This is a genomic window from Candidatus Defluviibacterium haderslevense, from assembly GCA_016712225.1.
Lineage (GTDB): Bacteria > Bacteroidota > Bacteroidia > Chitinophagales > Saprospiraceae > Vicinibacter > Vicinibacter haderslevensis.
Genome location: JADJRL010000003.1, coordinates 4,722,447 through 4,780,117, shown reverse-complemented (window position 1 = coordinate 4,780,117; position 57,671 = coordinate 4,722,447). Strand labels below are relative to the sequence as shown.

The following is a 57,671-nucleotide window of genomic DNA, read 5'->3' as shown; positions in this document are numbered from 1 at the left end:
TGTATTATTAGTACAAGTTTTCAGTTTGATGAGTGGAAAATTATAAAAGTTCTTAAATCTCTGTTTTTTATGGAGTTTAAACTAATAGCACTAAGAAGATACTCCTTTTGGTATATCAGTGAGTCATCAATTCAAGGTTAATATTTAATTAATTTTATTGAAAAACATACAACTTGATCGATATTTGAAGGTAGTAATGCTTCTGATAAGCAGTATGATTTTTGTCATATCATGCTTTCCTCCGGTGGTTGAAGACAAAAGTGACATGTTTTATACCATATCAGATCCCACAGTTCAATCCATCATTAATGCTCAAGATCGGCGTCTTACAGATTCAATCATTCCATATTTAAGTCACCAAAAAGCATTGTATCGAAAATTAGCAGCAGAGGCCCTGGGTAGTTTCCAGGATAGTTTAGCAATTCCACATTTAATCGGATTATTACATGATGATCAGGAATTGGTTCGGCAAGCTGCTGTTTTTAGTCTTGGACAAATTGGGCATAAAAATGCTGAAAGAGATCTCATTAATGCCTTCATTGGAGTTGATTCCACTGGTCCTTTTATGAAGACCAATTCGATGATACTAGAAGCTCTCGGAAAATCCGGTACGGATAGTTCGATGAATTTAATTTGTAAGATCAAAGGCTATACCCCAAAAGATACTTTATTGTTATATGGGCAGATGTGTGCGTTATACAGGTTTGGAATGAGAGGTATGTTTTGTCCGGAAGGTCTGGCACTATTAATTGAAATAGCTACACATAATCAATATCCGGAATCATCTAGATTAATGGCAGCACATAGCCTTCAAAGATTTAAAAATCTCGATCTGGCTAAATATTTTGATGTACTAAAGTCTGCTTGTATAGATGAAAAAAATGTGAACATTAGAATGTGTTTAATTCTAGCCACATCCAGAATAGGTAGTCCTGCAACATTGACCTTGTTGGAAGATTTGTATTCACGTGGATTGGATGTGAGAATTCAATCCAATATTATTCGTGGGTTGCAACATTTTGGAGGAGGCTCCGCAAGTCACTTAGCTTTAAGGGCAGTTCAAAATCCATCTGCACAGGTGTCTTTGTTAGGTGCGCAATATTTAGTGGATCATGGGACGGAATTAAATGAGGATGAAATGACATCGTTGGCTTTACAGCGAGGGCTCTCCTGGCAAGCGAAGGCTTTGTTGTATGAGGCATTACTGGTGCATATTCCAAAATATAAAGTATTGACCAGACGAGATATAATTAATGCTATCAAAAATCAAATCCAAAAATCACAATCTCCATATGAAAAGGGAGCCTACATTAAATCCCTGCATAATGAAGTTTTGGAATTGCCATATATTATTTCACTAGGTGGAAAAAATGCATCATTCGTAGTTAAAACAATAGTTACTGAATGTATTGAATCCATCTTAAAAAATAAAACCTTTGGACTTTATTATAAGGGATCCAAAAATCCTATTTATTCAATGGTTAGTGAATATTTTAATGAGCAATGCAACTTAGGAAATGTAGGTAGCTTAGCTGTAATTGCATCCATATTTAGAAGTGAAACAGGATTATTAAAATATTATTTTAAACCGGATTCCATGTTTGGCATTGCTAAAAATGTGTTGAAATTGCCCAGAGATATTGAGACTTATAATGAGATTGAAACCACTCTTGCCAAAATGAATCATACCAAATATGAAGCAAAAAAAGTGGCTTATAATCATCCCATAGATTGGCAAAAATTGATCAAGTTAAAAGATACCATTAATGTCATAGTAACAACGGATAAAGGTGCTTTGTATTTAGAATTATACCCCAAATTAGCGTCAGGGAGTGTGGCTAATTTTATTACACTAATTCAAGAATCTTTTTTTAATGATAAGTTCATTCATAGAGTTGTTCCTAATTTTGTTATTCAGGCTGGATGCCCAAGGGGTGATGGTTATGGTGGATTAGATTATACCATTAGAACAGAAATAAATTCAAGTATTAATTTCCAAGGTGAGGGATTAGTAGGCATGGCAAGTGCAGGTCCGGATACGGAATGCAGTCAGTTTTTTATTACCTATTCACCGACGCCACATCTTGATGGAAAATATACCATTTTCGGCAAGATGACTAAAGGAATGGAAGTGTTAATGGCGATTAATCAAGGGGACAAAATTATTGATGTCAAAGTTTCCAATTAGAGGTTTTTATTCAATATTAATGCTGTGTTATTTTATCAATTTATTTAAGCGAGGACAATCAGAAGATTTTCCTTTGACAGTTTTTTCATAATGAATATGTTGGGCCATATCTAACATTTTCGCATTACATCCAGGTGTTCTGCATTGAAGTTTACCATCTCAGTTTTTTTTAATTATTTTGATATTAGTATGAAATTAAAATATTTTAATATTAAGCATACAAAATGTGATTAATGACTTTAATAATTGAAATGTAAGAGTGGATTATTTTTTTTGTATCTAAGCTGAATTTATATAAACAATACGCATTTTGCGTGAAGGATAGCAATGAAAATAGTATCTGACGCAGGAGGATACTATTGTAATGGATAGCCTGACCTGAAAGGGCACGCCCAAAATCTTTATCTTTGTTTTTTACCAAACATATTCTTTATATCATCTGATAGATTGTATAAAAAGTAGTACTTTCGCAATCATTTAAATAGAATATTGATTACCATAAAAGTTTATACATGAAAAATACGGCTTTGACAGATAGACATATTGCATTAGGCGCTAAAATGGCCCCATTTGCTGGTTATAATATGCCGATTTCATATACAGGAATTAGAGAAGAACACGATGCGGTAAGAAACGTTGGAGGTATGTTCGATGTATCCCATATGGGTGAATTTATTGTTAAGGGTAAAGAAGCACTGGACTTAATTCAATGGGTTACATCTAATGATGTTTCAAAATTAAATATAGGTGATGTGCAATATTCCTGCTTACCTAATAAGTCGGGTGGAATCGTAGATGATCTTTTGGTATATCGATTACTCGAAGATCACTGTGCCGAAGGAGAGCGATCTTATATGTTGGTCGTTAATGCATCTAATATTGAAAAAGATTGGGATTGGATCATGGCAAACCATCATTTTGATGCACGCATGATCAATATTTCTGATCAAACCGGATTAATAGCTGTACAAGGTCCAGCGGTATTTCATTTGTTACAATCCTTGACGGATATTAATTTATCAGAAATTCCGTATTATCATTTTAGAGAAGGTGTGTTTGCAGGCGTTGAAAACGTAATAATATCGGCTACTGGTTACACAGGTGCAGGTGGATTCGAACTGTATTGTGGCAATGAAAATATTGGGCATTTATGGGATGAAGTATTGCGTGTAGGTGGTTCATCAGGATTAATTCCTGTTGGATTGGGGGCACGGGACACGTTACGTCTAGAAATGGGTTTTTGCTTGTATGGAAATGATATAGATGATCAGACTTCACCATTAGAGGCTGGATTGGGATGGATTACGAAATTAAATAAAGGAGATTTTATTGGTAAAGATTGGTTAATGGTTCAAAAAACCAATGGTGTTCAAAAAAAATTATGTGGAATTGTTGTCGATGACCGAAGAGTTCCAAGGCATGGATATACTGTGTGTGATGAATCAGAACAAGAAATTGGAGTGATTACTTCAGGAACTCAATCTCCAACGCTGAATATTCCAATTGGAATGGCTTATCTACCGGTATCTCATTCTAAAATAGGTCAAAAAATAAAAATCAATATGGGATCAAAATTCATTGATGCCCACGTAGTTAACATACCATTTTTAAAAAAATAATAATTTAATAGTTAATCAGTAAACTATTTTCGGTTTCACTTATTTTAAGCTAGTAATATAGTATCCTTGGAATATAGTCAGTGCCGTAAAAAATTTATTGATACTTGGTCACAGTTGGGTGTATCATGGGGTATTAGTCGTACAATGGCTCAAATCCATGCTCTGTTGTTACTGTCTCCCGTGCAAATCAATGCTGAGCAAATCATATCAGAACTTGATATTTCAGGAGGGAATGCCAATACCAATTTAAGATTATTATTAGACTGGGGGTTGATATATAAAGTTCAAGTAACTGGTTCAAGATGTGAATATTTTGTGGCAGAAAAAGATACGCAAATTATATTTAAAAGGATTTTGGAACAGCGTAAGAAAAAGGAATTGGATCCCATTCAAACTGAATTGCAATGTCTATTAGACTGCAAATGTGATAGTGTGGAATCCAAGGAGATGCATAAATTGGTGCTTGACATTACTCAGTTCGCAAGTAAATCGGATAAGTTGTTAAATCAATTAATTAGAACAGATTCACACTGGTTGTTTAATACCTTGTTTAAAGTATTGAATTAATTTAATTTGTAGTAAATGTTATTGGCTGGTAAACTTTTTTTGAATTTGTATAAACTCACTTTGTGTTAATAAAGCCGATCCACTATAGTTTTCCTATCCTATCAAAAATAAAAGATAAAACGTTATTTTTTGAGCAAATTAAAAACACTTTTACTGAAATTAAAAACTCTGGAATATTTAATGATAAAGCAAAAAAAACCATTTTTATATACAGAATAAAAACAAAATCTAAAGTGTATCATGGAATTATCGCTGGAATAGATATCCAGGAATATATTAAAGGGAAAATAAAAAAACACGAAAATACACTCATCAAACAGGAAGAAAATATTATACAGCTCATGAAAGCCCGTCAGGCTATTATTAAACCTGTATTGTTGGCTTATCCGAGCAAGAAGAAAATAAAGGATTTAATTGTAGGCTCTTTCCTTGGTAAAAAACCAAAATTCGTTATTGAGTTCCCAAAAGAACATCAAATCCATGAATTATTTGCAGTAACTAAAATTCAAGCCATTAAGGACATTCAAAAAGCATTCAAGGCACAGGTTCCAAAAGCTTATATTGCAGATGGTCATCACCGCATGGCAGCTGTAAATGATTTATTGCTCGCCAATCCTGATTTGAAAAGTCAGGGACTCAATTATTTTTTATGTGCACTCTTTGACTTTAATGAATTAAGTATTTTTTCATACAATCGACTGGTCCATATTTTGGATTTATTTGATATAGATGTGATTCTTGCACAATTAAGTAAAGTAGCACAGGTCAAAAAAATACCCAACGCTAGACAATCATCAAAAAAATTTGAAATCATACTCTTTACATCCAATTCCTACTATTCCATTGTTTGGAATAAATCTATAATAGCAAAGGTGAAAAAGGAAAAAGGAATAGTCTTTGATATTGATCTTTTTAATGATTATATATTACATGAAATAATGGGTATTGAGGATATTCGTTCGAACCCTAGAATCACTTATGTGGAAGGCGTTAAAGGAACTAAATCCATTATCAAAAGTATTAAGGAAAACAAAGAGTTTATAGGTTTTGGATTTTATCCAGTTAAACGTGGTGAATTCATTAAGATCGCGGATGATGGGAAAGTATTACCTCCAAAAAGTACCTGGTTTGAACCCCGAATTAAAAATGGTTTGGTTATACAACATATAGAGGGTCTATTATCAGCATAATAATGGAGTATGAGAAAATTAAGTTCTGACTATTTATTTGACGGACAACATTTGATTAAAAATGCAGGTATTGTAATAAGTGATGCTGGTGCAATTCTAGAGGTTGTTCAGGAACATGAATACAATCCATCTGAATTCGAATATTTTCCTGGTTTGATTACCCCTGGTTTTATCAATGCTCATTGTCATTTAGAGTTATCCCATTTGAAGAATTTTGTTCCAACAGGAACCGGATTATTGCCATTTATTTCTTCTGTGGTAAGGTTGCGGGACATTCCGGAAGACATCATAATGAAGGCCATTCATGATGCTGATCAATTGATGTGGAAGAATGGAATAGTGGCTGTTGGAGATATTTCAAATAAAATGGATACCATATCAGTAAAACAAAATAGTCGGATTAAATATCACACGTTTATTGAGATGTTTGATTTTATGCAAGAACAATTGACAGATACTTTTTTTGAGAATTACAAAAAAGTATATGATGCCTATGGATCCTTATCAAAATCATTTGTACCTCATGCGGCATACTCTGTTTCTCATAAATTATTTGATCTAATTGCAGAACACAACCAGCCCAATGATGTTATCAGTATACATAATCAGGAAGTTCCGGATGAGGATCAATTGTTTATTAGTAAAGAAGGTGGATTCCAGAAATTCTTTGAGTCTTTTGGATTTTCAATAGAACATTTTAAGCCCATTCATCAATCTGCTGTTCATTATTCAATTCCAAAACTGGATTCAGGAAATCATGTTTTGTTGGTTCACAACACATGCACAAAACCTGCGGACATGATCTATATTCATTCCATGCTTCCAAATGTATATTATGTTACTTGTCCCAATGCAAACTTATATATAGAAAATACATTGCCAGATTATAAATATTTTATAGATCATCAAGTTGCAATGTGTATCGGAACTGATAGCCTTACATCTAATTGGAATTTATCGATCTTGGATGAACTATTGTGTTTGCAAAAATTCCATTCACAGATACCATTGGTTGAATTATTAAAATGGGCTACTTATAATGGCGCAAAAGCACTGCGCATGGATCATCAATTAGGTAGTATCGCAGTAGGAAAATGTCCGGGATTAAATTGGATTTCAAATATTGAAATGGATCATCTTGGAAGTGTTAAATTGTCGATGGATGCTTCTGTTTTAAAAATTGTTTAAGTTTGAAATCATCTTATGGAAACAGAAATTATCGGTGATATTGTAAAGAAATTAAATTTAAGATTTGCCCAAGTCAAAAATGTAATCGAATTATTAGCTCAAGGTTCTACCATTCCTTTTATTGCTAGATACCGAAAGGAATTAACGGGCTCATTGGATGAAGTTCAAATTAGAGATATTCAAAAATCATATCAGGATCTTTTGGATTTGAAGGAACGCAAATTATTTATCCTCAAAACCATAGAAGAACAAGGTCAGCTGACTCAAGAATTGGAGCATAAAATTCTCCAAGCTATTGACCTTATGGCACTGGAAGATCTATATGCACCTTATAAAAAGAAAAAGAAGACCAAGTCCGATATTGCTAAAGAACATGGTTTGCAACCTTTAGCTGATTTATTATTGTTGCAATTAAAAGAAGATTTTTATCCTAAATTGAATAATTATTATTCAGATTTGTTTTTTGATGATGAAATGGTTTTAAGGGGTGCAAGAGATATCATTGCGGAAATGGTGCATCAGAATGATACCCTAAGAAATGTGATGAGGAATTTGTTTATGCAATCAGCATTGATCACAAGTAAAGTCATCAAAAGTAAAGAAATTGAGGCTGTTAAATTTAAAGATTATTTTCAATATTCAGAGTTACTGAAGAAATGTCCTTCCCACAGATATCTTGCGTTATGCAGAGGTGAGGATGAAAAAATGCTGAGGGTGTCATTAGAAGTTGATGATGATCGAATGTTGAATACCATTTTTCATCAATACTTAAAAAATAGTTCCCAAGCATCGCAACAAGTGAAATTGGCAATTGAAGAATCCTATGATCGTTTGTTGAAACCGCTGTTAATTGCCCAGGTAAGACAGATTATTAAAGAGCAATCTGACGATATCGCAATTAAAGTGTTTGCAAAAAATCTAAAGCAATTATTACTGGAAGCTCCACTCGGACAAAAACATGTATTGGCTATTGATCCTGGTTACCGATCCGGTTGTAAAATAGTGTGTTTGGATAGTACAGGTTCCTTATTGGCTTATGAGACTATATATCCCCATCCTCCGGTAGATGAAAGGGCAAAAGGTCTTCAGATCATAAGATCATTGGTGAAAAATTTTAATGTAACGGATATCGCAATCGGTGATGGAACAGCAGGTAAGGAAACTTTTGAATGGTTGCAAGAATCCCTTCAATTACCCGAGGTCAATCTGCATTCGATTAGTGAACAGGGAGCCTCTATTTATTCCGCATCTGACTTGGCAAGAGCTGAATTTCCTGATCTGGACGTAACCATTCGGGGCGCCATCTCTATTGGTCGAAGATTAATGGACCCCTTAGCAGAATTGATTAAGATCGATCCTAAATCAATTGGTGTCGGTCAGTATCAACATGATGTCAACCAAAAATTGTTGCGAGAACATTTGGATGATGTCGTTTTATTTTGTGTGAATGCTGTTGGTGTAAATTTGAATACAGCATCATCCTATTTATTGTCCTATGTAAGTGGTTTGAGCGCAGCATTGTCTGAACAAATAGTACAATATAGAATGCAACATGGTGCCTTTGAATCGCGTGAAGCATTAAAACGAGTGCCTAGATTAGGGCCTAAAGCATTTGAACAGTGTGCTGGATTTTTAAGAATAAGAAATGGAAAACAAATCTTAGATAATACTGGAATTCACCCTGAACGCTATGAATTGATTGAGAAAATTTCAAAAGATTTGGGTCTTTCAAAAGAAGAATTAATAAGATCTAAAAATCTAAATAAACAAATTAAACTGGATCAATACATCTCAGATGATGTTGGTGTTGAAACACTCACTGATATCTTCAAGGAATTGGAAAAACCTGGTTTGGATCCCAGAGGCGGATTTAGTGTTTTTGCATTTGATACTTCAATAAAAAAAATCGAAGATCTAAATGAAGGAATGGTACTGCCGGCTATTGTTACCAATCTTACTAAGTTTGGTGCATTTGTTGATTTGGGCATTAAGACTACAGGTCTCATACATGTTTCTGAAATGAGTTCTAAGTTTATTAATGATCCTATTGAAGTATTGACCTTGCGTGAAAAAATTTATGCTAAAGTGATACAAATAGATTTGACACGAGGTAGAATATTAATGAGCATTAAAGACATTTCTTGGAGGTACGTGGAGTCGATGAATTCAAATTAGTTGGCGCATCTTATGCTATAATATATATAGAAATGAAACATTCATCTAATGATAATTTAACCTATGACATCATCATTATTGGTGCTGGTATAATTGGTTTAGCTACAGCCAGAACCTTGTTAATTCAACATCCAAATTTAAAATTATTAATTCTAGAAAAAGAATCAGACATTGCACTACACCAAACCGGAAGAAACAGTGGCGTTATACATTCAGGTATATATTATAAACCTAAAAGTCTAAAGGCACTCACTTGTTTAGAAGGTTATCAATTGTTGTTGGATTATGTAAAAGAAAAGAATATTCCACACGAATTGTGTGGTAAGCTCATAGTTGCAACAGAGACCAAAGAATTGGATTCCTTAAAAACATTGTACCATAAAGGCATAGAACATGGTTTGACAGAAATTAAACTGATATCAGGTGAGGAAGCGAAACATATGGAACCCAATCTGACATGTTTGCAAGCGATTTGGGTGCCTTATACGGGTATCGTCAATTATAAAGAAGTCTGCAAACGTTTTTTATTGGATATAGTATCCATGGGTGGTCAAATTAAGTACCATGCTGAAGTGACTTCTATGCATCAAAGTTTAGACGAGATCAAGGTTCAACTAAAAACAAAACAAGAACTTAAAACCCGATTTTTAATGGGTTGTGGTGGTTTACAATCAGACCGGATCGCGAAAATGGCCGATTTCGATTTAGATTTCAAAATCGTTCCATTTAAAGGTAATTACTTCAAACTAAATGATGAGAAAAAAGATATCGTTAAGCATTTGATCTATCCGGTCCCTGATGCCAGATTTCCATTTTTAGGAATTCATTATACAAAAATGATTAATGGGGATCAAACCTTGGGTCCTAACGCCTTATTGGCTCTGGACCGGGAAGGTTATAGTAACGGAGATTTTAACTGGCGTGATGCTTGGGATAGTCTAAGCTTTATTGGTTTATGGAAACTTTTGTGGAAGTATTGGCGAACCGGACTCTCAGAAATGTATAAAAACAACAATATGCATTATTTCGCCAGAAAAGCATCAATGATGACCCCAAATATCAAGATCCAAGATTTAAAACCTTATCCAAGTGGTATCAGGGCGCAAGTATTGGATAAAAAAGGGACCCAAATCGATGATTTTCTAATTCTTCAAAAGAAGAATATGATTCATGTCTGCAATGCCCCTTCACCAGCGGCAACAGCAAGTATGGCAATAGCGAAGCATATTGTAAGTATATATAATCAACTTTAGATACCATTAATTAGTTCAGATTTCCTAAATTTACCCGTTTATTCAATGAATGGATAATGATCTCATTGAATATAAAATTAAAATATTTTGTTGTCCGTACAATTATTTATGTAGATTTTTTTTAGAATGTACGATTTGTTTATTGTGACTTTTAAAATATTTAAGAAATAAAAGTGAAATCAAGTTTTTTGACAACATTTTTTAATGAGTAAATGATAGAAACAAAATATCAAAATGATATAAAGAATAGTACTATAAATATGATTTGAAATAAATTATGGAAAAATATATTTTAATAAATAATAATAAAGCACATGAAATGAGTGCTGATCAATTGGATAAAATGAATATAGTCCAATTGGACGAACGCCATTATCACCACATCCATCATAACCGTGGGATTTTAGGAGAAATAGTGAGTATTGATTTAAATGAAAAGAAAGTTATCGTATCCATTCATCAAAAATTACATGAAATAATCATTCAAGATCAATTGGATCAAACCATTGCTTCAATGGGCTTGAATAAAATAAAAAATAATACCGACGTTTCACTCAAAGCACCAATGCCCGGTCTGGTATTGAAAGTATGGGTTGGTCCAGGAGATATTGTAAAAAAAGGAGATAACTTAGTTACACTAGAAGCCATGAAAATGGAGAATATTTTAAAAGCCAATGCTGATGGTTGCATTCAGTCGGTTCATTCTTCACAGGGAGAAAAGGTTAATAAGGGACAATTGCTTATTTTATTTGATAGTGCTAATTCATAATATCCATGTCAAGTAAAAAAGAATGGTTATCCCAAATTAGTAAAGAAAATCCAGGTAAAGACTTAGACCAGTTTAATCATACCATTGATGGTCAAATTAAGGATCTGGCTTTTGCGCACCAGGAAGATATTGAAAGTTTGAACTTTGGATTATCTACTGAACAGGAATCGAATGAATGGAATATTGGAATTCAGTTTCAAATCGAACAACAGGATACTTCATCAGAACCTATTTACTATGCGCTCGAACATGGTGCTGAACATCTTGATTTTTTTTTTAAAAATTCAAGTCAGATCATTAACTATTTAGATGTAATAGACCAAATACATCTGAATATGATACTTACGAGTTGGAATTTTGAACAATTAGATATTCAGACCTGGGACGAATTGATTCAAAAATTTGAATCTCGAAATGCTACATTGGATCATGTGTATTTTCCCATAAACCGAAATCAAAATCATTTTCATCAGGTAATGTTGCAGCGAAAAGATAATAGCATGTTTCAGTCTTTTAATCGCGCATACACATTTCCTTTATTTAATATTTTGGAATGGAAACTTGTCTTGAAAAATTTATCCGATGACTTAAATCTTTATCCATTAGAGAAAAACGAAACGGTGTGGATTGACTTGATACTTGGAAATGATTTTCTTACAACAATAGCATCTATTCGCGCATTAAAAAAATGCCTTCAGTCTAAATTTAAAAGCATACATTTTAGAATTCAAACGAGATTGGATGAGCGTTTATGGAATCAAGATCATCATACTCATTTAATGATAAGCAGTTTGAGTTCTTTGGCATCTAGTATTGCCGGGGTATCAACTATTTGGTGTTCAGGAGCTCGATTTCATACCATGAATGCGGATCCATCCAAGATTAGAAATCTATTGCACGTTCAGCATATATTAAAAAATGAATCTTTTTTAAATAGAGTCATTGATCCGGGAGCAGGGTCTTACTATTTTGAAGATTTAACTGAAAAAATATTTTTGAAATTATATGAATTGTATTAATTCTTCAATTCTCTGCTCTGCATGGGCAAGGCAATTGAGCCGACTGACATTAAATGTAGCACATTCACGTCTTTGCCCAGGATGGGCAACCTATTTGTTCTTCAAATCTCTGCTCTGCATGGGCAAGGCAATTGAGCCGACGGGCATTAAATGTAGCACATTCACGTCTTTGCCAAGGATGGGCAACCTATTTGTAACCAAGAAATCATGAAAAAAATAAATAAAATTCTCATAGCAAATCGTGGTGAAATTGCATTAAGAATTATGCGAACAGCCAAGAGGCTGGGAATTAGCACAGTCGCAGTTTATAGTGATGCAGATCGCAAGGCACCCCATGTTTTATTTGCAGATGAAGCAGTGTACATCGGTGCCTCTCCTTCACGTGAATCTTACTTGAATATAGATAAGATTTTGGCAGCTGCTAAAGAAACGAAAGTAGATGCCATTCATCCCGGATATGGATTTCTAAGTGAGAATCCTTTATTCGCAACGGCTGTAGAAACAGCAGGACTTATTTTTATTGGTCCTCCAGCCTCAGCAATGATTCAGATGGGAAGTAAAATTGCAGCAAAAAAAACAGCGAGAGCTAATCAGGTTCCATTGGTTCCGGGGACCGATGAAGCTATTACAAGCTATGAGTTTGCGTTAAATATCGCCAGAGAAACAGGTTTTCCGTTATTAATAAAAGCTTCAGCAGGAGGAGGAGGAAAAGGCATGCGTCTTGTGCATCGAGAAGAAGAACTCGAAGAGCAAATGAAGATGGCATCTAATGAAGCTTTGGCTGCTTTTGGAGATGGAGCTGTATTTATAGAAAAATTTGTTGCCAAACCAAGACATATTGAGATACAAGTTTTTTGCGATCAACATGGTAATGGTATCTATTTGTTCGAACGAGAATGTAGTATCCAACGACGTCATCAAAAAATAGTAGAAGAAGCCCCCTCATCTTGTCTTACACCTGCCATCAGAAGTCAAATGGGAAGTGATGCCGTAAAGCTTTCTTTAGGTTGTCAATATGTAGGAGCCGGAACGATTGAGTTTTTAGTAGATGAACATATGAATTATTATTTTCTGGAAATGAATACCAGACTTCAGGTTGAACATCCGGTTACAGAAATGATAACAGGTTTGGATTTGGTGGAGATGCAAATACGAATTGCTGAAGGTCATCCACTTTCAATACTTCAAAATGATTTAAAAATCAATGGACATGCTATAGAAATTAGAGTATGTGCAGAAGATCCCTTTAATGATTTTTTACCAAGTATCGGAACCATCGAAACATATCAGATACCTAAAGGCGATCATGTACGTGTAGATGATAGTTATCAGGCAGGCATGGAAATTCCTATAGAATATGATCCTATGATTGGAAAATTGATTGTGCATGGAAGGGATAGAATGGATGCCATTCAAAAAATGAAAGCAGCCATATCAGAATTTAAAATTACAGGTGTTGAAACCATATTGCCTTTTTGTGATTTTGTATTATCCCATAAAGATTTCATAAGTGGACAGTTTGATACGCGTTTTGTTAGTTTGTATTATGATGAATTCAAATCATTATATCCAAATGCTATTGAATCTGAGGCAGCGGCAATCATAGCACTAAAAGCCTATTTAGATGAACTTCAAATTACTAGAAGTGTAAAAGTAACTGGAAATCAATGGATGAACACGACCAACTAATTTCTAAATAGTGGATGATCAGGAATTACAATGATGGAAAATAAATCAGAAAAAAAATGGATGACTTCAGAACTCATAGAAGTTCAGGCGCATTACGAAAATCACAAGAATTCAGGTGATTTGTTAAAATATGTATCCGGCTTGGCGCCTTTTTTAAGGGGGCCTTATGGTTCAATGTATGTTACTCAACCTTGGACTATTCGTCAATATGCAGGTTTTTCCAATGCTAAAGACAGTAATGCTTTTTATCGTAGAAATTTAGCTCAAGGGCAGAAGGGACTTTCTGTAGCATTTGATCTGGCGACGCATCGTGGATATGATTCGGATCACCCTAGAGTAGTGGGTGATGTTGGAAAAGCTGGAGTTGCAATTGATTCAGTAGAAGATATGAAGATTTTATTTGATCAGATACCATTGGATCAAATATCAGTTTCCATGACGATGAATGGTGCTGTAATTCCTATATTAGCTTTCTATATTGTTGCGGCTGAAGAGCAAGGTGTGCCGATGGAAAAACTTTCAGGCACCATCCAAAATGATATTTTGAAAGAATTTATGGTGCGTAATACGTACATCTATCCACCTTCACATTCGATGAGATTGGTTTCAGATATTTTTAGTTATTGTTCTAAAAACATGCCTAAATTCAATTCGATCAGTGTGTCAGGATATCATATTCATGAAGCGGGCGCACCTGCTGATTTAGAATTGGCATATACCTTAGCTGATGGTTTAGAATACTTGCGAACGGGTATAAAAGGTGGATTAAATATCGATGAATTTGCCCCACGTATTTCATTCTTTTGGGGCATTGGAATGAATTTTTTTATGGAAGTCGCGAAATTGCGCGCAGCAAGAGTTTTATGGTCAGAAATAGTGGCTCAATTCAATCCAAAAAATCCAAAATCACAAGCACTGAGAACACATTGTCAGACATCAGGTTGGAGTTTAACGGAACAAGATCCTTATAACAATGTGACTCGAACAATGATTGAGGCGATGGCTGCAGTCTTAGGTGGAACTCAATCTTTGCATACCAATTCTTTAGATGAAGCTATTGCATTGCCTACGGATTTCTCAGCTAAAATTGCTCGTGATACCCAATTATTTATTCAGAAGGAATCTCATGTTACCAGAACGGTGGATCCATTTGGTGGATCTTATTATATCGAATCATTAACCCAGGAATTAATCAATAAAGCCAGAATTCATATGGCTGAAATTGAAGCTCATGGTGGTATGGCACGTTCTATTGAAATTGGATTACCCAAATTTAAAATTGAAGAAGCAGCCGCACGAAAACAAGCAAAAATTGATTCTGGAGAAGATCTTATTATCGGGGTGAATATATTTCAGTCTACAGACAAATACCAATTCGATATTTTAGACATTGATAATTCATTGGTACGTGAAGAACAAATTCAAAAAATAAAGGAGATCAAATCTACTCGAAACCATGAAAAAGTTTCTGATATTTTAAAACAATTAACTTATGCATGTACGGATACATCTACAAATATTTTAGCATTAGCTATTGAAGCTGCAAGGCAAAGAGCTACACTAGGAGAGATCAGTTATGCTTTAGAAATAAGTTTTGGGCGTTATATTGCAGACTCAAAATTAGTTACCGGAGTGTATAGTCATTTTTCAAAAAATCAGAGTGCCATAAATGATATACGTAAGTTGTCAGACCGATTTGCACAATTGGATGGAAGACGTCCTAGAATTATAGTTGCCAAGTTAGGTCAGGATGGTCACGATCGGGGAGCAAGGATAATTGCCACTGGATTCGCTGATTTAGGATTTGACGTGGACATAGCCCCCTTATTCCAAACACCTGAAGAAGCTGCTCAACAAGCTTGTGATAATGATGTGCATGTTCTTGGAATATCTTCCCTTGCTGCAGGTCACAAGACCTTGGTTCCACAAGCTATCAATGCGTTAAAAGCTCTGGGTAGGCCCGATATATTAGTTGTAGTAGGTGGGGTAATCCCAGAGAAGGATTATAACTTTTTATATGAATCTGGAACTGCTGCCATTTTTGGTCCAGGTACTCCAATCACTTCTGCTGCGCAAATGGTACTCAACAAAATGTTTGAGCGATTTTATCCTGAGGTTCAGATAAATTAATTATAATATTCGTTTCAAACAAGTTTTAGTTCAAATTCTTCAATGCTTATGAAGATGTGAAGTAGATCAGCCTTCTGGTCTAAGGGGACACCACCATCATTAAATTAGTCGTGTTATTTTAGGATTTATTTATCAACCTGTATAGCTATTTTAGGACAAGCCAATTAACTTGTATAGCTAATTTAGGACAAGACATACGACAAGACAAAGCCGTGGATAAGCCGTGGATAAGTCGTGGAAAAGTCGTGGGCAAGGCGTGGTTGAATGCGGGTGTCAGAAACTATAAATTTGTGATAGTGCTTCCAAATGAACTCTCATTAACTTTCTATCAAATATTAATAAAGTGGATATAGAGTAAAGGGCAGGTTTGATGCCAAAGTAATAACACATTAGCTATCATGCTACAGCTAATTATTAACCAAGCATATGTATTTTTTATATTTTAGTTGAAAAACATGTTTTACTTTTGTTTTAAAGCACTTGCCTTTTAAGTCCATAATTCATGGTCAATAGATGTTTTTAAAGGTAAAGTGAAAAAGATAAAGTAACTATATGAAAAAAATCATTACATCACTTATCTTCCTGTTAGTAACTGTTGATGGATTTTCAAAATGTGCATCTTTCGGAATTTATTTTTGGCCGAATAAGAAGACAATTCATCAAAACTCAATTTTAGTAATGGAAGGCTTTGGAACAAGTCAAAAAATAGTTAGCGGACTTGGGACAACTTACATTCCATATTTAAAGACAGGTACACAAAAAATAAAATTAAAAGTCCAAGAAATTCTTGTTGGACAATATGAATTGACTCAGGCATTGTTAAAACCGGAAACTAATCTTTCTGTGGGACAAGAATATGAACTCACTATTGAAAATTTACTCGATTTTGAAAATGAAGTTCCAATAATAAATAATTACACAGGAGAAAATGAATCAATTAAATGGATAGTAATTGCACAACAAGACATTTCCGCACCAACTTGGACTAATGGACCTAAATTCAAAAACAGCACTTATGAAGAATATGGATGTGGCCCAGAGACTTTTGTAAATTTTACATTCTCAGCAAATAGTAATTCTGAATTTTTAATTCGTACTGTTGTAAAAAATTTATCAACTGGGAAGGAAACCGCTTATTATCTGCCAAATAGAGATAATGTAATTGAAGTTGGACACGATATGTGTTCGGGGGCTTTTGTTTTCTACGATGGCAACAAATTTGAAGTAGAATTTTGTTTATTTAATGAATATGGGAACTTCACAAAATGGCAAGGTGAAAAGATTGAATTTCTAAGACCAAAATGAAATAAATTGGGAATAAATTTTCAAACTGTAAGATAATTGTCCCTTATTATAAGGATCATATAGATGTTAAGTTTAATCTGAATTTTCAAATTTTATTTTTTAGTAAAGGAATAGTCAGATATACTTTTTTAATAGATTTTAAAATACTTACTTTTAATGCATTTCAGTCCTTAGGATTAAATGACAAATTGATAAAAATGTTAAAACCATGAATGCCGTAATCGAGGGATGTACTCAACTCGGATGGTCAATAATTTTTTCCATAATTTGTGATTTGATTTAAGCTTTAGATTAAGATCAAATTGTTTTAATCCTTTGTTCATATAATTACATGTTGATTTATAGACGTCTTTTATCAGTTTTTGAAGATATAGCTTTGTATATTTGTCAAAATTTTCATTGTTAATACGTGTCGAATAAGCCAAAGATGTAAATATTTCATTCTGCATTTGGAAATTAAAATTGAACAAATCATTTTTTTGAAAAGAATACTAAAACAGACGATTAGCATATACTCTGATAGGGGTAGATCGAATGTTTTTTATAAAGAATTGAAGACGATTTTTAGAGAAGTACTATTAGTCTATTTTTTATTTTTCAATTATTTGTTTTCAAGTGGACAATCCAATATTAAAATTGATCAAATATCAGTCAATAATGGCCTTTCTCAAGGATTGATCTTAGATATAATACAAAGCCGAGATGGCTTCATATGGATAGGAACCAAGGATGGATTGAATCGGTACGACGGTATCCGATTCGAAGTCTATACACCAGACCCCTTCAATCCGTTTGCTATTAGTGATAGCGAAATAAGATTGCTTTTTGAAGACAGCCGTGGGTTAATATGGGTAGTGTTTAAGGATGGTATGGATGTATTAGACCCTAAAAGAGGACTTTTTTTTCATATAAATCACAAAGGTGAAAATATTTATTACGATCATATAAATAGCATCGTTGAGGCAGTGGATGGATCCATTTGGTTTTCTGACCAATATCGGTTGTGGAAGATTAATATTCAAAATGATTTACTTTCAAAGGCAATAGAACAAGGGGAGGCCCATATTGAACCAAATTTCATGATTATTCCAATTGAAAATGTAAACAGCGAATCAGACGAAAAACTAGTTATTCATTCACTTTTTTTATCTCTAGGAAAAAAATTGCTCCTGTGTTCATCACAAGGGCTTTTGCGCTTTGACCCTGTGTCACAGAAGTTATATCCAGAATTACCATTGGCTGGGTTCAGTATTTATAGGATGGCTGAAAATAAAGATGGAGATTGGTTGTTGCAAGGAAGCAGACTCAATGGAAAACCGGTTTGGATATGGAAGACAGCTGATAAAGTGAGTTACCGTGAAGATCAATTAGTGGGGATTGAATCACCGGACTTTGTATTTGATGACACAGGTTGTTTCTGGACAAATCGTGATAAAATCATTCAAAAATGGAAGCCATCAGAGTTCATTGCAAATGGCAAACCTGACTTGGAATTTCTGTACCACCAAAACAATGATGCATTTGGTTTCAATGATTTCTTAAAAGACAAAAGCAATCTGATTTGGATAGGTACCAGCGGCTATGGTACATTAAAAATCAATGAAAAAGGTAATAAATTCAAAACCGTGTTGCCAGGAACAGCCCATCGTATGTTGAAAGAAGACCCGCAGGGATTTCTCTACATTTCAGGCGTTCCTGAAAAAAAATTTCTTTCAACAACTTTTGACCGAAGCCTGCCAAATAGCGATGTGTCTATAGCTAGTGATAATAAGTATGAAGATTTTGCTTTTGATACAGCAGGTAATATTTGGCAGCTTAACAAATCCAAATCCATCGTGTATCGCAAAGATGCCTTGACTAAAAAAGTAAAGTCATATCCAAGTAAGGGCATTGCGCTACTATTTGATCGGAATGGAAAATTATTAATTGTCAATGAAAAAGGATTAGAGCGCTTTGATTGCGACAAGGAAATAAGCGATTATTTTCCTTTTGACAAGCCCCAAAAACAGCTATCCGAAAATTCCCATTTTATGTACGAAGACCACGACGGTATAGTATGGATTTTCGGTTTTGAAGGTCTTACGAAGGCGACCCCAACCCAGTCTGGATATCTTTACAAACAATACCTGAATAATCCCTCGGACCGTAATTCACTTTCAATCAATACTGTGCTGTGTGTCGCTGATGATCCATGTGAACCCAATCGCTACCTTTGGGTGGGCACTAAAAATGGTGGTTTGAACCGTCTTGACAAACATAAAGGCGAGTTTAGACAATTTAACAAGGGACAAGGGCTCCCCGATAATGTCGTGTATGGTATTTTAACAGAAGACAAGGGTAAGCCATTTATTTGGTTGAGTACTAATAAAGGTCTTTGCCGATTCGATGTTCGATCAGAAACCACTAAAAACTTCACAGTGGCAGATGGTTTGCAAGCCAATGAATTTAACAGTCCGAGTTATTTGAAAACCCACAACGGTACTATGATTTTCGGTGGTGTGAATGGATTAACAGTGTTCCATCCTGACAGTCTCCGTTTCAATGATCATGTACCTCTTATCCATATCGTCGGTTTTCAAGTTAACAATAAGAAGTATGTCATTTCAGATAAATCGTCCATTTCCCTTGCTCACGATCAAAACTTAATTAGTTTTGAATTTGCTGCATTGGAATTCACCAATCCTGAGCAAAACCAGTATCGTTACCAATTGGTTGGTGTGGACAATGAATGGGTTTCGCTTGGAAATAAAAATAGTGTGCAATTTGCCAATCTCGCTCCAGGCACTTATAACTTCAAAGTAGACGGCAGCAATAATGATGGTACATGGAGTTCACATCCCGCCGAACTTAAGTTTATCATTCGCCCACCATGGTTTGCTTCTTTTTGGGCATACTTGGTTTATATCGCTTTAGGCGCAGGAGCTGTGGTGTTGTATTATCGTTTTCGTTTTCGTCAACGACTTAAACTACAGGAAACACTACGATTGAAAGAAATGGATGAATTTAAAAGTCGATTTTTTACCAACATCACCCACGAATTTAGAACACCACTTACGGTAATATTAGGAATGAGCGAACAGTTAGTCAATGATGTGAAAGATCAAAATCAGATCAAGAAAATTGGTTTAATCAAACGGAATGGAGACAATTTATTACGCCTGATCAATCAAATTCTGGATTTATCTAAATTAGAATCAAATACGTTAAAACTTAATTATATCCATGGCGATGTTCTGGCTTATTTAAAATATATAGTGGAGAGTTTGCATTCATTAGCTAATGCTCAAAATTTATTATTGCGAGTTGAAAGTGACCAAGTTAAAATCGAAATGGATTACGACCCTGAACGAATATTGCAAATTGCCTATAACTTACTTTCCAATGCAATAAAATTTACCCCATCAGGCGGAAAAATAATATTGAAAGCTGATCTGAATGGATCTTGGCTTCACTTATCTATTTCAGATACAGGTGTTGGAATTCCTGAAGATGAAATTCCTTTTTTATTCGAACGTTTTTTTCAGGCTAAAAATCAGGAACACACAAAATCAGGTGGATCAGGAATTGGCTTATCCCTCGTCAATGAATTAGTAAGAGCAATGGGTGGATTTATTAATGTAGAAAGTAAAATTGGAGTTGGTTCAAAGTTTAGCATTAGACTTCCGATTACGAATAAGGGCATCAAAGATTCTAGTTTAGTAATTCAAACATTGGATTTGAATAAAGTTTTACATCCTAATTTAGAATTATCTAATAAAAATATTAATGATTCAGATAATGATTCTGATAAATCTTTATTTTCTCAAATCTTATTAATTGAAGACAACCCTGATGTGGTTGAATATCTTACAGCTTGTTTGCAGACAAAATTTCAACTTGATTTTGCATTTAATGGCCAAGCAGGAATTGGCAAAGCATTAGAGACTATTCCCGATATCATTATTAGTGATGTTATGATGCCGATAAAAGATGGTTTTGATGTATTGGAAAAATTAAAGCTAGATGAAAAAACCAGCCATATTCCAATAATACTTCTAACGGCCAAAGCAGATATTCAAAGTAGATTAACTGGACTTAGAAAAGGTGCCGATGCTTATCTCTCAAAGCCTTTTCACCAAGAAGAACTCATTGTTACTGTAGAAAACCTTCTTGCTTCAAGACGACTTTTGCAAGCTAAATTCCAGCAAAACAACTGGCTCAAATCTGAAGTAAAAGAAATAATCAGTGAAGATATCGAAGATGCTTTTTTACAGAAATTCAGAGCTGTCGTAGAAAAGAATTTATCAGATACCGATTTTGAAATGCCACAATTAGAACGCGCACTATCCATGAGTCGTAGTCAAATCTATCGAAAGATCAAAGCACTGACAGATAAGTCACCAAGTTTGTTGATCCGTTCTATTAGATTGCATCATGGTAGAAATCTATTATTAACTACTCAGCTTAGTGTTTCGGAGATTGCATATCAGGTTGGTTATTCTGCTGTGAATAATTTTTCCGATGCATATCTGGACGAATTTGGTGAAAGGCCTATGAAGACAAGAGGGAGCTAAAGTTAAAGTTATTAGAAAAAGCGGAATTTTTGAAATTCACAGTATCTTGAAAATCACACTATAAACTTGATTCCGGTTCACTACTCAGAAATTCCTTTGGAGTTAAAACAGTTAAATTACTCCATTTAAAATCCTTTACATTTCTAGTTAAAATTATTTTTAAGTTGCCTTCTTCTGCACTAAAACTTTGAACACCATCTTCTAAATCTTTAAATTTGGAATCTAAAGCTTTCACGATAGTGGACTCTCCAACATTTAATACATTAACCAATTCCATTAATTGTTCAAGCTTTTTTTTCGCAAAAGAAGCATTTACCAACTTACTAATGATGTAATACGTGTTCGTAACCGTAACTGAAGAGATAAATAATTCATATTTACCTTCCACTGAATATTGAAATATATCTTTAATGTCTTCTGAATAGGGTTCTCTCTTGGTGAGAAAATCGATAATTAGGTTAGTGTCAAGAAATATGTTCATTCGTTCAATTATTGAGTCTATTTGAGATACTTCTCCAACAAGGCATCTTGCAATAAATGATTATAGTCAATATTTTTTTGACTCACTTTTACACTTCCCCACAAATTCTTAATTACTGGATGTAATTCAGTAGTACTTTTTTTACTTGTCGCTGTAATAGTTTTTAAATATTCTTCAACGATATTTGAAATGCTTCTACCTTGTTTCTTAGCATATAATTTAGCTTCTTCTATGACGCTTTCTTCAACAAGCAATGTTAATTTTGTGGACATACGTACTACTTATAAGACAAATATACGTACAATTTATTAATTAAAATAGATTTTGATTAAAAATTTAATGAATTGACGCTTTTTAAGGTTAAGAATTTCATTTCCTCACATGTGCAACATTTATATTTTTGACAATCAATAAGTTAGGCAAAAAATGCTGTCTTAAATGCATCATAGCAAGTAAAGAAAAAACTTACCAGCACCATACTAAGTAAATCCTGAACCCTCAGAGGAAGCCCTCCATTCAGCCCAGTCAGATCTTTGTCATGTCATTAAAAAAGGAAATAGATCGACTTTAGTATTAACTGCTAAAATCAATATAAAGACCTATTGGATACATTATTTAATCATTAATTAAAACAATTTTTATGAAGTCATTATTACAACAATTAAAACAAAAAACCAAGTTACATTTTTACTATTCACTCAGGCATTCAAGGTTCTTACTGCTTTTTATCGCACTTATGTTCTTTAATGTAATCGTTACAAAGTCACAATCCGTGGTTTTTAAATATATAACCCCAAGAGCCAGTCCATATCAATACGTTTCTGACACCGTTTTTTACATCATTAGTCAGCCAGGTGGTGTATGTGGTCAACCGGAACTAATAGTTCCTTCTGGAATAGATCATGTCGATTATAAAGGATTATTAGCAAAGGCTAAACTTTCTAACGGTGCCAAGCGATTTAGAGCTGAAGCTGGCAAAACTTTGGAGATCACTGTGGAATTTCATTATTCCAAATATTTTTCCAATACTCCAAGGCCAAGTGGGACCGCCCAAGATTGGATTAATGCAGGTTCTGAAACTGAAAGTGCAACTTTTTTTACAGGAGCTAAAGTTATTCAGGATTGGAAAGAGGATAGGAATAGTAATATTTTTACAAAAAAGTATGGTGTAACATTTACCAAAGGATCCTATTTAGGATATGTAAGATTGCCTTTAGAAGGATGGCTATGGCAACCACCACAAGGTAACCTTTATTTTTACACAAACCCAATTCTTATTCCAACCATCGTTTCAGGACAGTTGGACGAACCAGTTGCCATTCTCGGTAAAGCCATTCAACCCATGGTACCTTATATGGTATTGCATGCTCCTCCTGGTGATGGAAGCTCATCAGAAACAGCTGAGACCAAAACCTCCTGCCGAGAATTTTCAACTACTTTAGAAACAGAATCCGTACACAACGCCGATGTAGCGGTTAAAATAGGTATTGCTGGATCAGCAGGTTTGTTTGTTACTACTGATTTTGAGTTTTCGGTGACATTTAGTGCTAAGCTCACAGCCGGTGATCTAGCTATTAAAAGCAATGCCAATCAGACTTGCGTTACGATGACCAAAGGCTTTTCTACCGGTGCCATGATCGGTCTTAAAGGAAGTGGAGATGTATTTATGGGCTATGGTACTGACCTCGATTATGGTATTTACAGAATAATTAGACAGGATGCTAAAACCTGTTTAACCTCTTTAGATTCTGGATTAGTTTACGCTCCGTCAAGCAATGCACGAACTTTCTTCATGACTGAGGAACAACTCTTAGATGATATAGCCTATCAGAGATCTGTATCAGCAAGAACAGACACCACCGTTAAGGCCAGAAATCTAGCAGCTAATCAAGCAGATGTTTGGGAGAAAATTTTAGCCATGAACAAAGCAAATAAGGACAATCCATCTAACTCTCTAATTAAAAATATTACATTTGGCAAAGGGGTTACTATTACAGAAGAATCAGGAATAACCGTAGTTAACACAAACACGCTAGATGTTCAAAATTATCTTGAGGCTTCAGTGGGTATAGCTGCCCTAGTTGAAGTAGCTGGTTCAGGTGTTTCAGGTGGATACGAATACACGAACAAACATAGATATGGCAATACAACCACTAATTCTCAGGAAACTCAGAAGATGGTAAAATATACCCTTACTGATGATGATGCTGGTGATAAATTTGATGTTAAAATCGTAAGAGACCCTATGTTTGGCACACCAGTGTTCCGTCTAGAATCTTCGACAAAAAGTTCATGCCCTTATCAAGGTGGCTATCAACGAGATCAACCTAAATTGAAACATGACGGCACAACTAATGACCGTATAACTTCATTAAAAAATCCAATTGGATCTTCTGCAACATTTAAATTAGATATTTGCAATGAATCTAATGAGGCCCGAAGCTATAATTTAAAACTAAATGCGACATCGAATCTAAATGGTGCAGTAGTTTCAGCTTCTGGAGTGCCTTTGAATGGAAATGACTTAGGGCAAACGTATTTGGTTCCTGCGAATTCTTGCTTACAAGACTTAATCGTCGAAGTAAAACAACTCTCTGCAAATAGTCCGCTTTCTTATCCAAATCTTGAGCTATTTCTTTATAGTGAATGCGAACCAGACATTCAGTCTAGTGTTTTTGCTTCCATTTATTTTGGAAATGCAACAGCAGTTGAAAATGAAACCAACAATGATTTGCTAAAAGTTTATCCAAATCCTTCATCCGGAAAATTAAATATTAGTTTTGGATCAGATAAAAATATTGAATTTATAAACATCATGGATATGTCAGGAAAGACAATTTTACATGCACCAATTATAGATTCAAAGTCAATTCATGAAATTGATTTATCAGGTCTAGCCAAAGGAGTCTATGTATTACAAGTTCAGTCAAATGGAAAACGACAAACTAAAAAATTAATACTTGAATAATAGTAATTTATTTTAATTGACTTCAATAAATTAACGGAGATATGCTTCTATCCATAGTAATATGGATAGAGCATATTTCAAATTTAAATAAAAAAGTTTATCCCATGTTGGCGCAAGTTTCCCGACGCTTCGGTCGGGACAAGTGCAACTTGTGCCCAACGAAATCATTGATGGCAAGTTTTCCAACGCTTCGGTCGGGACAAATGCAACCTATGTCTTAGGAAATTCCAACTGCTGGCGCAAGTTTGCAACTTGTGCCCAAAGAAATCATTAATGAGAAGTTTTAAAATTGTGCCTTACGAGTAAAGAATACAATATGTTTATTTTACAAATATTTTAATAGGAGCGGTAAATCTCATATCATAAATAGAAATAAAATAAATTCCTGAAGATAAGGGATGGTTTATTTGAATTTGATTTTCCGTATTAATGATGCCACGCCTGATTTCAGCTCCAAGATAATTATGCAATAAGTATTGCTTTCCAATTAGATTCAGATTATGGAATTGGAAGTACATCGATTGATTTGCAGTATTGGTATACAAATAGTAAGGATTGCCTTCCTTTGTTAATGTAGCATTTACTAATGAACACTGTGTAAGTATTAAATTTTGATGAATCTCTAAATAGCTTAATATCGATTTTGCCAATGCTTCCCCGAATACTTTTCTGGTTGTATAATTTTCACGGACATTCGTGTAGTTGCATTCTATTTGTAAACCATCAACCGTATTCCCTGCAAGATTGCTCGTATAGTTTTGTGTATTATAACCGCCATCGAAATAAGGATTGGAACCTGGAGTAGGTGTTGCAAAGCTTGGAACAGATGGATAGCCTGCATTTGTCAGTAAGGAGCCTAAGGCAAATTGACCTCGGATTAATTCTGCATGACTGAATCCATTGATATTTTTCGAAACAAGATTTCGTATAGAACTGGAATTGATATAACTTGTCGAATTGAGCAAACTATCCGTTTGGTCTAACTGCTTTGCCGTCAGGGAATAACCTAATTCAAGTTGTTGAATAGCATGCCCATGACCATGTAGGTCAATAAATAATGCTTTTCCCTGATATTCCTGTTGTGCTAAAAATTCTGCTGTGTCAATGAATTTATGAAATTCCATCCATGCATTTTCAGCTTCAAGATTACTACAAGCACCATCATCAAGGTTTCGATTACAATCGAGTTTAGTGCGTTTTAAATGACAGAATATAACATGTGCGTGGCATCCGGTTAAATGGTATAAACTACTGTCAATCTGGCGACCTAGCTCTATGGTGTAGGCATCTGTAACGGTTGTAGGATTATTACAGGTGCGGTCCGGGATGTTCGCTGGTGCAATATTTCCGCCGTGTGGGATAGAAATAATGATGGGTAATCGACCTCTCTGGTAAGCAGTGAAATTATTTTTTCCATAGATAATTTGTGCTTGTGAAAAGACAGGAAGTAAAATGCTTGCCCAAAGAATATTTCGTAAGTTTATCATATTTGGATCTAATTAAGTTTTTTAGAGTACAGGAAATTGAATTACGAATAAAAATGTCAATTAAAACGGACAAGTTTGTCTTCATGTTTTGGTTTTGCCTTTTGATGTAAAAATAAATGTTTTTAAGTGATTGCGCATTTTTAATGAGTGAAAAACTTCTTTGTTGATTGTTATTAGAGTTTCTTAAATATTCTATTTTATTCAATGGTATTATATAGGACTTGAATGCTTAATTCCTCTTACTTATGCAATCCTGATAGCAGGAATATTATTTCTGATTTCAAGTTTGTGTTCCGTTTCTTAGGATTTGATGATTTCAAGCTTTTTGGATGATAGCTTGAGTTAATTAGTGTCATAGAGAATTAGTATCTTTTTTATTCTATCTTTGTAAGGAATTTGTGATAATTGAATTTGCATTATTAGGGACTTTGAACACTTTAATTGGTACCTTAATCGTTCTTTTTATAGGTTTAATAGACGCTTTGTAAAAAATAAATATAATGTTAAGAAAAATTTTAAAAGTATTAGCCATTGCTTTCATTTTGATTCAATTTATCCAGATCGATAAAACATCCAAAAGCGATGAGACTTTTCATATGAGCACCAAATATAATATGCCTGAGGAAGTATCGACCCTCTTAAAAAATGCTTGTTACAATTGCCATTCCAATGTTGTTACATATCCTTGGTATAGTTATGTTCAACCAGTTGGGTGGTGGCTTAATAACCACATTTCAGAAGCCAGACGAGGTCTCAATTTTTCAACATTTACAAATGGTTCCATTGCCCGGCAAAACCATAAATTTGAAGAAATTTTAGAAGAAGTCAAAGAAGGGGAGATGCCATTGAAATCATATACTTATTTTGGCCTACATCCTGAAGCTAAATTGACTGATGCCCAGAGAGGAGTGATTACATCATGGGCACAATTACAAATGAATTTGATTGCAGAACAATATCCTGCTGACAGTCTGGTGCTGAAAAAGAGAATTAAATAATTTAATTACCTTAGTTTTTATCATTTTACTCCAATCGTTTTGATGGATGTAAAAGGGCAATACCGGTATATACGCTCTGACGCAGTCCAATCCGTAAAAAAACAAAGCATTGTTGTAAAATAAAAAATATAAATACTAAAAGTGGGCTTGTCATTCCTGAGCTGGATTCCAAAGTAATATACAACCATAATAGCATGAAGTGTATAAAGATCAGGAGTACTAATATCAATATAGTTTTTGTTTTGTTTTTAATTAAAATATTCCATCCATATTTTAGACTTTGAAAAATAGAAACATCTTGATCTAGTTTAATGACTCGGCTTGATATCGACCATGCAAATAATACAGCCATACCTTTGATCCAAATAATGATGATCAATGCAATCAACCACAAAGCATATTTTTCCGATGAGAAATACCTGATGCATGCTTCAAGTTTTAGGGCTAATGGAAAAAATACCAAGCTTGTCCATATAGCGGCAATGGTCAAATAGATGATAGCCATTTTAAGAAAGAAGAAATAATAAGTGGAGGCTTTATTATAGACTTGCTTGACTGTGAGTTGTTCCTTTTGTGTGGCTGCAAAAACCATCCCTCCATCGAGGAATATGCTTATCAATAACCAAATGAGTATAAGATATTTTAATTGATTAAATAGGTTTGTTATCGACGGCCAATGTGTATTCAGAAAATCATTAATAATGGTATGGTCATAATGTAATATCAATTTCCTAAAATCTAAGGAGTAAGAAAAACGATCTTGAAGTATATCATGATATTGTATACCGAGAAATAATGCCACCGCCAATTGAATGAAATAAACCCAAATCAAAATCCGCCATTGCTTCATGGCTCTATTAATTGATTTTAAAATTAGTTCTATCATGATTTAAAATAAGAAGCTTAGCGTTTGGAATAAGTTCTGTATCCAAAACATAAATTTAGTTGTAAATTTCCATAAAGTAACAGGGTCATTCTTTATGCTAAGACTATTATTGTTGAGATTGATGTCTAATAGATTTTTTTGATCGGGATCAATTTGTGCAGAAAGTACTTTTGTAGTTCCTGTGAATTCTAAAACATTCATTCCTTCAATACCGGACCAATTAATTTTTTTTGATGTGCCATCTTCAAAGTTTATCTGAATTTCAACCGGGAATATCCAATCGCCTAATCTTTCAATTGTAACTTTGGATCGAATTGTATTTTTTTGGATTTGTTTATTGGTCTGATCTAATTTCTTATCCAATAATCCAAAGGGTTCTAAAATAGCTTCATTAGAAATTTGTGTAACTGCATAATCTAATACATGAGCTTGATATATACTTTGTTGAAAGAAAGAATACATTTGGTTTGCAAGACTTGAGTCGACTTCTTGGTCTAATGAAGATTTTAGAACAGCCATAAGATCATGACCTCGAGGATGTTTAAACTTCCATTGTTCAAAGTAGTTTTTAATGAATCGATCCATTTTTATTTCACCAATAAAATGTTCCAAAGTGTGTAATGTAGTTGCTGTTTTACTATAGATGAGTGATTTGCGATTAGATTCAGTGAACAACCAGGCAGGTCTGGCTACTATCCCTTCTCTATGATTTTTCATTCTGGTATATTCTAATCTACTTAATTCTTGATTGTCCAGTCTTATACCAAAATAATCTATTAATGATTTTTTTTCTCCAAATGCTGCATCTATAATCCGATCTTCAAAATAAGTTGCAAAGCCTTCGTCTAACCAGGGTTCTTCTTTTTCATTTGAAGCTACCATCCCCATAAAATATTGATGAACGAATTCATGAACTAATAGAGATTCAACAGTTCTGATCCCTAGAGGCATACCATAAAAAGATCCTGTTGTGATCAGGGTAGGGTACTCCATTAAACCTGATTGTAATGCATGAAAAGGAGGACATACTACGCTGATGCTTGGATAGGGATAACTTCCCACATGTTGATGTAAATAGTCCAATGCGAATTTCAAAATATATATAAACCGATCTCGTTGATTTAAATAATCATCAGGAAGAACCAAGTTAATTTGGACATCCTGCCAACGATCTACAGTAATTTTACAATCTGTATTTATTGCCCATGTAAAGTCAATGACATCTTCTGCATGATAGGTTCTGGTCACCTTATGATCATCATTTGCCGATTCATTGATTAAGCATCCTGAGGCCACCATTTTAAATTTATTATCTGTAGTGATGTTTACATCATAGACACCAAAGTCTGCATAAAATTCAGTAGATCTAAAGAATTGATGACAATTCCAGGCCCAATCACTCGCATTGTTTTTTTCAAAAACACCCAATTGAGGAAACCAATGACAAAACAAGTAGAACGCTTTACTATACCCTGAACGGGCTATTGTTTTAGGCATTTTTGCGGACCACTCCAACTGTAATACGATCGAATCATTTGGAAGAAGTGGTTTGGCTAAAAATACTTGCAATACAGTTTGGTCATCTGGATTGTTATCGTCTGGTGAAATATATTTTAATGTAGGACTCAAATCACTCACTGCGCCCCTATATGTGCTACTTATTTTTTGTACGTCAATCCAGCCCCATTCATCTATTGGTTTATTAGCAAAGGATTGTCCAAAAATAGCCGAAGTACCTTTTAAAAAACTGGAATTGGAATTTTTAAAGGCATTGAGGTACATGTAAAATCGCAGATCATTAATTTCAACTGAGCCTTGATTGATGTAGCGGATAGTCTGTGTAGATTGTATCATTTTAGTGCTGTCGTTGAGCTCCACATCGATTTGATAATGTGTTGGTCTTGAACTTAATGCCTTATTAAAATATGGATTGCATTGCCCAACTAACAATTGCTGGTGCATAAATAAATATAAACTGAATAAATAGAGGCAATAACGAATTGACATATTTTATTGGATCCAACTAAATGTAAAGATAAGCTGATTTGATTACTTAAAGACTTTGATATTTATAAAATTATAATATCTATTCAAGTTGCTATTATATAGGAATAATCTAATTATACGAAGTTGTAATAAGCACAACATTACGTATTTCAATTATTTTAACAGCGCTCTTTCATAGGTGCTTCAAATGCATTTACAGATTTTAGAAATAATAGCAGTTGCAATATTTCTTTGTCTTGCAACAAATGATGAGGATTAATGAGAAATTTGAAAAATGATAATCATACCAATTAACGAATGATCATAACATCTCCGGTATATATCTTTTGATCAGTTCCAGGTAATTTGGTACTTATATAGTATACATATGTGCCGGGATTTACTTGACTACCTTTGAATGTTCCATCCCAACCATGGTGATTTTCAATTGTGGTATTTTGCTCCAAATACAAAGTAGCACCCCATCTGTCAAAAATAGCAAATTGTTGGATTTCCAGATTTGGATTCTTTGCTATAATTTTTAATATGTCATTTACCTGATCCCCATTAGGAGAAAAAATATTTGGAATAAAAACATCATCATCAATTTCAACTATAATCGTTATCGTAGCACTAATGCTACAACCTGAAGTATCTGTCAGTATTATGTTGTAGGTCGTAGTTTCTGTTGGACTCGCAATGGGGTTCAAGCAGTTTGAACAACTTAGTGTATTATTTGGAGACCAATCTATTTTATAGGGAATAAAATTAGTCTTTAAATCTATGAGTACTTGACCTCCGGGAATGATTGATAAGGTTGTGGTGTAGCTTAGTTTGGGATTGAAGAAATCTAAGTCTATATTTATTATTGAATCACAACCAGTTGATGAACCATTCTTAATGTTTTCTACACCTTTTGGATGATTAATGTCATAGACCTTTCCATTAATAAATTTTGTTTCCTCCTTACACAATCTTTCTTGAATGAATGAGTATCCATTTTTTATTAGTTTGAGATTTATATTCAATATACTATCACAACCACCGTTTGCACCCCCTTTGATGGTGTCTATTCCCGTTAATTTGTATTTATGATAATATTGATTATGAATCAGAATGCTGTCAGATTCACATAGGGCTTGATTAATAGAAGTGGTAACTGCATTTTTAAATATTAAATCTACGTCTACCAAGCTATCGCATCCATTTACAGAGGCGTTTTTTAATATTTCGGTGCCTTTCGGATTTAGTTTATTATATATTGTATTGTTTATGTTTATAGATTGATTGTCACATAAATTTTGTTTATATGAAGAGATAGGGGTGGGGTAGAATTGTATTTGAATGTCAATTAAACTATCACATCCGTTGCTTGCGCCGTTAGCTAAAGACTTCTGTAATTGAGGATTGTTTTTATTAAATATATTGCCATTAATAATTATAGAATCTTGCTCACATATTATATTTCGATATTGAAAAGTATGGGGTTTGTTAAGCGTAATCATTATAGTTACAATACTGTCACATTTATTTTGATCAGCACTAGCTAAAGTATCAATTCCGGTAAGTGTAGTTTCATTATATGTTTTTCCATGAATTTGGATGCTTGTGCCTTCGCATAAGGTAGTATTGTATGTAGAACGACTTGAATTAAAAAATTTAAGATCAATATTTATAATACTATCACAACCATTGGCTGAGCCATTTTTAATAACTTCTTGGCCTTGAGGTTTCTTAATATCATATCGAACATTATTGATAATAATAAATTCCCGTTCACATAGTTGTGTTGTGTTTTGTGTAATATTTTCAGGTAAAAAATCAAGATGTATGTCTATGATTGAATCGCATTGTTGAATGGATTGTTTCTGTAATATTTCTTTTCCTATTGGATGATTAATATCATATCTCGCATTATTGATTACATAAAATTCATCGCTGCATAGATTTTTTTGGATGAATGTAGAATTCACACTGGAATCAATTTTAATAGAAATATTGGTCTCGTCAGCGCACAACCCCATAGCTGAACCATAAATAAATAGGTTTTGACTTGATCTTATTGTATCTCCTGGAAGATAATGAATTCCTGTTCCAGTTGGTCCAGTATAATAGGAACATGATCCGTTAGTATTTTTGCCTTGGATGGTTGGCAGTACCAGATAATCACAACTTTGAATGTTGCTGGGCATCTGGATATCAATGGATGGAAGAATCTGAATGGAAATAAGTGAAGAATCTTTTGGACAAATGATGCCATCACCTACTTCATATTTGATATCGAAACGTCCTGGTCCCGATATGTTGGAGTCCCATATATTTTGATTGAGGGAGTTGGTATTTTTCAAATCATTAAATGTGCCTCCAATATCAGCATTACGCAATAAATTGCTTAAATTAATGAGTGATGTTTCACAAAAAGTATTCAATGTGTCTAATCCAGCTGATACCGTCCTTACAACTGAAATATTTATTTCTGAAGAATCAGAGGGACAAAGTCCGGTTCCATTGAGTTTGTAGAAAAATTGAAAACTTTTTCCATTTTGACCTGATGAATTGAATGCCGAATTATTTAATGTTCCACTGGTTTTTAATTCATAGAATTGACCTCCACTTTGAGCCTTGAGTAGTAGTTGTTTTAAATCTACAATACTCCCTTCACAGATTGACAACATATGGTCCTGTCCGGCATCAACTGGTTGATTGATGATAATGTCAAAACTGTCTAAATAAATACACTGACCATTTTGATCATAAGGATATAATGTGATGGAAGTTTTGATGGTATCACCTTCAAAAATTTGTGTTCCGTTTCGATTTGGGCCCGTATAATAGGATGCATTTGATGTTAAATTGATCCCACTTAATTTTGGCACTATATAATTTCCGCATAAGGTGGTATCGTTTGGATTGTTTATAATTGGGCCTTGTACAGTTTTTAAAATGATAGGTACAGCTATTGATGTGCAAGATCCATCCAAAGTAAATCCATACACAGTATCACCAAAAGTATATACTTTTCTTCCAATCAATTTATTTAACAAGCTGTCTTCCGCAAATCCCACAAATAATCCGCTGCCTTCATTAACCTGATCGGTAATGGTTGATAAATCAAATATGGCTTGTCCAGAGCTATCTGCACAAAGCGTCAAAGTTACAGATTTCGCTTTAGGCCTAGCTACAGCTTCTAATACGATGGTGATGTAAGGCGAAATGCAATTTCCATTTTGTGCAAAGGCATATATGGTATCAAGTTTATTTATAACTATGGGTGGATTTATTTTAGTCATCCCAAGCGTATCCTCATACCAACTAATATGAATGCTGGTGTCATTCTGACTTAACAGATCTTGAATGTTTTTTAAATCAAAACGTGCATTGCCAAAACCATCATCACATAATTTATCGCTAACAAAAGGAATGGATGATAATTTGATTACTTTTAAAATGACTCTAACAGGATTGGATTCACATTTTGTGTCTGTTGTTGTTGCGTAGATTGTTATAGAGCCTGTTAGAAAAGGCGGGTTGATGATGTTGGTTAAAAAACTATCATCATAAAAGATTACTTTAAGTCCCGGTTTATTACCTGTGATTTTATTGATTAAATTAGTGAGTTGAAAATTGGCTTTTCCGGTTCCGTCATCACACAATGAATCCTTAGCAGTAAATGCGATCAATATTGGAAGAACCGTTAATTTAATATCTACAGGTTGGGACTCACATTTATCATTGCATGTGGTTGCATAAATGGTCGTTGTTGTAGTTTGATATGGTGATGTTACGGGTATTGTTTTATTTTTATCTAGCCAAAATTTTACTTTATTCGTAGGATTGCCTCCTGTGATATTATTTTCTAAAGCAGTTAAATCAAAAATACCGATTCCGTTACCGTCATCACATACTTCACTCATAGAAGCCTTTGCAATAGGCATTGGAAGAATGATAAGTTTAACAGGAACTAAAGGTGATTTACAAGTTCCATCAATTACCCTTGCATAAATAGTTCCGGCATTTGATGTATATGGAGAAAAAATCTTCATGGTTCCAGCCATATCTTTAAACCATTCTACAGAACCAGAACCTATCCCAATTATTTCCGATTCGGCATCTGACAAAGTAAAAATTCCATTGCCATTTCCAAGATCGCAAGCTTCTAGTTTTGACGGAAAAGCTTTAGGGCATTTGACAGTAACCTCGAATCGTTCTGTAAAAATTTCATCACAACAAGCAGGATTTGGTTTAGGATTGACGATACCTACAATTTCATATGTTTTATCACACCATTCGGGTGGTATTTTATAAGTAAACGGATCAATGGTGCTGATGGCTGGGGTATATCCAGGAGGAGAATTAGCGATTGCAGAGCATCCATTATTCGAGACACCTCCTGCCCAACTATCTCCATTTCCCAACATAGCAGGATCATCTGTACTATAAGTTACAGTTTCTCCGCAAGAACATCCTGTTATTGTAAATCCTTGCGTTCTATTGCCAGTAGATGTCGAGTTAGAAAATCCACCTATTGATCTACTACAACTACTTTTACTAACAAATACTTTTAAATCGAATCCACAAACAGCAGAAAAGTCATAATTCGTACTTGCATTAGCACTTGTAAAAACGATCCATATAGCGTTAGCTGGTAAATTGTAGCCACTTCCAACTGCGGTCGCCATACAACCGCCTACAAGACCTGCATTACCGCTCACTATGGAACAACCGGAACCAATATTACCATTTCCAGCTCCGACATTGTTGTTAGCATCAAAATTAAAATTGAAATTACTGGTATTGAAACCGCTTCCGGTCCACATGATTATAAATTCATTGTCTTGTTCCGTTCCACAGGCATCAATCATAAAACCCAATAGGGATGGACATATTCGACAAGGTGGTCCCGGAGTTGTAATATTAGCGCTACCTATTTTTGTTCCTTCACCATTGTAAGGATTAAATCCGGCATTGTCACTATAATAATATTCTATTTTACCATTATTGGGAAGATCGCCGCCCATTAATGTCACAGTAAATGTTTCTCCTTCACACATTGTACATGATGGAGTGCAACTTGGGTTTATTGTAGTTTTAGTAATCTCAGGACATTGAGCCCAACTAATGAAAGTAAAACCAGTACATAGTACTAAAATCAGGATGAAATGTTTCAAAATTTCATGAATTGTAAACCAAAGATACATGATTTGTTTTGATCTGCTGTAAACTAAATATTAAGATATTTTATATCGATTCTAGTCAGATTTAATAAATGTAACCACCCATTGAATGATTAAGTTGGCTGAATTTATTGCGTTGAGCCTTATTTTCAGAGCTTGTTTTGTTAGAAGTAACGTTGCTTCATGACTCGTTTTGGATAATAAAAAGTTTTAACTATTGGGTTTAATTTTCTGTTTAATAATTGCATAACCCTGATACACTAAAAATTACTTCATTCAATATCAATATTATATATATTATAATTATATATTTAATAAAAAGGCATTAATTTCGCGCTTAATTAAAGAAGTAAATATTATGCAGCATCTGAGTGAACAAGAAATAATTCGCCGACAATACCGAGAAGAACTTTATGCTATGGGAATTAACCCTTACCCTGCAGAAATGTTTGTTATCAATACGACAGCAAAAACCATTAAGGAAAGATTTGAAGAATTCCCGGATGAATTTAAGGAAATTAGTATTGCAGGTCGGATGATGATGATTCGGAACATGGGAAAGGCTTCTTTTGCTGAAATTCAAGATAGTACAGGAAGAATTCAACTTTATATTGGGAGGGATTTAATATGTCCCGGAGAGAATAAGGATTTATACAATGTGGTTTTAAAACGACTTACAGATATTGGTGATTTTATTGGGGTAAAAGGTTATGGTTTCAAAACACAAACTGGAGAGATATCTGTGCATGTAGCCGAATTTTATTTTTTGTCAAAGTCTTTACATCCATTGCCCATCGTTAAGGTAGATGCTGACGGAAAAACACATGATGCATTCACGGATCCGGAACAACGCTATCGAAAGAGATATGTGGACTTAATAGTAAACCCTCATGTCAAAGAAATTTTTACTAAACGAAGCCGAATTATTAATGAAATGAGGCGTTATTTTGATCAACAAGGTTGGCTTGAAGTGGAGACACCTGTGCTTCAGAGTATTCATGGTGGCGCTGCTGCAAGACCATTTAAAACACATCACAATGCTCTGGATATGCCTTTGTTCCTTAGAATTGCCAATGAACTCTATTTGAAAAGACTTATTGTTGGAGGTTTTGATGGGGTGTATGAATTTGGAAAAATGTTTAGAAATGAAGGTATGGACAGAACCCATAATCCTGAGTTCACTTCTATGGAAATTTATGTTGCCTATAAGGATTATATATGGATGATGGAGATGGTGGAAATGATGTTAGAGCAGGTTGTTATTACAGTTAATGGAAGTACACAGACCAAAGTTGGACAAAATGATATTGATTTTAAAAAACCATATCTTCGGTTGACCATGTATGATGCCATATTGAAATATGCAGGAATTGATGTTGAACACCAATCTGAAGCAGACCTAAAAGCATTTTGTAGATCTAAACATATTGCTATCGATGACACTATGGCTAAGGGTAAACTGATCGATGAGATCTTCGGAGCATGCGTAGAATCTAATTTAATTCAACCCACATATATCATCGATTATCCTATAGAGATGACCCCATTAGCTAAAAAACATAGATCGAAGCCCGGATTGGTAGAGCGCTTTGAATTATATGTGAATGGTAAAGAAATTGCTAATGCTTATTCTGAATTAAATGATCCTATTGATCAGCGGGAACGATTTGAGGACCAGTTGAAATTAGCATCACGTGGTGATGAAGAAGCTATGGCAATGGATGAAGACTTTTTACAAGCACTCGAATATGGTATGCCACCAACCTCAGGACTGGGAATTGGAATTGATCGATTGACTATGATGTTGACTGGACAAGAAGCAATCCAGGAGGTATTGTTGTTCCCCCAAATGAAACACGAACGCTTATAGTTTTATTAATTTGAACTAAATGAATTGGAAAAAGTAAGGGCTAATAAGAAATAATTGTTAAGATTAAAAATTTATTGACTTTTTTCTGACTCATTAATTATTAATTTCTTACATTTGCACTAAGGATGAACCCATTGTCATCTATCTTCACGAGGTAATTTAAATCGCCGAGTGATGATTTCTTATTGAGCGCCATTAACTATAATATTTTATATTTCGAGGTAAATAATAATCCAGTCAATTTTCTCATATTAGGGAATTATTTTTCCATTTCAGAAGTTGTACTAGAGGAAGGTTTATCGACTTTTATTCTTAAATCGAGACATATTTTTAAGGCAATCTTTATTTAAGAAGGGAAAGGTTTGTATTTGTTATTAATGTATTGTTAAAATACAGCTAACATATATAAATTTTTTCATATATTTGTACGTATTTATCCATGAACATTTAATTAGCTTATTCCATGCGAAACATTTTTAAATCCAAAAACACCAAAGAAGAAGAAAAGGCAAAAGAAAAAAAAGGCTTCTTCAAAGGACGTCAGAAAGATGAAGATCACGAAGTTGAAACAAAACCTCGTGCTGGTGAATTTTTAGAAAATGATGAAGATCTAGGTTACTGTTAAGGTATTTTAGTTATTTTCGAATTTTTAAATATTTTATTTAGAACATCTTTTTTCTGTTAAAATACAGTATCAAGGTACAAATGATACTGATAGTTGAAACCCACCACAGAAGGTACCCATAATGCCACTCTAGTTCAGGCATGAATTTAAAATTCATACCATAGACTCCTGTTAGAAATAATATTGGGATGGATATCGTAGAAATTACCGTTAACCACTTGATATCCTTGTTCATGTTAAGACTGGTCTGGTTTATTGCTAAGTCCTTAATACCATTCAATAATTCTCTTTGATTGTCTACGATTTCAGTGATATGTGTAATATGATCTTCTAGATCTCTAAAATAAATTAAGTTAGAAGTTTCGATACTTGAGCCTTCTAATTTTTTTATTTTTCCAATTTCCTCCCGTAGTGGATAAATAAATTTTCTAAACTTTAAAAGGTTGCTTCTGATTTTGTACACTCTGTTGATTAAATCTTCAGTATGCGCCAGATGGACTTTTTCCTCTAAATCTGTAATTTCAGCGTCAAAGGCATCTGTGACCAAAAAATAGCAATCCACTATATAATCTAATAAAGCATAAAATAGATAATCACACCGAAGTGTTCGCAATCTTGAGTGTTCTACCATTAATCTATTACGGATCGGCAAAAAGGTATCATCAGGATGCTCTTGAAAATCAACCAACCAATTTTTAGTAAAAAATATCGCAATTTGTTCTTGTTTCAATTGCTTTGCCTCAACGTCATAGTTTAAATTATTGATGATGGCAAATATACCCATATCATAAGGTTCAATTTTAGTCCTTTGGCTTGGATCTGCAATATCTTCAAGGACCAATTTATGGATCATGAAATGGTCTCCAATATCCTTAATTAATGCTACATCGTGAATCCCATGCACATCTATCCATAAGTTCGTATGAAGTGATTGGGGTTTGTTTAAGATATCATCTAGTTTGATATTTTTAACGATTTCAGTTTCGTATTCTAAACTAATGATCTCCGGATGCTCTAATTGCTTTTGACCAGTAAAAATGATGCTTCCAGGAGATAATCCTGCTTTTTTTCGCTTTGACATTGAACTATTTTGATGTAAAATTATATGATAATAACCATTCCGATGAAACTTATTAAAGGCTATTCATAATCATGAAAAGTAATTATTTAACATCATTGAAAATTTAATGTGTAACCAAATGATTTAATCATTTATCTAATGTTTATCCCGATATTAACTTTCTATACCCATCCTTATGTTTAACCTATTTCTTTGATGCAATAATGCACAACGCCTTGTTTTAGATATCAAACATTTCGCTGACACTATATCTGATCTTTTTTTTGATGAACTTAAAGCGGAATATTGCAATATTGAAGATATCAGCAATCCGATTGAACTTTCAACATAATGGTTACTTAAAATGTATTTAAAGACTCGATAATTGGACACTATTATTCAACCAGAAAGAGATACATTTGCCTAGAATTCTAGTCAAATTATGGGTTTTTGGAAAAATTTGTGGTCAAATAAACTTGGCGTTACACCGGATGTGCTTTTTGGTAGAAGCTATAATGGGATTTTGAGCCCACAGCAAACTCAGGCATGGAACCAAGCTACTAACTATTTTAACCAAGGTGAATTTAAGCGTAGCATTCAGTCTTTATTTGAATATTTAAATACAGCTCACCAAAATAATATTATAACCATTCAAAACTCAAATGTGCTTGAGTATGAATTGGTTCAGGGTTCTAAGGTTATTAAAATATTAGTAGATCATTTACAATTTTATTCGGAAGTTAAAATAGCCGTTTGTAAAGAATTGCATGTAGGTTTTATGCGAAAAGCATTAGAAACCAATTTCGATTTACAATACGCTCGTTACACATTGGATGAAGAGCAGCATTTGTGCTTGGTTTTTGACAGTCATCTTGAGGAAGCCTCGCCATATAAGATTTTTAATGGTTTAAAAGAAATGGCGTTATTAGCAGACGAACAAGATGATATTTTAATTAATGCCTTTGAACAGCTTGTTCCAATTAATGTAAACCATATTATTGATATCGACAAAGCACAAAAATCGATTAAATGGACATTTTTTAATCAAGTGATTGACATCATAACAGCAGAAGGTGTTTTAGGTACACTTAATAGAGATAGATTCCCTGGCGCATTGGTCTATATTTACTTAGATGCTATTTACAAATTGGATTATTTAATCAAGCCTGAGTCAAAAGTTGCAGAAATTATTAATCAAGCTCATCTCAACTATTTTGATAAACCTGATGAAAACGCACTAAGTAAAGTATATTCATTAGAATCTAAAATATTGGAATTTAAAGACATAAGTAAAGATGATTTTTACAAAGAATTGTATCATGTTACCCATACTTTTGAAATGAACTCATCGGTTCCCTTTGCAAGTATTTGTCAAATTTTTGATACTGAATTACAAGGCATCCTATGGTATGAAGAAAATAAGCATGATTTTGTAATATTCGCAATTTGTGGTTATTTGATTGGCTTTTGTCTTTATAATTATGCCTTGCCGCAGCCTGTAGCTGAGTTAAGCCATTTATATTATAGAATCGTTGAGCCTAAATATTTTTCAGATTTAGGATTTACAACTCCTTATAATAAGACAGATGATATTGCTAAATGGGAGTATCCAATTAAATCTGAAGTAAAAGCCATTTTAAAGCAGAATCAATCGAGATATCCACAAATGAACTTGGATGTCAAATTGGATTTTTCATCCAGACTCAAATTTTTTATCTCATATATAACACTTATTCGAAATCTAAATTTATAATCTTTGAAACAAATAATTGAAGCATATAAGGATGCCGTGATTCAGATAGCCACACCTTATTCTATAGGAACTGGATTCTATCTGGCCGAGCCTGATTTGATTGTAACGAATGAACACGTAGTAAAAGATAATAAAGAGGTCGTCATTGAAGGTAAAGGTGTGACAAGAATGACATGTCCCGTTATTTATTTAGATCCAATGTATGATCTGGCCTTTATAAAAGCTCCAAAAGTCCATCAGTTTTCGAATATTTATTTAAATCATCAAAAGTCAATCATAGAAGGGGACACCGTTTTAGCAGTTGGGCATCCCTTTGGGCTCAAATACACTGCCACTCAAGGTATCATATCTAATATAGCCCACAAAGAAAATGAGATAGATTATATACAACATGATGCAGCCCTTAATCCTGGTAATAGTGGGGGGCCATTGATTGATAATGAAGGTAAAGTCATAGGTGTAAATACCTTTATTATTCAAAATGGACAAAACATTGGATTCTCTTTACCGGTCAATTATTTGGATCAATGTATTCAGGAGTTTAAGAAACAACCCAATGCCTTAGGGGTACGGTGTATTTCTTGTGGTAATTTGGTCTTTGAACCCAATCCTGAATTGAAGTATTGCCCTTTTTGTGGCTCAGGGATTAAAATGATCAGTCAGATCGCGGATTATGAACCCAAAGGTATAAAAAGGGAGATCGAAGAGACCATATCGAATTTGGGATATTCCATAAATCTTACACGTAGAGGACCCAATAGTTGGGAAATCATCAATGGTTCTGCAAAAATTTTACTCAGTTATCATGAAGAATCTGGCATGATAGCTGGGGATGCATCGATATGTAGCTTGCCTAAAGAAAAAATAAAACCAATTTATACATTCCTCTTGCAACAAAATCACAAGTTGAGGGGTCTTAGCTTTGGAATCAATAATAATGACATCATTTTATCTATGATTTTATTTGATCAATACTTTAAACCTGAAATTGGACAGCTAACCATAAAAAATTTGTTTGAGTTAGCCAATATTTATGATGACCAATTAATTCATGAATTAGGGGCTTTGCCTCGTAAAAATTAAGATGTTATATATATGAATAAAATAAATGTATTGTAATATGATAAATTTAGGAACGTTTTTTGAAAGTAAAGCTATATATTTATGCTTTAGTAAACTAGTAGGTATGAAGCGATTGCTGTTAATAACATTATTATGTGGTCACATGGGCTTATTTGCTCAGGACATCCATTTTTCACAATTCTATATGTCTCCTTTGAATTTAAATCCCGCACTTACCGGGGTTATGAATTGCAAAATGCGAGTTGTAGCGAATTATAGAAATCAATGGGCTCCGATTCTGAAATCCAATTCATTTAACACCTATAATTTGTCATTCGACCAAAAGATTCCTGTTGGTAGATATGATTATTTTGGATTTGGTGGTACTTTCTGGGGTGATAAAGCAGGATCTTTAGACTTTGCAACCATTCAATTCAAATTGTCTGGATCTTACAGCAAGAGAATGGCTGGGTCCAGAACATCTTCTCATTATTTGGTATTTGGAGGTGAAGCGGGCCTTAACCAAAGAAGCGTAAACTTTCAAAATGCTATTTGGGGAACACAAATCACCTCAGCTGGCCCAAATCAAACAACTATTTCTGGTGAACCATTAGACATTGATCAGGGGTTCTTGTTTGCTGATATATCGGTAGGTCTATTGTGGTTTTCAGTTTTGGACAAAAAAAATAATTATTACATCGGTGGTGCATTCAGTCACTTGAATGAACCATTACAAAATCATTACAGAAAAGGAAATGGTTTCGTAGCCTCTCCGCTATATTCTAAATTAACAGTTCATGCAGGTGGTGACTTCGCAATAGATCGTAAGAATAGTATTCTTCCTGGTATAGTATCCTTTTTCCAGGGACCTCACTGGCAATTAAATGCGGGCACAAGTTTCAGATTTAACATGAGTAAGTCTAAATATGATGAACAAGCGTTCCAGCTTGGACTTTGGGCACGATTGGCTAATAAGGAATCATTCATTGAGCAGACAACAGATAAAAAAGGTGGTGTGCTCATGGATGCTTTAATCTTATCTACTAGATTTGACTATCATAAATACGGTATTGGCTTAAGTTATGATATTAATACTTCAAGACTGCGTAAAGCTAGCGGAGCGAATAATGCTTTCGAGTTATCATTTATCTATAATATTTGTAGTCCTGAACATAGAGGAATCTATTGTCCAAACTTCTAACCTTATAAAATAATCAATTTATTGATATGAAACACCTCAAATTTGGGGTGTTTTTTTTTGATCAAAAATAATTTACACCAATCTGAAAAAGAAATAGTAATTTTAAAGTTCTCAAAAAATAGTAAACCATGTTTGGAAATAAATCAAACGATAACAAAGAACAATCCAAAGGAATTCCAGGAATTCCTGGTCAGGGAGCATTGAATAGTCTTGTCGCTGGGACCACCGTTGAGGGTACCGTAACCGCAGAAAGTGACATCAGGATTGATGGATTTCTTAAAGGTACTTTAATCTGTAAAGGAAAAGTCATTATAGGCCCAAAAGGACAAATCGAAGGTGAAATCAAGGCTCAAAATGCAGTTATTGAAGGACAGTTTCGGGGCAGTATTTTTATCGAAGATTTGCTTCATATAAAAGAAACAGCAAATGTAGAAGGTGAGATTAATACAGATAAATTATCTGTGGCACCGGGAGCTAAATTTAATGTAGTCAGTAAAATGTCCTCTCAGATTTCAGCTCGTCCTTCAACACCGGTCCCAAAAAATGAAAACAACCTTAATTAATTTTTTCTTTTGCCCATGCTCCCAAATTCATCCAAAACCAATGCCTATTTGAAATATTCTGGATTGGCGTTTCAATTATTTGGAACTCTTGCAGTCGGAGCAATCTTAGGTAAATGGCTGGACCATAAATTTAATTTAAATAAGCCTTGGTGTACTGTAATTATTGAGGGCTTGTTGTTTGTGGCCTTGATGTTTTGGATTTATTTTGATCTAAATAAATCCAAAAAATGAAGTTTTATCAATTTACTTTATTTCTTTTTTTGTCAGCATTATTATCGTCTATCGTGCTAGGGTTATTTAATCCATCCGACCCCCGTTCATTGAATTTTTTGTTTGGCGTTGTAGGTTTTTTTACACTCTTTTGCTTGATTCTATTTATTGTTTCCAGTCGAATTAGAAATTCAAAAAATTTGTATTTATTTAGTCGTGTCTTTTTGGTTTCTGTTTTTTTTAAAATATTTCTATTCGTTGCCATCATAGTTGTTGCGATCCAAAAGTGGCATTTGATTAAACAGGAAATCATTTTGCCAAGCTTATTTATTTATCTAATATTTACCATTTATGAAACCTATTTCCTAATGAAAATGAGCAAGGTATATTAGATTATAATTTGAATTCAATTTGTTTTTTACCTCACGAATTAAAACTTGAAATATGAAATATCAATTAGTAATTATTTTCGGAATGTTGATTTTATTTAATTATCATAATGGCTTTTCCCAATCCTTACATAAAGAAGTAGGAATCCGAATGGGAGGTTCGGGTGGATATTCATTTGTTTACAAAAAAGAAAAAACTGAAAATAAGTATACAAGACTGCGTTTAAATGCCGGTAAAATTGATTTTAGTAAGCTCAATGATGTCCATACCTATAGTTTGTTAGCATCTATGTCTGTTGGTACCGAAAAACGGATATCCTTAACCAATGACTTTTATTTATATCATGGTTGGGAACCGGGATTAACTTTTGGATTTTCAGGAGATTCAAAATTAAGAAGTATTAGGATAAACCCTTTTGTTGGCTATATCATTGGTTTTATGTATGATCTTAATGGTAAGTTCATTATAGGTATTGAAACACTGCCTAATATGTATATCAACACGAATATCAACTTGATAGAAGGAGATACAGCAAACACAAGTCTTTCAGCAGGCCTGGATTTTAATTCTAACTTACTCGCACTAAGCTTAGCATATAGATTTTAGACCTTATAGATTGAGTTTTTCTAATTATCGTCTAAAATTGGGTTTGGTTTTATTGATAAATGCTTGAATACCTTCTTGTGATTCTTCTTCATCAAGAAGCTCGCCAAATAATTTGGCTTCATGTGCAAAGGCATCACGTTCAAAATCGTAATGTTCATTCATGAGTTCAATGGCTTTAGCTATAGCGCGTGGTCCTTTTTTAGCTGATTTTTCTATGATTTCTATGGATTTACTAATTTCAGAGCCTATTGGAACAACGTAGTTAACCAAATTCAATCGATAAGCTTCTTCAGCATTAATCATATCTCCGGTCAAAAGAAGTTCAAATGCTTTTGGTTTTCCGATATATCTTATAAGACGTTGAGTACCACCATAACCAGGTATTAATCCAAGATTAACTTCAGGTTGCCCAAATTTTGCATTTTCAGAAGCTACCCTCATATGACACGCCATGGCTAATTCGCAACCTCCACCTAATGCAAATCCATTAACAGCGGCAATAACGGGTATGCTTAGTCGTTCAATATCTTGAAAAATCTTTTGCCCTCTTAATGAAAGTGCTTCACCTTCAGCGTGACTCAATCCTAATAATTCTGTAATATCTGCTCCTGCAACAAATGACTTGGGTCCACTACCAGTAATGATGACACCCTTGTATTCGTGGATATGGTCATTAACCTCCTGAATAGCAGATTCTAATAGATGCATTACATTTTTATTTAATGCGTTTAGTGATGACTCTCTATTGATTGTAATGAAATATATCCCGTTTTCTACATGCTTTATGAGTTCCATATTTGAATTTTAAGAGCGCAAAGATGAGTAATTATCGGTACTTTTAGGAATGTAGTCCCAAAATGAATGTTGATTTATTTTAAATCAAATAATTTGTTTAATTTTACCATCAAATAGTTAAAAAATAATGAAAAAATATATTTTTTTAGTTTGGGTTTTGACCTTCATTAAGAGTTTTGCACAAGATGGTGATTTAAATATGAGCATTATTGCCCATGTGCAGGGAAATGGTAGTGGAATATGGCATTATCTGGGTAAAAATGGAATAGAATATGCGGCTATGGCATATACCGATGCCTTGGTTGTTTATAGTTTGGAAGATCCAAGTAAGCCTATAGAGCGTTTTAGATTTCCTGGAGTAAATACGATATGGCGAGAAGTCTTTTTTTATGGCGAATATATTTATGCAGTCACGGACAGCAAATCTGATGGTGTTATTATTATCAATATGAAACAGGCTCCAACTAAAATAACAGGAAAATTTTGGAGCCCTACTGTAACAGCCAATAATATTACGAAAGTGTTATCTACGTGTCACACGGTATTTGTGGATGAAAAAGGAATTCTTAGTTTAAATGGTTGTGGGGATTGGCGAGGTGTGTTGTTATTTGATTTAAAACCAAACCCGGAAATTCCTAAATATATCGGTTCTGAGACTAAGAGATACTGTCATGACAATTTTATTAGAAGAGATACCATGTTTACATCTGATGTTTATGATGGTTTGCTCAGTATTTGGAATGTTAAAAATCCAGCAGCACCCGTAGAAATGGCTTCAGTCAAAACACCTGCAGAATTTACACATAACGCATGGCCTTCTGATGATAACAAATATATTTTTACTACAGATGAACGAGCTGACGCTTATGTGGCCTCTTTTGACATCTCAGATTTTAACAATATTCGTCTTTTGGACAAATACAGACCTAAGGACACGGAAAATCAAGGCGTTATTCCTCACAATACCAGGTATATCAACGGTTATTTAGTCACTGCGTATTATACTGATGGTGTTAAGATCATTGACGCGCATAAGCCGGATAATTTGGTAGAGGTAGGTAGTGTTGATACCTATAAAGGAACAGGTGAAGGGTTTAGAGGTTGTTGGGGAGTTAGTCCTTATCTTCCTAGCGGTACCATCGTAGCTTCAGATATTGATGGTGGTTTTTTTGTAATAAAACCTACTTATGTAAGGGCTTGTTACCTTGAAGGGTTGGTAACCGATACGATTACCGGACTTCCGATAAGTGGGACCAAAATTAAATTATTAACCCCAAGAAAACATGGTGATGAAGCCGATTTAAAAGGAATTTATAAAACAGGATATGCAACTGCAGGGACTTATCAAGCTGTTTTTGATTCACCGGATTATTTTCCAAAAACGGTTGAAGTTATTCTAAAGAATGGCGAAATCACGATTAAAGATGTTCAATTAGTACCACGTAGAAATTTGATAACTCAAAAAGTTATTGTTAAAGATGCTAAAACTTTGAAAGTTATTGAAGGGGCATCGATTGCAATGTTTAATAGTATTTGGGCGGTCAATGGCAATACTAGTGTACAGGGAGAAGCTTTATTTCCAGTTTATCAGGATACCATTTTATACAAAGTAGTAGCTGGTAAATGGGGGTATTTGCATGCTAGTATTGATTTTGATTCTAAGCAACCTTCAGCAGATATAGTGGTATTGTTAAGAAAAGGATATCAAGATGATTTTATTTTTGACCAGGGTTGGACTGTTTCAGGTACAGCCATTGCAGGTAGATGGGAAAGAGCGGAACCAATAGGTACAACTTATAAAAATGAATTATTCGCTCCGGAATTGGATATTGATAAAGATTTTGGTCACCAATGTTATGTTACTGAAAATAGAGCAGGCATGGCAGTGGATGGAGATGTGGATGAAGGGGTAACGATTTTGACCTCACCAGAAATGGATTTAAGTACTTATAATAAACCAATTATTACTTATTACAGATGGTTTGGAAATGCAGGCGGAACAGGAAATCCAAATGACAGAATGACCATAAATTTATCAGATGGCGGAGTTTCTGTAGTTCCGATAGAAGAAATAAATAAAAACGAACCCAAATGGGTTTTTAGTGGCAATATTGATGTAAAATCTTTAATCACACCTTCCAATAAAATGAAATTAATTCTTAATATTTCAGATGATTTACCAGGACATTTACTTGAAGGTGGTTTAGATGGTTTTTTAGTGGTTGAAGGGTCTCCTGTAACTACTCAACATCTTAATCAGGATATTGAGTTGCAAGCTTCACCTGCTGCTTTTAATCATTCTACACAAATCAAATTTCAAAATATTGATGCTTTTGAATCAGCTACATTAAGCATTATCAATACAAATGGAGTATTGGTTCAATCATATCCTCTGCATGCATCTCAAGGTCAAATTATTATTGGTAATTCATTGGCCTCAGGCCTTTATTTTGCAAAAATAAAATCAGGTAACAAACAATCGAAAACTATAAGATTAGTAAAAATTTAAATGGAATTATTATAAAAAGCAAGAGGTGTTAAGTTTAGATTTGACGCCTCTTTTTATTATTTATAGTGTCTTTTTTTTCATAGAATTAGATTCCATAAATTTTTGTTTGATGTCAACAAATGCTTAATAAAAAGTTTGAAATTTATCGGTAGCAAGGATCAAAAAGCACTGTTGAACCTATTTGTGATAAATAAATACAAATTTTATCAATGAGTTCAATCAGCTATGTTCCATCACTTATTCAATGTCTTCAAAAAAACCTGTTTTGGTATTCTTCTTGACTTTATTCCATTCAAAATATCTGCCGTTCATAATGATGTAAACACCATCACTGAGTGTTTGAACAAATGACAAGGCACTCCCTAAATTAAAAAACCCATCTGACGAAGAACCAAAAGCATAAGGAATCATAGCACCAGTTAGAACGATGGTTTTGTTTTCGATTTTGGCTTCGGCAATAGCTTTTGCAGTAATAACCATGGTGTCTGTTCCATGAGTTATCAAAATTTGTCTGGCTTGGGATTTTACACAATTATGAATGATGATTTCTCTATCTGAATCTGTCATTTCGAGACTGTCTACCATCATGAGGGTTTTTATATCAATATTTAGAGAACAACGTCCTAGTTCAAGAATCTGAGGTAAATGAGTGTCTCTAAAAAATAGCTGACCATTGACAAAATTGTATTCTTTGTCAAAGGTGCCACCAGTTACGTAAATTTGAATTAAATTATTTTCCGCCAAGAGTTGAATTTTTTATGATCCTAAAAATACCACTTAGATAGGTTAAATGTATTGGTTGACCAAAAGTATAAAAATTGATCGAATTAGTAACTATTCCATGATCGATATCTAATGATTGATCTATATCAGTACGTTTATGATCCTCGTAATCACTTTTTTTAATCCAAGTAACGGCTAACATTCTCATTAAATATATAAAAAAGGACTAATATTTTAAGGCAAATTCTTCATTTGGCATGTTTTTTGGATCGATATAACAATTAAGACTATCTTTTTTAGACTTTAATATAGAAATCCAACCCTTATGAAAAAATTAGTTCTAGTGCCAATTGTCTTATTTATATGGGCATTTCATCTAAATCAATCGTATGCGCAATGTGCAAATGGTGTTTTATCGATATCAAATGTAAAAGCTACGTCAGGGTTAGGAACATATGAGGATCCGGCTATGGGTACTATTACCTATGATTTTTGTTTTAACTTAAATCAATTTTTTGAATCCAGTACCAATTGGGCTCATGGTATTTTTATTTCTTGGGATAATATGCCTCCTGGTGTTAGAGTTGTACAGGGTGTTTCTGGAGAGCAAAATACACAACACGGTTTCAGAAAATGGATTTTTATTGATTCATTGCACGCTCGAAGTTTCGATTTGCCAGGACCAGGTTTTTATGTTGACGATGGTGATGGGAATCCTACAAATAATTATGGGGATAGTGGATTTGGAACACCAAAGGCCTTATTTCCTGATTTGTTACCCTTTTGTCTAAGTGCAACTTTTGAATGTGGTAATGCAACAACATTAAGACCTGTAATAACGGTAACCGGAGATGGAACAACTGGAGCTTGGGAGAACCAAGATTGCGATGGGGATGAGTTTGTAGCTTCTACAGGTGGGCCAAATGGAAATGGTACAATTATCGTCTGCGGTTTGGTACTTCCTTTGAAATTAATCAGCTTTGAAGCCTATAAGCAAAACAAAGAGAATGTGATCAGTTGGACGGGAATAGCGGATGAATCTTTTTCACATTATGAATTGGAAAAGAGAAGTAATTATCAAAGTTCCTTTGTAAATTCTTTTAATTCTTTTTTTCCACAAACAAATGCTGAGCAATCTCAACATAAAATGATATGTATTGATAATAAGGATATAAATCAAACTTGTTATTACCGATTGAAGATGATAGATCGAGATAAATCTTTCATATACTCACCCATCATTAGTGTAAAGTCAGGGTCCAATTCATTGGTTGCAGAGTTTATTTATCCGGTACCAACTCATGAAACCATCAAATTGAAATTAATCGATAATGGTACGAATACAACATATTCCGTAAGTATTTTTAAACTAGATGGTCAAAAATTATTAGATAGAGATTTTTCAATTAAATCCAATGGATCAGAATTAGAAATTGATATCCAAAAATTACCTTTTGGAACTTATTTATTACTTATAAATTCTGGATCAGGTGGCCAACCCGAAATGTTTAAATTCGTTAAAGCCTAATGGATGTTCTATCTTTTTGATGAAGGTTAAATAGTAGTATTAAATGGTTGTTACATTAAATCATTTCCTTAATTCTATTTTTAAATAAATCAGGATTCTGCTTTGGCATGACGAATTGATTTAGATTATTATTAACATAGTTTTTTTCTAAAATCAATTATTGTAGAAACTTTTAAATCTTTTCAAGGTTTATTATGAGATTTCGTTTTGAAATCTTAAGATTTCATCTTGTAATTATATTGTTATTTGTTAATTCGACCTGAATTTTTATGAATCTGAATCTCTATATCATACTTTTATTTAGTATTTTCATTTTTTCTTGTATTAATAAAGGATCTCATCTTGGAAATAACCAAAAAGGAAATCATTTAATCAACGAGACTTCTCCATATCTATTAGAACACGCTCATAATCCAGTGGATTGGTATCCTTGGAAAGATGAGGCATTGAAGAAGGCTAAAGAAAGTCGAAAATTAATGATCGTAAGTATCGGATATTCTTCATGTCATTGGTGTCATGTAATGGAAAGAGAATCGTTTAGTGATACCACGGTAAGTCGAATCATGAATAGTGATTTTATTTCTATAAAAATTGACAGAGAGGAAAGACCAGATATTGATAATGTATACATGACCGCTTGCCAAGTTATCAATCAAAATGGTGGTTGTGGATGGCCTTTGAATGCCATAACATTACCGGATGGACAAGCTGTTTGGGTAGGGACGTATTTGACAAAGGATGAGTGGTTGAAATTACTTACAAACATTCAGAGTGTTTATGCTGAAGATCCAAATGAATTAGAAAAAATGGCCCGTTCGATTAATAACAAATTAGATGTAGACTATTCCAGTATACATTTAAGTACTAAGCAAGAATTTACTGCATCCAGGCTAACTGAATTAATTAATAAAGTAAAGCCTGATTTAGATGAAATCAATGGAGGGAGAAAATCAAATGAAAAATTTCCTTTGCCAACTTTACTCAGGATGATGTTGGAGCAAAAACAACTGTATAAAAATACGGATGCACTCAGTTTCGTTGAAACCACATTGAATAGAATGACTGCAGGCGGAATTTATGATATTATAGAAGGAGGTTTTTCAAGATATACCACCGATCCAGTGTGGCGGGTTCCGCATTTTGAAAAAATGTTGTATGATAATGCGCAATTGATAAGTGTATTGTCTTATGCTTATCAAACAACGAATAATCCACTTTATAAACAGACATTAATCCAAACTATAGATTTTATAAAAAACAATTTCACAAGTCCTGATGGGGGTTTTTATTCTTCATATGATGCAGAATCAGAAGGCGTAGAAGGGAAATATTATGTCTGGACTCTCGCGGAAATAAAGCAGGTAATTGGAGCTGGTGAACCCCTGAATATATTAATTGATTTACATAAATTATCTGAGGCCGGGAATTGGGAACACGGTAACAACATTTTATTTCAATCTGCTTCAGTTTCTGAAGTCGCTAAAAAATATAATAAGACGAATGCTGAATTACAAACAATATTAAATGACAGTTATGCTAAATTGTTGGCGAAGAGAAGTTCAAGAGTAAAACCAAGACTTGATAATAAAGTATTAACTTCCTGGAATGCAATGATGATTAAAGCTTATGCGGATGCATACAGCGCCACTGGTAATATGGAGTACCTGAATTTAGCCGTAAAAGGCGCTCAAATGATCACTAGTAAATTAATGGATCAAGATCATAAATTGTATCGTAACTTTCACAATAACAACAAAACCATCAATGGTTTTTTGGAAGATTATGTATTTTCTATTGATGCCTTTTTAAGAATTTACGAATTGACTTTTGATGAAGTTTATTTGAAGCAAGCCAAATTTTGGACAGATTATGTGATGAATCATTTTTCTGACAAGGACGGTTTGTTTTTTTACATGAATTCCAATTTAGATCCACAACTCTTAACACGAAAAATTGAATTGGACGATCAGGTTATTCCTTCAAGTAATTCAGTAATGTGTGACGTATTGCACAGATTGGGATTGTATTATTATGATAAGACTTATCTCGATCGAAGTGAAAAAATGCTTGATGGTGTAATATCTCATGTTGCAATTAACGCTCCGGCATATTATTCCAATTGGGTTAGAATTCTGGGCACTTTTGTTAAGCCATATTATGAAGTCGCCATAGTTGGAGAACAAAGTGCAGACTTGAGGAATGAATGGGTACGAAACTATACTCCAGGTGTCATATTATTAGGTGGAATGAATGAAGGAACTTTGGAGTTACTCAAAGAAAAGAAACAGGAAGGTCAAACTTTTATTTATGTCTGCAGAAATAAAATTTGTAAGTTGCCCGTAAAAAAAGTGCCTGAGGCCTTGCAATTAATACAATAGACCATGCGCGCTCTATTGTATTATCTCAGTTTTTTACTTGGAGCACTGAGATTAGTGTTGTTGGTTCTTAGCTTAATTTTATTTGTTGGTATAGGTTTTCTTTTAATTAAATTAGGGTTAATCAATCAATCCCATGGTTTTTTTTTAAGAACTCAATGGTGCAAAATCGCTATCCGAATTCTTGGTATTCAATTGCATGTAAATGGGAATATTGATTTAACTCCGGGTACTTTATATGTAGGAAATCACCGATCATTAATTGATCCTGTTATCATTTATTCTTTTGTCAAAAATGGTTATGCAGTCAGTAAAGCAGAAGTTGCGAAATATCCAATAATAGGACTAGGAGCCCAATTATCAGGGGTTATATTTGTAGAACGAAGTGATTCAGGCAGCAGGAAATCTGCTAAGGAGTTAATATCAAAATATTTAAAAGAAAAATTATCTATTGTTTTGTTTCCGGAAGGAACCGTTGGTGTAGATAGGCTTATGTTGCCCTTCAAAAAAGGATCCTTTGAAGCGGCGGCAGAAACTAATGCTCATGTAGTGCCTTTTGCAATGGAATTACAAAATCCTAAACGTGATTTTTGGATACATGATCATTTGCTAATTCAATTTTTAATTACGTTCTCTAAACTTAAAACCATCATAAATATCCATTTTTTTGATCCAATAGCAAGCACTGATGCTATGTATTTAACTGAACGTTCACAGGAATTAATACAAGATCAATTAACCCTATTTCAAAAAAGTTGGTCAGAAAAAGATTTATTCCCCGGCCTTAGGAATAAAGTCTAATGAAATGGAATTTACACAATGCCTAAGGTTCTTTGGAGTAAATCTTTCCCCTGCAAATACATGCCCTAAATGTCCATCACAAACAGCACAAACAATTTCTATTCTTCTGCCATCACGATCTGGTATTTGTTTGACTGCTCCAGGTATTTCATCATCAAAACTTGGCCAACCACAGCCCGAATGAAATTTATCTTTTGAATGATATAGTGGTGTGTTACACTGTTTGCAGACGTAAACTCCATCTGCTGCATGGTTTTCAAATTTACCGGTATATGGATTTTCAGTGCCTTTGTTTAATATAACATAGGCTTCTTCTTCGGTTAATTTATTGTATTTTGGCTTGTCCATTATTTCAGTGGATTTTAAGTTTAGCATTAAATTTTTCCTTAAGTTTATTAAGTTTTGGATTTATTACGAGTTGACAATAATAGGCTTCAGTATTTTCATTATAATAATTTTGATGGTGATCTTCTGCGGGATAGAAAATACTAGAAGGTGTAATTTCTGTCACAATAGCTTGATCCCAAAGGGTTGGAGCAACATTTTGTTTGGATTGCATTGCCAATTCTTTTTGGGTGTCATTTGTATAAAAGATAACAGATCGATATTGGGTACCTCGATCTGCGCCTTGTCTATTTAATGTGGTTGGATCATGTGTAGTCCAGAAAATTTCTAACAATTCAGAATAACTGATTTGAGTTGTGTCAAATGTTATTTTACAAATTTCAGCATGTCCTGTAGTGCCAGTACATATTTCGCGATATGAAGGATTTTTAATGTCGCCACCCATATATCCGGATACCACTTCGATTACCCCATTAATATTTTGGAATATGGCTTCAACACACCAAAAACAACCAGCTCCAAAATAGGCCGTATCCAGTACATTGTTTTCTATCATATGATTAGTTGACTGATTCATTGGAATTTTATTTTTAGGATTTTCTGTCTGAAAATTTTGGCATCCCGTTATTAAAAAATAAGTTACAATTAGAAAAAAAGTTATTTTATTTAGACCCATGGATTGTTTGTGAAATTAAAGTTATAACATAGATAACATAAATTAGTAAAATAATGTTTTTAGTTGTATATTTGCGGCCTCATATCGCGGAGTGGAGCAGTTGGTAGCTCGTCGGGCTCATAACCCGAAGGTCGTAGGTTCGAGTCCTGCCTCCGCCACAAAAGAAAAAGCTTGTTTTACAATTGAATTGTTTAACAGGCTTTTTTATTTTATGTAAGTTGGCTTTGATTTAATTTTTTAAAAAAAATAATATGCTATGCTGCATCTTAATATTTTGTAAGCTTTGATTTTTGGCAATAAACCATTTTCTTTTGATCTGCTTGTTTTAATAGTTGACAAATATAAACTAATGCATCACACTAAAAAGATTGCTTTTGTTCTGATCTTAAATTAAATAACAGAAAATATTTTTTACATTTTTCATGGTTCTACTCTTTTTTAGTTTAATTCTAAAAAATGATGTTAAATGCAATTCAATGTGATTTCATAAGGTCATTTAGTGTATCCATTTTTAAATTTAAGTTAAAATATAAATTTGAGAAAATTTATTTGAAGATTGTTTTTAAATATATGTAAGAAATTGAATTTCAATATAATGAATTTAAATTTAACTTATTTGGTCATTTTCAAAGTGTTAAAGTTTTAAAAATAGATTATTAAAAAAAGAGTTTATTTTAAAATTTAACAATTTAGATTTAATTTTAGGTCGAATCTAACAAATACAGAATCATATGAAAACAGTTTATTCAACTATTTTATTTATTTTATTTTCGTTTAGTGTTTTTGGGCAGGATATTATTATCACTCCGGAAAGACTAGTCAATAGCCCTGAATTGGGAGCTAAATTCAGAAGGTGTGAAGAGTACCAGCTGGACATCAAAGCCATTCAAAATCAATTGGCAGTTAAATCTCAAGCTCAGCAAAGTATTGAAATGGAGCTAAATTTGAACAATCGGAAAGTCAAATTGCAATTTTTCGAATACAACATGTTCAAGCCGACGGCTAAATTAAGAACAAGTCCGACGCCTAATGCTCCTGTTTATGACATAAACCCATCAATTAGAACATTTAGAGGATCTGTATTTGAGGATGGTGGTGGCATTGCAGCATTAACCATAGCGGATAATTACTTTCTATTGGCTTATAAAGTCGATGGTGAAACCTACTATTTAGAACCTACCATGATTAATCAATCCATGAACGCAAATGGTAGACTTACATTCTATGAAATTGCAGATATCATTCCTGTAGCCGGAGTTTATTGTGGTGCAGAACAAGTCGAAAAATTTGGCCATGATCATGATCCTAGTGAAGTGAACCCAAATGATTCAAGAAATAAGGCTTGTTTTGATGTGCCCATTGCTTTGGCATGCGATTATAAATTTGTTCGATTAACGGGTAGTGTGGCAATGGCAGAAGCTGTTATGACAGGATTCTTGAATTTAACTCAAACAGATTGGGAAGGTCAGGATCTCCAATATGAATACTTTTATGGGATAACAGATTTATTTGCACCTGATGACATTTTACGAGATCCTTGGGCTACAACAACAGATATTTTTACCCATTTAAATATATTTCAGATGGCTGGTCCAGTAATATTTAGTGGTGGTTATGCTGTTGCGACTGCCTGGACTTTTAATTACACCTCAGGTGCCGTAGGAGTAGCTTTTCTGAATGCAGTATGTACAGGAAATCGATACAATGTTTGCAGTCATTTTTCTAATTCATCAAACATAGCACGACAGACTCAATCTCATGAATTGGGTCATAATTTTTCGGCTCAACATGATGCACCGGGAGGCTATATTATGGATCCTGCTGTAAATGGATCAACCATTTGGTCTATTGCGTCCAATCAAAGTATAAAAATGTATACTGACTTTAATGCTGGATGTTTATTGCCATGTTCCACACCAAATGCAGTTCCAGATGTTAAATTCAAAGCAACTCCTTCTAGAGGGTGTCGTCCATTGGTGGTTCAATTTACAAATCAATCAACCTATGGTGTAACTTATGAATGGCAATTTCCAGGAGGAACTCCTGCGACGTCAACAGCGGTAAATCCGGTTATAACTTATACTAATAAAGGAGTATATGAAGTTACCCTTGAAGTTCGAAATCCTAGATGTAGTAAGAAAATGACTTTTCCTGCGGTTATAGAAGTTATTGATGTTCCATTGCCGAATTTTTCATATGGAAATGCAGGTGGCGATTTGTTTTTTGAATTTTTTGATGGGTCCATAGGTGGTGAAAAATGGGAATGGAACTTTGGGGATGGAAGCCCTAAAGAAGAAGGGGATTATGTTATCCATGAATTCAAGAAAGAAGGCAATTATGATGTAGAACTTACTGTAACTAATGAATGCGGATCTACAAAAATCAAGAAAAAAGTTGCGGCATTTGCGCCAGTCTTTGCAGATTTCGAAGCTGATACAACTTGGGGTTGTGCTGAAAAGGTGATTCATTTTAAAGATCTTTCATCTAATAATGTTTCCAACTGGACATGGGATTGTCCCGGTGGAACACCTTCAGGTTCTGCACTAAAAAATCCAATAATAAAATATACGCGTCCAGGTATTTATAAAGTGAAGCTTACAGCTAATTCTACAAAATTTAGTTCTTCACGCACTAAAGAAATGTACATCACCATTGATAGCTTACCAATAGCTGCTTTTACTTCAAATACCAAAGGTTTTATTGTTGATTTTACAAATCAATCTACTAATGCTAAATCGCATACTTGGAATTTTGGAGATGGAAGTAACCTAAGCACAGATCCTAATCCAACTCATACGTTTAAAGAAGGAGTGTATGATGTGACTTATACAGCAACTAACTTGTGTGGTAACACTGTTGTAAAATCAAAATTAACGATCTTTAATACACCGGTACCTAGTTTCACCACTAAAGCTCAACAGGGTTGCATACCATTTACAGTTAATTTTGAAAAC

The 57,671-nt window shown here is 33.9% G+C and carries 40 protein-coding genes and 1 tRNA gene (1 of these 41 only partly in view); 29 read left to right on the top strand and 12 right to left on the bottom strand.

Annotated features, from left to right (window positions below):
• Window positions 1-157 precede the first annotated feature (157 nt).
• The 13 genes from IPK88_18670 (at window position 158) to IPK88_18610 (ending at window position 21,645) form a co-directional block, all read left to right on the top strand.
• A complete protein-coding gene (locus tag IPK88_18670) occupies window positions 158-2,188 on the top strand; it encodes a peptidylprolyl isomerase (GenBank protein MBK8245457.1) in 2,031 nt (676 codons plus the stop codon).
• 512 nt (window positions 2,189-2,700) lie between these two features.
• The gene (gene gcvT, locus IPK88_18665) at window positions 2,701-3,807 is read left to right on the top strand and encodes a glycine cleavage system aminomethyltransferase GcvT (GenBank protein ID MBK8245456.1); all 1,107 of its coding nucleotides are present in this window, start codon (window positions 2,701-2,703) and stop codon (window positions 3,805-3,807) included.
• A 66-nt stretch (window positions 3,808-3,873) separates the two neighbouring features.
• On the top strand, window positions 3,874-4,374 hold the full coding sequence (locus IPK88_18660; protein MBK8245455.1) for a transcriptional regulator: 501 nt from the start codon (window positions 3,874-3,876) through the stop codon (window positions 4,372-4,374).
• A gap of 62 nt (window positions 4,375-4,436) precedes the next feature.
• Window positions 4,437-5,564, top strand: coding sequence for a DUF1015 domain-containing protein (locus IPK88_18655; GenBank protein MBK8245454.1), 1,128 nt, complete (start codon window positions 4,437-4,439; stop codon window positions 5,562-5,564).
• A gap of 9 nt (window positions 5,565-5,573) precedes the next feature.
• Entirely contained in the window at window positions 5,574-6,752 is a 1,179-nt protein-coding gene (locus IPK88_18650; protein MBK8245453.1) for an amidohydrolase family protein, read from the top strand.
• Window positions 6,753-6,767: 15 nt separating this feature from the next.
• Window positions 6,768-8,927, top strand: coding sequence for an RNA-binding transcriptional accessory protein (locus IPK88_18645; protein ID MBK8245452.1), 2,160 nt, complete (start codon window positions 6,768-6,770; stop codon window positions 8,925-8,927).
• Complete coding sequence (gene lhgO, locus IPK88_18640) at window positions 8,894-10,180, top strand: L-2-hydroxyglutarate oxidase (protein MBK8245451.1); 1,287 nt, start codon at window positions 8,894-8,896, stop codon at window positions 10,178-10,180. The genes IPK88_18645 and lhgO overlap by 34 nt, the downstream gene beginning before the upstream one ends.
• Window positions 10,181-10,457: 277 nt before the next feature.
• Window positions 10,458-10,949 carry an acetyl-CoA carboxylase biotin carboxyl carrier protein subunit gene (locus IPK88_18635; protein MBK8245450.1) on the top strand — a complete coding sequence of 164 codons (492 nt, stop codon included), beginning with the start codon at window positions 10,458-10,460 and terminating at the stop codon, window positions 10,947-10,949.
• A gap of 5 nt (window positions 10,950-10,954) precedes the next feature.
• Complete coding sequence (locus IPK88_18630) at window positions 10,955-11,968, top strand: hypothetical protein (protein ID MBK8245449.1); 1,014 nt, start codon at window positions 10,955-10,957, stop codon at window positions 11,966-11,968.
• A 216-nt stretch (window positions 11,969-12,184) separates the two neighbouring features.
• Window positions 12,185-13,657, top strand: coding sequence for an acetyl-CoA carboxylase biotin carboxylase subunit (locus IPK88_18625; protein ID MBK8245448.1), 1,473 nt, complete (start codon window positions 12,185-12,187; stop codon window positions 13,655-13,657).
• Window positions 13,658-13,687: 30 nt separating this feature from the next.
• On the top strand, window positions 13,688-15,787 hold the full coding sequence (gene scpA, locus IPK88_18620) for a methylmalonyl-CoA mutase (GenBank protein ID MBK8245447.1): 2,100 nt from the start codon (window positions 13,688-13,690) through the stop codon (window positions 15,785-15,787).
• A 552-nt stretch (window positions 15,788-16,339) separates the two neighbouring features.
• A complete protein-coding gene (locus tag IPK88_18615) occupies window positions 16,340-17,092 on the top strand; it encodes a hypothetical protein (GenBank protein ID MBK8245446.1) in 753 nt (250 codons plus the stop codon).
• 479 nt (window positions 17,093-17,571) lie between these two features.
• Window positions 17,572-21,645, top strand: coding sequence for a response regulator (locus IPK88_18610; GenBank protein MBK8245445.1), 4,074 nt, complete (start codon window positions 17,572-17,574; stop codon window positions 21,643-21,645).
• Window positions 21,646-21,703: 58 nt separating this feature from the next.
• On the opposite strand, the gene IPK88_18605 is transcribed toward IPK88_18610, so the two are convergent.
• Both IPK88_18605 and IPK88_18600 read right to left on the bottom strand, forming a co-directional pair.
• Window positions 21,704-22,126, bottom strand: a complete 423-nt coding sequence (locus IPK88_18605; GenBank protein MBK8245444.1) for a PIN domain-containing protein — start codon at window positions 22,124-22,126, stop codon at window positions 21,704-21,706.
• Between the two features lie 17 nt (window positions 22,127-22,143).
• Complete coding sequence (locus tag IPK88_18600; GenBank protein ID MBK8245443.1) at window positions 22,144-22,398, bottom strand: hypothetical protein; 255 nt, start codon at window positions 22,396-22,398, stop codon at window positions 22,144-22,146.
• A 368-nt stretch (window positions 22,399-22,766) separates the two neighbouring features.
• On the opposite strand from IPK88_18600, the gene IPK88_18595 reads away from it, so the two are divergent.
• Entirely contained in the window at window positions 22,767-25,094 is a 2,328-nt protein-coding gene (locus IPK88_18595) for a T9SS type A sorting domain-containing protein (protein MBK8245442.1), read from the top strand.
• A gap of 320 nt (window positions 25,095-25,414) precedes the next feature.
• Here the strand turns inward: IPK88_18595 and IPK88_18590 are convergent, their stop codons facing one another.
• Window positions 25,415-26,581, bottom strand: coding sequence for a hypothetical protein (locus IPK88_18590; GenBank protein MBK8245441.1), 1,167 nt, complete (start codon window positions 26,579-26,581; stop codon window positions 25,415-25,417).
• A 500-nt stretch (window positions 26,582-27,081) separates the two neighbouring features.
• Between IPK88_18590 and IPK88_18585 the strand changes: the two genes are divergently transcribed.
• Window positions 27,082-27,579, top strand: a complete 498-nt coding sequence (locus IPK88_18585; GenBank protein ID MBK8245440.1) for a heme-binding domain-containing protein — start codon at window positions 27,082-27,084, stop codon at window positions 27,577-27,579.
• A gap of 25 nt (window positions 27,580-27,604) precedes the next feature.
• Here the strand turns inward: IPK88_18585 and IPK88_18580 are convergent, their stop codons facing one another.
• The 3 genes from IPK88_18580 to IPK88_18570 all read right to left on the bottom strand — a co-directional run bounded on the left by IPK88_18580 (window position 27,605) and on the right by IPK88_18570 (window position 35,619).
• A complete protein-coding gene (locus tag IPK88_18580; protein ID MBK8245439.1) occupies window positions 27,605-28,465 on the bottom strand; it encodes a hypothetical protein in 861 nt (286 codons plus the stop codon).
• A 3-nt stretch (window positions 28,466-28,468) separates the two neighbouring features.
• Window positions 28,469-30,427, bottom strand: coding sequence for a M1 family metallopeptidase (locus tag IPK88_18575; GenBank protein ID MBK8245438.1), 1,959 nt, complete (start codon window positions 30,425-30,427; stop codon window positions 28,469-28,471).
• A 335-nt stretch (window positions 30,428-30,762) separates the two neighbouring features.
• Window positions 30,763-35,619, bottom strand: coding sequence for a gliding motility-associated C-terminal domain-containing protein (locus IPK88_18570; protein ID MBK8245437.1), 4,857 nt, complete (start codon window positions 35,617-35,619; stop codon window positions 30,763-30,765).
• A gap of 364 nt (window positions 35,620-35,983) precedes the next feature.
• On the opposite strand from IPK88_18570, the gene lysS reads away from it, so the two are divergent.
• Together lysS and IPK88_18560 are read left to right on the top strand one after the other, a co-directional pair.
• Complete coding sequence (lysS, locus tag IPK88_18565; protein MBK8245436.1) at window positions 35,984-37,495, top strand: lysine--tRNA ligase; 1,512 nt, start codon at window positions 35,984-35,986, stop codon at window positions 37,493-37,495.
• Between the two features lie 463 nt (window positions 37,496-37,958).
• Window positions 37,959-38,120, top strand: a complete 162-nt coding sequence (locus IPK88_18560) for a hypothetical protein (protein MBK8245435.1) — start codon at window positions 37,959-37,961, stop codon at window positions 38,118-38,120.
• Between the two features lie 37 nt (window positions 38,121-38,157).
• Here IPK88_18560 and corA read toward each other — a convergent pair whose 3' ends face one another.
• Window positions 38,158-39,201 (bottom strand): magnesium/cobalt transporter CorA, encoded by a 1,044-nt coding sequence (gene corA, locus IPK88_18555; GenBank protein ID MBK8245434.1) that lies wholly within the window; start codon window positions 39,199-39,201, stop codon window positions 38,158-38,160.
• A 421-nt stretch (window positions 39,202-39,622) separates the two neighbouring features.
• Here corA and IPK88_18550 point away from each other — a divergent pair, with 421 nt between their 5' ends.
• The 6 genes from IPK88_18550 to IPK88_18525 all read left to right on the top strand — a co-directional run bounded on the left by IPK88_18550 (window position 39,623) and on the right by IPK88_18525 (window position 44,965).
• Complete coding sequence (locus IPK88_18550) at window positions 39,623-40,933, top strand: hypothetical protein (protein MBK8245433.1); 1,311 nt, start codon at window positions 39,623-39,625, stop codon at window positions 40,931-40,933.
• A gap of 3 nt (window positions 40,934-40,936) precedes the next feature.
• Window positions 40,937-42,016, top strand: a complete 1,080-nt coding sequence (locus IPK88_18545; protein MBK8245432.1) for a trypsin-like peptidase domain-containing protein — start codon at window positions 40,937-40,939, stop codon at window positions 42,014-42,016.
• A gap of 103 nt (window positions 42,017-42,119) precedes the next feature.
• Window positions 42,120-43,196, top strand: coding sequence for a PorP/SprF family type IX secretion system membrane protein (locus tag IPK88_18540; GenBank protein MBK8245431.1), 1,077 nt, complete (start codon window positions 42,120-42,122; stop codon window positions 43,194-43,196).
• Window positions 43,197-43,324: 128 nt separating this feature from the next.
• Window positions 43,325-43,759 (top strand): polymer-forming cytoskeletal protein, encoded by a 435-nt coding sequence (locus IPK88_18535; protein MBK8245430.1) that lies wholly within the window; start codon window positions 43,325-43,327, stop codon window positions 43,757-43,759.
• Between the two features lie 15 nt (window positions 43,760-43,774).
• Window positions 43,775-43,990 carry an AtpZ/AtpI family protein gene (locus IPK88_18530; GenBank protein MBK8245429.1) on the top strand — a complete coding sequence of 72 codons (216 nt, stop codon included), beginning with the start codon at window positions 43,775-43,777 and terminating at the stop codon, window positions 43,988-43,990.
• 423 nt (window positions 43,991-44,413) lie between these two features.
• A complete protein-coding gene (locus tag IPK88_18525) occupies window positions 44,414-44,965 on the top strand; it encodes a hypothetical protein (GenBank protein MBK8245428.1) in 552 nt (183 codons plus the stop codon).
• 24 nt (window positions 44,966-44,989) lie between these two features.
• Here the strand turns inward: IPK88_18525 and IPK88_18520 are convergent, their stop codons facing one another.
• Window positions 44,990-45,760 carry an enoyl-CoA hydratase/isomerase family protein gene (locus IPK88_18520; protein MBK8245427.1) on the bottom strand — a complete coding sequence of 257 codons (771 nt, stop codon included), beginning with the start codon at window positions 45,758-45,760 and terminating at the stop codon, window positions 44,990-44,992.
• Between the two features lie 127 nt (window positions 45,761-45,887).
• Between IPK88_18520 and IPK88_18515 the strand changes: the two genes are divergently transcribed.
• Entirely contained in the window at window positions 45,888-48,269 is a 2,382-nt protein-coding gene (locus IPK88_18515) for a choice-of-anchor B family protein (GenBank protein ID MBK8245426.1), read from the top strand.
• Window positions 48,270-48,506: 237 nt separating this feature from the next.
• Here IPK88_18515 and IPK88_18510 read toward each other — a convergent pair whose 3' ends face one another.
• Window positions 48,507-49,013, bottom strand: coding sequence for an asparaginase (locus IPK88_18510; GenBank protein ID MBK8245425.1), 507 nt, complete (start codon window positions 49,011-49,013; stop codon window positions 48,507-48,509).
• Entirely contained in the window at window positions 49,000-49,194 is a 195-nt protein-coding gene (locus IPK88_18505) for a hypothetical protein (protein ID MBK8245424.1), read from the bottom strand. Before IPK88_18505 ends, IPK88_18510 begins: the two co-directional genes overlap by 14 nt.
• Before the next feature lie 123 nt (window positions 49,195-49,317).
• Between IPK88_18505 and IPK88_18500 the strand changes: the two genes are divergently transcribed.
• The 3 genes from IPK88_18500 to IPK88_18490 all read left to right on the top strand — a co-directional run bounded on the left by IPK88_18500 (window position 49,318) and on the right by IPK88_18490 (window position 53,696).
• Window positions 49,318-50,520, top strand: coding sequence for a T9SS type A sorting domain-containing protein (locus IPK88_18500; GenBank protein ID MBK8245423.1), 1,203 nt, complete (start codon window positions 49,318-49,320; stop codon window positions 50,518-50,520).
• 269 nt (window positions 50,521-50,789) lie between these two features.
• Entirely contained in the window at window positions 50,790-52,898 is a 2,109-nt protein-coding gene (locus IPK88_18495) for a thioredoxin domain-containing protein (GenBank protein MBK8245422.1), read from the top strand.
• A gap of 3 nt (window positions 52,899-52,901) precedes the next feature.
• Entirely contained in the window at window positions 52,902-53,696 is a 795-nt protein-coding gene (locus IPK88_18490) for a 1-acyl-sn-glycerol-3-phosphate acyltransferase (protein MBK8245421.1), read from the top strand.
• Here the strand turns inward: IPK88_18490 and IPK88_18485 are convergent.
• Window positions 53,667-54,071, bottom strand: a complete 405-nt coding sequence (locus IPK88_18485; GenBank protein ID MBK8245420.1) for a methionine-R-sulfoxide reductase — start codon at window positions 54,069-54,071, stop codon at window positions 53,667-53,669. The two genes, IPK88_18490 and IPK88_18485, sit on opposite strands and share 30 nt — an antisense overlap.
• Window positions 54,049-54,597, bottom strand: coding sequence for a peptide-methionine (S)-S-oxide reductase MsrA (gene msrA, locus IPK88_18480; protein ID MBK8245419.1), 549 nt, complete (start codon window positions 54,595-54,597; stop codon window positions 54,049-54,051). Before msrA ends, IPK88_18485 begins: the two co-directional genes overlap by 23 nt.
• 205 nt (window positions 54,598-54,802) lie before the next feature.
• Here msrA and IPK88_18475 point away from each other — a divergent pair.
• Both IPK88_18475 and IPK88_18470 read left to right on the top strand, forming a co-directional pair.
• Window positions 54,803-54,875: transfer RNA gene (locus IPK88_18475), tRNA-Met, on the top strand.
• A 573-nt stretch (window positions 54,876-55,448) separates the two neighbouring features.
• A protein-coding gene (locus IPK88_18470; GenBank protein ID MBK8245418.1) for a PKD domain-containing protein crosses the window boundary here: on the top strand, window positions 55,449-57,671 show its 5' portion. Its footprint extends 990 nt past the window's final position; the window shows 2,223 of its 3,213 coding nt (coding positions 1-2,223); it begins with the start codon at window positions 55,449-55,451; the stop codon falls past the right edge of the window.

Excerpts from the sequence above, each read along its gene's own strand:
- gcvT (MBK8245456.1), top strand. The coding sequence starts at position 2,701 with ATGAAAAATACGGCTTTGACAGATAGACATATTGCATTAGGCGCTAAA.
- IPK88_18650 (MBK8245453.1), top strand. The coding sequence starts at position 5,574 with ATGAGAAAATTAAGTTCTGACTATTTATTTGACGGACAACATTTGATT.
- IPK88_18645 (MBK8245452.1), top strand. The coding sequence starts at position 6,768 with ATGGAAACAGAAATTATCGGTGATATTGTAAAGAAATTAAATTTAAGA.
- IPK88_18635 (MBK8245450.1), top strand. The coding sequence starts at position 10,458 with ATGGAAAAATATATTTTAATAAATAATAATAAAGCACATGAAATGAGT.
- IPK88_18630 (MBK8245449.1), top strand. The coding sequence starts at position 10,955 with ATGTCAAGTAAAAAAGAATGGTTATCCCAAATTAGTAAAGAAAATCCA.
- scpA (MBK8245447.1), top strand. The coding sequence starts at position 13,688 with ATGATGGAAAATAAATCAGAAAAAAAATGGATGACTTCAGAACTCATA.
- IPK88_18615 (MBK8245446.1), top strand. The coding sequence starts at position 16,340 with ATGAAAAAAATCATTACATCACTTATCTTCCTGTTAGTAACTGTTGAT.
- IPK88_18605 (MBK8245444.1), bottom strand. The coding sequence starts at position 22,126 with ATGAACATATTTCTTGACACTAACCTAATTATCGATTTTCTCACCAAG.
- IPK88_18600 (MBK8245443.1), bottom strand. The coding sequence starts at position 22,398 with ATGTCCACAAAATTAACATTGCTTGTTGAAGAAAGCGTCATAGAAGAA.
- IPK88_18595 (MBK8245442.1), top strand. The coding sequence starts at position 22,767 with ATGAAGTCATTATTACAACAATTAAAACAAAAAACCAAGTTACATTTT.
- IPK88_18590 (MBK8245441.1), bottom strand. The coding sequence starts at position 26,581 with ATGATAAACTTACGAAATATTCTTTGGGCAAGCATTTTACTTCCTGTC.
- IPK88_18585 (MBK8245440.1), top strand. The coding sequence starts at position 27,082 with ATGTTAAGAAAAATTTTAAAAGTATTAGCCATTGCTTTCATTTTGATT.
- IPK88_18580 (MBK8245439.1), bottom strand. The coding sequence starts at position 28,465 with ATGATAGAACTAATTTTAAAATCAATTAATAGAGCCATGAAGCAATGG.
- IPK88_18575 (MBK8245438.1), bottom strand. The coding sequence starts at position 30,427 with ATGCACCAGCAATTGTTAGTTGGGCAATGCAATCCATATTTTAATAAG.
- lysS (MBK8245436.1), top strand. The coding sequence starts at position 35,984 with ATGCAGCATCTGAGTGAACAAGAAATAATTCGCCGACAATACCGAGAA.
- IPK88_18560 (MBK8245435.1), top strand. The coding sequence starts at position 37,959 with ATGCGAAACATTTTTAAATCCAAAAACACCAAAGAAGAAGAAAAGGCA.
- corA (MBK8245434.1), bottom strand. The coding sequence starts at position 39,201 with ATGTCAAAGCGAAAAAAAGCAGGATTATCTCCTGGAAGCATCATTTTT.
- IPK88_18550 (MBK8245433.1), top strand. The coding sequence starts at position 39,623 with ATGGGTTTTTGGAAAAATTTGTGGTCAAATAAACTTGGCGTTACACCG.
- IPK88_18540 (MBK8245431.1), top strand. The coding sequence starts at position 42,120 with ATGAAGCGATTGCTGTTAATAACATTATTATGTGGTCACATGGGCTTA.
- IPK88_18535 (MBK8245430.1), top strand. The coding sequence starts at position 43,325 with ATGTTTGGAAATAAATCAAACGATAACAAAGAACAATCCAAAGGAATT.
- IPK88_18530 (MBK8245429.1), top strand. The coding sequence starts at position 43,775 with ATGCTCCCAAATTCATCCAAAACCAATGCCTATTTGAAATATTCTGGA.
- IPK88_18525 (MBK8245428.1), top strand. The coding sequence starts at position 44,414 with ATGAAATATCAATTAGTAATTATTTTCGGAATGTTGATTTTATTTAAT.
- IPK88_18520 (MBK8245427.1), bottom strand. The coding sequence starts at position 45,760 with ATGGAACTCATAAAGCATGTAGAAAACGGGATATATTTCATTACAATC.
- IPK88_18515 (MBK8245426.1), top strand. The coding sequence starts at position 45,888 with ATGAAAAAATATATTTTTTTAGTTTGGGTTTTGACCTTCATTAAGAGT.
- IPK88_18505 (MBK8245424.1), bottom strand. The coding sequence starts at position 49,194 with ATGTTAGCCGTTACTTGGATTAAAAAAAGTGATTACGAGGATCATAAA.
- IPK88_18500 (MBK8245423.1), top strand. The coding sequence starts at position 49,318 with ATGAAAAAATTAGTTCTAGTGCCAATTGTCTTATTTATATGGGCATTT.
- IPK88_18495 (MBK8245422.1), top strand. The coding sequence starts at position 50,790 with ATGAATCTGAATCTCTATATCATACTTTTATTTAGTATTTTCATTTTT.
- IPK88_18490 (MBK8245421.1), top strand. The coding sequence starts at position 52,902 with ATGCGCGCTCTATTGTATTATCTCAGTTTTTTACTTGGAGCACTGAGA.
- IPK88_18485 (MBK8245420.1), bottom strand. The coding sequence starts at position 54,071 with ATGCTAAACTTAAAATCCACTGAAATAATGGACAAGCCAAAATACAAT.
- msrA (MBK8245419.1), bottom strand. The coding sequence starts at position 54,597 with ATGATAGAAAACAATGTACTGGATACGGCCTATTTTGGAGCTGGTTGT.